Below are 54453 nucleotides of genomic sequence, written 5' to 3'. Positions count from 1 at the left end.
CAATCGGCCTCGGTCAACCGATCGCCGGCAAGATAGCGCCGGTCCGCCAGCAGGGCGTCGACCCAATCCAGCGCATCGAAAAGGGCCGTGACCGCATCGTCATAGGCGGATTGCGTCGTGGCAAAACCGGACTTGTACACACCGTTGTTGATGTCCGGATAGACCCGGTCGTTGATCCTGTCGATCTCGGGGCGCAGGTCTTCGGGATAGAAATCCTGCGTATCACCGGTGAGCCCGTCAAAGGCGGAATTGAACATGCGGATGATCTCGGAGGATTCATTGGACACGATCGTGCCCTGTTCCGTGTCCCACAGGATCGGAACGGTCACGCGGCCCGACACCTTCGGGTCCGCGCGCAGATAGATGTCGCGTGCAAAAGGCAGGTCGAACAGACGATCGCCGGTCGCGCCCGGGAAATCCGTCCGGAACGTCCAGCCGTCCCCCAGCATGTCGGGATGCACGACCGAAACGGCGATCATGTCCTCGAGTCCCTTGAGGGCGCGGAAGATCAGCGTCCTGTGCGCCCAGGGACAGGCGTAGGAGACATAGAGGTGATAGCGACCCGCCTCGGCCTTGAAGCCGGCGGATCCGGTCGGACCGGCGCTGCCGTCCGCGGTGATCCAGTTTCGGAACCCCGCGGTCGACCGGACAAATTTGCCGCCGGTCGATTTTGTGTCGTACCATTCGTCCCGCCAGACGCCGTCCACAAGCTTGCCCATCTCGAATGCTCCCTATTCGTCGGCTCTACACCTAGAGGGTAGGATGCATATCCACAGCCTGCACCGGGGCGCAGGACATGCGCGCCCGCGAACACGAAGGGGCCCGGCGGCCCGGATCGGCCCGCTTATTCGAAAATGCCCGCCACGGCCCCGCACAGCATGAAGGCGCGGGCGGTGCGCGTGTCGGTCATCCGCGTGATCTCGCTGTCGGTCGCGTCTTCGCAGAACGCGCTGAAGACGCGGTCGAACATCCTCAGAAAGTGATGCACCGCGTCCCGAAACACGGGATCCCGCTTCATCCGCGCCGATGTCAGGGCAAGCGAAGACCGATCGCGGACCCCGGCAAGGTCGCGGATATCCTCGCCGCGCAGACCTTCGGCAAAGCCGCGCCAGATCGAAGCATTGGCCCGATGCGGTGACAGGTCATCCATGTAGATGCTTTCCTGGCTCAGCAGGGTCAGCACATCCTGTGCGGCGGTGATCAATTGTGCCGTCTGATGGTGTTCCAACGCGCGCCGCAGGACGCGGAACCCTTCCGTGTCGCGCTCGTTCTCGGGGAAGTTCATCGCGCGGATGAAATCCTCGGGGGGCAGGGGGTCGCCTTCGGAGCGCGCTTCCAATGCAAGCGTGGGCTGTTGCGGGGCCTGTGGGCGGCGGGGCGCCTCGAGGACCTTCTCGGTCGGGGTGGCGGCGTGCAGGCCGGCCACCTCCGCGCCGAGGACGGCTTGGGCACGGGCGACGGTGTCGATGCGTTCTTCCATGTCACGTTTCAGCGAAACGCCGGCCATCTGCTGCTGCTCGACGTAGGACAGGCGCATGGCATCGATGGCGGCCTGCAGGCGTTCGCTCTCCTCGCGCATCGTGCGCGCGGTGCGCGCCGCCGAGGCGGCCACCCAGACAAGGGCGACGGGCAGGAAGACGCCAAGGATCGTCATCATGAAGCCCAGCGGATCGCGCGCCGACAGCCGGGCCTGAACGGGGTCGAGGGTCAGAAAGAACCAGCCAATCAGCCCGAGCCAGGAAAAGCTAAGCACGAGGGCGGCGATTTCGATGGTTGAAATACCGTCATGCCGGCTTGGGCGGCTGCGGCCCGCGGACTGTGTGATGACGGGCGCCGCCAAGGGCGCGCGCACGGACCCCCCGGATGCCGGGGGCTGCGGCTCTGACCTCTTGGCGTCCGTCATGGGGCGGTCCCTACTTGTAGACGACTTCGGCAACCTCGTAGGCGCGTGCGCCACCGGGGGTGCGGACTTCGACGCTGTCGCCCTCCTCCTTGCCGATAAGGGCACGGGCGAGGGGCGATTTGATGTTCAGAAAGCCGTTCTCGATATCGGCCTCCTGCTCACCGACCAGCTGATAGGTCTTCTCCTCGTCGGTATCTTCATCGATGATGGTGACGGTCGCACCGAACTTGATCGACCCGCTGAGCTTGGACGGATCGATGACCGAGGCGAGCGAGATCAACCCCTCCAGCTCCTTGATGCGTCCTTCGATGAAGGAGTGCTTTTCACGGGCGGAGTGATACTCCGCGTTCTCCGACAGGTCGCCATGTTCGCGGGCTTCCGCGATCGCGGCGATGATTGCCGGGCGCTCGACCGACTTGAGTTTCTTCAATTCGACCTGCAGCGCGGTCATGCCGCGCGGCGTCATGGGAATTTTTTCCAAAGGATTCTCCTGCCGTGCGCGGGACGCACGTCTGCTTCGTGTTGAGGGCGAGACTAGGTGGCGTGGCGGTGACGCGCAACACGTCGCATGATCTGCGCGTGTCAGCCCGTGCTGATGTCGTGCCGACCCCGCAAGGTCCGGGCTAGCTGGGGCAGCGGATTGACCATATCGCGGTCCGGTCCCGTCAGATCGAGTATCGGCAGGCCCGCGGCCCGCGCGGATGCAAGGCCAGCGGGCGTATCCTCGATGGCAAGGCAGTCCTCCGGTGCGGTGGCAAGCATCGCCGCGGCATAATGGTAGCAATCCGCCGCCGGTTTGCCGGCGACGACCTGCTCGGTCGCCACGATCGTGTCGAAAACCTCCGGCGCAAGATCGAGCCCCTCGAACACCGCCTGTGTCCAGGCCGAGGGCGTGCTGACCACGAGGCCCAGAGCGATTCCGGCCCGGCCGGCCGCTTCGATAAGATCGTACAGACCGGCGCGCGGCGTCAGCGGGCCCTTGGCCAGAGCGGTGCCGAAGTAATGGTTCCGTGCGTCGAGGACACTGCCGATCGGCACGGCGCGATCATCCCAGGTCGGCCGCCGTGCGCGTGTGAACCGTTCCAGCCCCGCCCGACGCCCGCCTGAAAAGTCCAGCCCGTGTTCGCGGAAGGCGTTGCGAAACGCCTGCCGCCGCAGAAACACGGTATCGGCGAGCACCGCGAGGGAGCCCAGAAAGATAGCCTTCATGTGATCGGTGCTCCGCCAAGGCGCGACCCGCGTCGCACGGTCCTCGTCGCTTTCCATCACCCAAACGCACTTGGGCCCCGAGGTTCAAGGGGAAACCGAACCTGACACTCCGATGCCAACCGAACCTGACAGGTGGATGCCCGTTTCCGTGGCTTTCGCCTCGGATGGCGGCACGGGGTCGCCATCGATGCCGCAAGCCGCCAGTATCGGGAGCAACGCAAGGATCACGTACTTCATGACAGGGCCGCCTTCCAACGGGCGGCCTGCTGTCTGACGTTCGCCGGCGACGTGCCACCATAGGACGTGCGCGAGGCGACCGAATTGTGCACGCCAAGCACGTCGAAGACCTGTTGCGTGATGTCGCCGTGCACCGATTGCATCTGGTCCAGCGTCAGATCCGGCAGGTCGATGCCCGCATCCTCGGCCAACTTGACCAATGCGCCGGTGACATGGTGCGCCTCGCGGAACGGCATGTCGAGCGTGCGCACCAGCCAGTCCGCCAGATCGGTTGCCGTCGAAAACCCGGAGGCGGCGGCGGCCTCCAGATTATCTTTCTGCGCGGTCATGTCCGCGACCATCCCGGTCATCGCGGCCAGCGCCAGCATCAGGCTGTCGGCGGCGTCGAACACCTGTTCCTTGTCTTCCTGCATGTCCTTCGAATAGGTCAGCGGCAGGCCCTTCATCACCATCAGCAACGCCGCCTGCGCCCCGAAGATGCGCCCGATCTTGGCACGCAGCAGTTCGGCGGCATCCGGGTTGCGTTTCTGCGGCATGATGCTGGACCCGGTCGACCAGCGATCCGACAGGCGCACGAACCGGAACTGCGCCGACGACCAGATCACCAGTTCCTCGGCCAGGCGGCTGAGGTGCATCGCGCAGATCGACGAGGCCGACAGGAACTCCAGCGCGAAATCGCGGTCGGACACGGCGTCCAGCGAATTGGCGGCGGGACGGTCGAAGCCCAGCGCCTCTGCCGTCATCTCCCGGTCGATGGGGAAGGATGTGCCGGCAAGCGCGGCCGTCCCGAGGGGGCATTCGTTCATCCGTTTCCGGGCATCCTGAAACCGCGACAGGTCACGGGCGAACATCTCGACATAGGCCAGCATGTGGTGGCCCCATGTCACCGGCTGTGCCGTCTGCAGGTGGGTGAAACCGGGCATCACCCAATCGGCGCCCGCCTCGGCCTGTGCAACGAGGGCGGACATCAGGCGGGGCAGGGCGTCGATCGCGGCATCGGCCTGATCGCGGACCCACATCCGGAAATCGAGCGCGACCTGATCGTTGCGCGACCGCGCGGTGTGCAGACGGCCTGCCGGGGCGCCGACGATCTCGGTCAGCCGTGCCTCGACGTTCATGTGGATGTCTTCGAGTGCCGTGGAATAGGCGAAGGTGCCGCCCTCGATCTCTGACAATACGGTGAGGAGGCCTTCCCGGATCGCCTCGGCGTCGCTAGCTGTCACGATGCCTGTGGCGGCGAGCATCGCGGCATGGGCCCGGCTTCCCTCGATGTCCTGCTTGGCCATGCGACGGTCGAACCCGATGGAGGCATTGATCGCCTCCATGATGGCGTCCGGGCCTTCCGCGAAACGACCGCCCCACATGGTGTTGGATGAATTGGACATCGGGCCCTCTAATGCTGCGTTACCTTGCCTTCGGCCTATACGGCCTGACCGCCACGCTCGCCACCCCTGCCGCCGCGCTGCAGCCCGAGTTGCTGACCGGCACGATGGGGCGCTTGCAGGTCAGCGAGACGCCCTGGCAGCCCGAGGTGGAGACCTTTGCCCGCGAGGACAGCACGCGGGGGCGTCTGTCGGACTATGCGGGCAAGGTGGTTGTCCTGAACTTCTGGGCCACGTGGTGCGCGCCCTGCCGGGCCGAGATGCCGTCGCTTCAGGCGCTGGACGATGCACTTGGAGATGACGGGCTGGAGGTCGTGACCGTTGCCTTCGGGCGGCACAATCCGATGCAGATGAAACAGTTCTGGGAACAGGCGGGGATCACGTCACTGCCGCTGCATCTCGATGCCGGAACGGAACTTGCCCGGGCCCTCGGAGTCAAGGGCTTGCCGCATACCCTGATCCTGAACAGGCAGGGCGAAGTCGTCGCCCAACTGGCCGGAGAGGCGGATTGGGCCGCACCCGAGACGATTGCGGTCATGAAGGCCTTCCTGTCGCAATAAACCCGAATGCCGATCCCGCGGGTCCTTGCGGACGGGTCGCGCGCATCCGATCTGCAATGACAGGATAGCCCTGCCGGTTTGACGGTCGGGTGCAGGGGATCACGGAAAATGGATATCGTGCTGGTCGCAGCCGGCTTGATCGCGCTGTTGACGGGGGGCGGCTGGCTGGTCAGCGGTGCGGTCGGCGTGGCCGCGAAACTGCGGCTGTCGCCGCTGGTGATCGGCGTGACATTGGTCGGGATGGGCACGTCGCTGCCGGAACTGCTGACGTCGCTGCGCGCGGCCATGGCCGGGGCGCCGGACATTGCATTGGGCAATGTGGTCGGGTCCAACATCGCGAACATCCTTCTGATCCTTGCCGCAACTGCGTTGCTGGCCCCGGTTGCGTTCCCGGTGTCGACATGGCGGCGCGATGGGCTGGTGTTGCTGGCAGTGACAGCACTGGGTGGGCTTTGGATCGCGTTTGCGGGCGGGTTGGACCGGCTTGGGGCGGGCGTCTTCCTGCTGGTGTTCGCCCTCTGGATGACATGGCAGCTGCGCTCCGGCGCCGCAGCCGAGGACGTGCCGGAGGAGCTGCCGGTCGGGCGGGCGCTGCTTCTGCTGATCGTGGGTTTTGCGGGCGTGCTGCTGGGGGCGGAGTGTCTTGTCCGGGGCGCCATCGGGATCGCACAGGATTTCGGGGTCAGCGAGGCGGTCATCGGTCTGACGGTCGTGGCCGTCGGAACCTCTCTGCCGGAACTGGCGACGTCGATCATGGCGGCGCGTGCCGGTCGCGCGGATCTTGCCCTTGGCAATATACTGGGCTCCAACGTCTTCAATCTGTTGGGCATCCTCGGTGTCACGGCTTTCGTCTCGCCTCTTTCGGCGGATGCACGGTTCGCCACGGTCGATGTGCCGGTAATGCTGGGCGCGGTCGTCGTGCTGCTGATGCTTGGGCTACGCGAACGGATCGGGCGCGTCGGCGGATCGCTCATGATTGCGGGGTATGCGGTCTACGTCTGCCTGATGCTCTAGATGCTGCGCTGCGGCGCTTGCAAATCGTTGGGTCAGAATGTAGCGCATGGTAGGCGCCTGACGCAATATTCTGACCCGGAGAACCGATATGAGCTTTCGCCTGCAACCCACGCCGCCCGCCCGTCCCAACCGGTGTCAGTTGTTCGGCCCCGGCTCCAACCCCAAGCTGTTTGCCAAGATGGCGGCGAGTGCGGCGGATGTGGTGAACCTCGATCTGGAGGATTCGGTGGCGCCCAACGACAAGGACGTGGCGCGCAGCAACGTGATCACGGCGATCAACGAAGTCGATTGGGGCAACAAGGTTCTGTCGGTCCGGATCAACTCGCTCGACACCCCCTATTGGTATCGCGACGTCGTCGACCTTCTGGAACAGGCGGGCGATCGTCTGGACCAGATCATGATCCCCAAGGTCGGGTGCGCGGCGGATGTCTATGCGGTCGACGCGCTGGTTACCGCGATCGAGGCCGCAAAGGGGCGATCAAGACGCATCACGCTGGAGGTCATCATCGAAAGTGCCGCCGGCATCGCCCACGTCGAGGAAATCGCGGCATCTTCGCCCCGCCTGGCCGCGATGTCGCTTGGGGCCGCCGATTTCGCGGCTTCGATGGGCATGCAAACGACCGGGATCGGCGGCACGCAGGAAGATTACTACATGCTGCGCGACGGGGCGCGGCATTGGTCCGACCCGTGGCACTGGGCCCAGGCCGCCATCGTCGCCGCCTGTCGCACGCATGGGGTTCTGCCGGTCGATGGCCCGTTCGGTGACTTCAGCGATGACGAGGGCTTCCGGGCGCAGGCGCGACGGTCGGCCGTTCTGGGCATGGTGGGCAAATGGGCCATCCACCCCAGGCAAATTGCGCTCGCCAACGAAATATTCACCCCTTCCGACGACAAGGTCACCGAAGCGCGGGAGATTCTTGCCGCGATGGAGGAGGCCAAGGCCAGCGGTGCGGGGGCAACCGTCTACAAGGGACGTCTGGTCGACATAGCGTCGATCAAGCAGGCCGAAGTCGTCGTCCGCCAAGCAGAGTTGATTGAGGCAAATTCTTAACACTTCGGAGTCCGCGAAACGGGCGACCATGGGGTATCGGTCCGGCATAGCCTGAACCATGCCGGACCTTGCCCATGACCTGGAACGCGACTGTCATTTTCGATTTCGCCCTTTCGATCATCCTGCTCGGACTTCTTGCCTACGGGTACGGCGCCATACGACGCCATCTTCCCGGCACCAAGCTTGCGCCCCAGGTTCTGGGCGGGCTGTTCGGTATCGTCGCCTTCATCCAGATGCAGGTCCCGTTGGAGCCGATCCCGGGCCTGATCGTCGATCTGCGCGCCGTCCCCATCGTGCTTGCCGGCGCCTTTCTCGGGTTGCGGGGCCTGTTGATCGCCATCCTGATCGCGGCCTCGGCCCGAATGATCATCGGCGGGGTCGGATGGGTATCCGGTGTCGGCGCAATCATGATCGCCGGGACCATTGGCGTGGTATGGGACTATCTGACCGCATCCATGGCGCGGCGTCGGTTTCGGGCGCTGGTGCTTCTGGGGGCGGTGACACCGCTGCATCTGATCGCGGTTCTGTTGCTGCCCGCCGATGTGGCGTGGATGTTCCTGAAAGGCGCCGCGCCGGTCCTGTCGCTGACTTATCTGGCCGTTGTGCCCGTCATTGGCATGTTGCTGGAACGGCAACGGATCGCCATGAAACTCGAGGCACGGCAACGGGCGATGGCCGCGTTGGACGGGGACGGCGTATTCTGCGGTCCGGAGGCACTGGCACGCGGTCTCGTCGTGTCCGAGGCGTCGGGCGTGATGAAACGCGGCGTGTCCGTCATAGGCCTGAAACTGCGCGGAAGCGGCCTGCGAACGGCGCTTTGGGGTCCGGAGGTCGAGGCCGTTATCCTCTGCGCCCTGCGCAAGCGGCTGGAGGCGATCTTGCCCGACGACAGCCGGGTCGGGATGGTGCGGGCCGACATCGTTCTGATCTTCCTACCGGTACTGACGGAGCAGCGGATGGAGGAGGTTCTGGCGGACATCCGCACCGAAACCGCAACCCGTGCCTTCGATGTTCCGGGTATGGCACCAGTTCGCCTGCGGATCACCGTCATGCAGGGTGATTACGCAACCATACCGACGTTTGCGCGTGCGCTGCATATGTTCGGCTGGGAGAAACGGCGCGGGGTGAAAAGGGACGAATTGTCTGATGCTGTCGACGGCGATCGCCGTCGCACGTCGGACATGGCCCGGCTGTTCAGAACCGCCGATCGATTGCTGGAAGCCTGCGAAGCGGATCGCAGGCTGATGAGCGCCGACAACCACTAGGGCCCGCATTGTCCGCACACCCGTTGCATCGCCCGGCTGCCCCCGCCATATGGGGGAAAACCGGCCGCGGGGAATGAAAATGACGCAATACCTGGATTTCGAAAAACCGTTGTCGGAGATCGAGGGCAAGGCCGAAGAATTGCGCGCCATGGCCCGGTCCGACGCAAAGATGGACGTCACCAAGGAAGCCGCCGCGCTGGACCAGAAAGCGCGCGATATGCTGGTGCAGATCTACAAGGGTCTGACGCCTTGGCAAAAGGCCCAGGTCGCACGCCATGGCGAACGCCCCCATTGCTCGGACTACATTTCCGCCCTGTTCACGGATTACACGCCCCTTGCCGGGGATCGAAACTTTGCCGACGATCATGCGGTCATGGGCGGATTGGCGCGGTTGGATGACCGCGCGGTCATGGTGATCGGCCATGAAAAGGGCAATGACACCCGCAGCCGCATCGAACGCAATTTCGGCATGGCGCGCCCGGAAGGCTATCGCAAGGCCATCCGCCTGATGGAACTGGCGGATCGTTTCGGCCTGCCGGTCGTGACGCTCGTGGATACGCCCGGCGCCTATCCCGGCAAGGGCGCGGAAGAACGCGGGCAATCCGAGGCCATCGCACGGTCCACGCAGGCATGTCTGCGGCTTGGCGTGCCGCTGATTTCCGTCGTGATCGGCGAGGGGGGATCCGGCGGGGCCGTGGCCTTTGCGACCGCGAACCGCGTGGCGATGCTGGAGCATTCGATCTACTCCGTGATCTCGCCCGAGGGCTGTGCCTCCATCCTGTGGAAGGACGCGGAAAAGATGCGCGAAGCGGCAGAGGCCCTGCGCCTGACGGCTCAGGATCTGCTGAAGCTCAAGGTCATCGACCGGATCGTCGCCGAGCCGACGGGCGGGGCGCATCGCAACCGGGACAAGGCGATCGAAGCGGTCGGCGCCGCCCTGTCCGAGATGCTGGGCGAACATGATGGCATGACGTCCGACGAAATCCGCACGGCACGTCGCACCAAGTTCCTGACCATGGGCAGCAAGGGGCTCGCCGCCTGAGCCATCCGCCGTACGGCCGATCAATCGCGGCGGTAGACCCCTTCGGGCAGGTCCAGCGCGACCAGCAGATCGCGCACCTGACCCATGGTCAGCGTGATCTGGACGGAATCGTTTCTGCGGGCGTCGAACTGGGTCAGCGTGATGCATTCCTCGAAGGCAGAGACGGTCACGTCCTCGGCCGGGGCGGTCCCGTCCTCGCCTTCATCGACGAGGGTGACGACGGTAGCGTCGAATTCGTGTTCGATCGAGAACATCAGCGGTCTTTCCTTTTGGCCAATCGGCGGCGGTGCATGCGATACAGAAGCGGCGCGAATATCGCATCATAACTCCAATCGAATGCCTGACGCACGCCCGGCACGGATGTCGCACGGGACAGCCATGCGACATGGGGCATCTCCCGCCACAAGGCCCGGAATGCGGGCATGCCGGAGATGACCTGACCGTCCTTGAGCACATGCAACCTGCGCGCCGCTGTATCCGCGTCGAGGCCCCAGTCGGACAACGCACGCCCGTGCAGATCGTCGAACCGCACAGGCAGGCCGTCGCGCGCCGTCCGCTTGCGGTAGTGATTGATCTCGAACGCGCAAACAGGGCATTCCGCGTTGTACAGAACGCGTGTCTGGGCTTTGCCTTGGGACGCTGACATCTGGACCCTCCAGTCTATAATACTCTCCAACACATGCTTCAGCGGAAGGAAGTTTCCATGCGTCCAGTGATCGCGGCGACCTTGATGACCCTGCTGCTGGCGGCCTGTCAGACGGTGCCGGTGGAAACCGCCCCGACGACCGCCAGTCCCACCGTGCCTGCGTCGGCGCAACTGGCCAATGACGTGGCGGTGGCAAACTTTCAAAGGGCGGTTCAACGGGTCGAGCCGCAGGCAGAATCCCTGTGTCGGGCACGAACGCAGGGCGTGAACTGCGATTTCCTCGTCCGTGTCGATCCCAATCCGAACGCCGCACCGAACGCGTTCCAATCCCTCGATGCCTCCGGGCGGCCGATCCTGACCTTTACGCGCAGCCTGATCGCCGATGCGCGCAACGAAGACGAGATCGCCTTCGTCATCGGACACGAAGGGGCGCATCACATCGAACAGCATATCGCCCGTCAGCGTGAATCGGCGGTCGCGGGGGCGGTGGTCGGTGGTCTGATTGCGGCGGCGATCGGGGGCGACGCCTCGACCGTCGACACCATAAGTCGGGCAGGGGCGCAGGTCGGTGCCAGACGATTCAGCAAGGAACACGAGCTGGAGGCCGACGCCCTTGGCACGATCATCACGGCGCGGGCCGGGTATGATCCGGTGCGCGGGGCCGCGTTCTTCACGCGCATCCCCGATCCGGGCGACCGTTTTCTTGGCACGCACCCGCCAAACGCGGACCGCATCGCCACGGTGCGCCGTGTCGCGGCGGGTCTCTGACGCGTTCGTGAATGGCGGGGTGCAGGGCGCGGGGCTAGACCGGGCGCCATGCGCCTGATCTTCCTGCTCGCCCTGTTGTTCCTTGCCCCGCCGGTCCATGCCTGCACCGGGATGGAGGAATGCGCCCTTGGGGACCGCGCCTACCATGTGCGCGAACCCGACGGTTGGGACGGCACCACGCCCCTGCCGGTGATGCTGCATTTTCATGGCTGGGGCCGTCAGGGTGAGACGATCATGGGCCATGCCCGGATCGCAGGGGCCACCGTGCCGCGCGGCGTATTGCTTGTGGCACCCGACGGTCTGGGGCGATCGTGGGATTTTCGACAGCCGGGCAGCCGCGACACCCCCTTTGCCGAGGCCGTGCTGGCCGATGTCGGTGCGCGTTATCCTCTGGACGGTCGGGTGATCGTATCCGGCTATAGCTGGGGCGCCTTGATGGCTGCGCGGTTCACCTGCGAGACGCAGGTGCCGATTGCCGCGTTGCTGTTGGTATCCGGCGCATTTCCACGCGGGATGGCCTGCGATGGTCAACCCGGGCGCGTCAGTCAGGTCTATGGCACCACCGACACGGTCCTCGATTTCCCCTACGGTCCCGATGGGGACGAGACGGAGGCCGTGGCCTTGTGGCGGCGGCAGTTGGACTGCGGCCCGCCGTCGCGAACCTTCGAGTGGGAAGCGGTAAGCTGGCTGACCCATACACGGCACCAATGGGATTGTGCCGCGGGGCTGGTCACCATGGATGTGCACCCCGCCAGTCACCTGATTCCGCGGGGATGGTTCGCGCGAATACTGGACGAGGTTCTGGCCCCGGCCTGACATTGCGCTGGATCAAGGTGTGCGGACCTTCATTGCGCGACATTGTCGTGACGCATGACGGAGGACAGCATGACCAGGCCACATCCCATGGGCGATGCCCGCAAACACCTTATGCTGATGCGTGGCATGGCCGCGCGCACCGGTGCCGATACCGTCCGCGCCTTCGATGAGGGTCGGTTGACCAACAAGGACTGGGCCGAGGCTGTCACGCAATGCCGCAACTGCGACTGGGCCGAAGGATGCCGGGCGTGGTTGGCACAGACCGATACCGGCCCCCGCGCCGTGCCCGACAGCTGCGCGAACGCGGATTTGATGCGCGCCCTGATCCCCACGAGATAGGCCGCCGCGCAGCACTAGTTCTCTTCGCGGCTCGCTAGGTCATCAATGGCCCCGTGGCGCAGCATCTTGACCTCCCGAACCAATCGGATGGTGGGCTTGGCCGCAAAGCAGAGCGAGCCGAGCACGAACAGCCAGATCGCAAGGTGTTCGAGCGCGGGATAGAAGAACAGGACCGACCCCACGAGGAACAGGATCGCCGCAGTGAAGTCGACCACGGTGTAGGCCAGTTCGAATGCCGCATAGAGCCTGCGGTTGCGTTCGGATCTCTGCCGGGTTTCATGCCGGAACAGGGTCATGGCCGGATCGTCCCCCACAGGTCGTATTCAGAGGCTTCGTCCACCTCGACGGTCACGATATCACCGGGGGACAGATGCTCGAACCCTTCGTCGATGAACAGGTTGCCGTCGATTTCGGGCGCATCCGCCTTGGTCCGACAGGTCGCGCCCTCTGCATCGACGGCGTCGACGATGACGTCGCAGATGCTGCCGACCCGTGCCTCCAGCTTGGCGGCTGAAATCGCCTGCGCCTTTTCCATGAAGCGGGCGTGGCGTTCGGCCTTCACCTCGTCCGGGACATGATCGGGCAGGGCGTTTGACCGCGCGCCGGCGACGTTTTCATATTGGAACGCGCCGACCCGGTCGAGTTGCGCCTCGTCCAGCCAATCGAGCAATGTCTCGAACTCCGCTTCCGTTTCGCCGGGATAGCCGACGATGAAGGTGGAGCGCAGGGCGATGTCGGGGCAGATGTCCCGCCACTCGGCAATCCGGTCCAACGTCTTTTCCGCCGCCGCGGGGCGCGCCATGCGGCGCAGGGTGTCGGGGTGGGCATGCTGAAACGGCACGTCCAGATACGGCAGGATCAGGCCCTCGGCCATCAGGGGGACCAGATCGCGCACGAACGGATAGGGATAGACATAGTGGAGGCGGACCCAGGCGCCCAACCCCCCGAGGTCGCGCGACAGGTCGACGATTTCCTGTCCCGCGCGCTTGGAGCGGTCCTTCCAATCGGTGCCATAGGCCGACGTGTCCTGCGAGATGACCAGCAATTCACGCACGCCTGCATCGACCAGGCGCTCGGCCTCGCGCAGGACGGCCTTCGCCGGGCGCGAGACCAGCTTGCCGCGCATGTCGGGGATGATGCAGAACTTGCAGGTGTGATTGCAGCCCTCCGCGATCTTGAGATAGCTGAAATGCCGCGGCGTCAGGCTGACACCGCTGGCGGGCAGCAGGTCGATGAACGGATCGGGCGCGGGCGGCACGGCGGTGTGCACCGCGTCCAGCACCTGTTCATACTGGTGCGGGCCCGTCACGGCGAGGACGGAGGGATGCGCACCGGTGATATACTCCGGCTCGGCGCCCAGACACCCGGTCACGATCACGCGGCCGTTTTCGCGCAGCGCCTCGCCAATGGCCTCAAGGCTTTCGACCTTCGCACTGTCGAGGAAACCGCAGGTGTTGACGATGACCGCCTCCGCGCCCGCGTAATCGGGGCTGATGGCGTATCCTTCGGCGCGCAGCCGGGTCAGGATGCGTTCGGAATCCACGAGCGCCTTGGGACACCCAAGGCTGACCATGCCGATTTTGGGCTGGCCGGGGCGGGCATCCGACGGCAGGACGGCGCGGGGCGCCAGATCAGGGCGCAGGTCGGGGGGGTTCTGTGACATATCCCCCCATATGCCGAAGCGCTGTGCCGCGAAAGCCCCCCGCCTCTTGCGGCGGGGACACAGGCGATTCATCGTGGCCGACGATGGATTTGCCAGTGTGCCAGGCAGGAGGATTGCGGATGGGGTGGCTGTTTCGGGTGGCTATGTTGCTGGTCACGCTGGCCGTTGTTGCGGCGGTCGCCCTGATCCTTGTGCCGACCGACCGGATTGCCGCGCTTGCGTCCGAGCGGTTTCAGGCCGCGACGGGGCGTGCCCTGGCGATCAACGGGCCCGTTCGTGCGACCCTGTGGCCGCACATCGGCGTGCGCGCCGAGGGAATCGAGATCGCGAATGCGCCGTGGTCCGAGCAGGGCCCGATGCTGCGCGCCGAGGCGCTGGATATCGGTGTGTCGCTGGGCTCGGTGCTGGGTGACCGCATCGTGGTTGACCGCCTCGACGTGACGGGCGCGCGTCTGGTTCTGGAACGCAATGCCGATGGATCGGGCAACTGGGAAATGTCCGCCCCCGCCGAGGCGGCGGCAACGCAGACAACCCCCGTAGCCCCGGTCGAAGGCGGCGAACGGTCGCGCGCCGTCTCCATCGATCGTGCCCTGCTGTCCGGGGCAGAGGTGACATTCATCGACCACGGGGCCGACACGAGCATCGCCTTGCGGGCCGTCGACCTGACCGCGCGTCTGCCGGATCTGGAAGGGGCGGTGGAGATCGAAGGCTCCGCGCTTCTGAATGGCGTGGCGTTGACGGCCGATGCGGGTATCGGATCCCTCAGGGCCCTGTCCGACGGCGCGCTGACGCCCCTGACGCTGAACGTGGTGTCCGGGGGCACGACCCTGTCGCTGGATGGACGCGTCGACATCGATCCCATGTCCTTCGAGGGCGACATGGACGCCAGCAGTACGGACCGCTTTGCCGTGTTGCGTGCATTGGAAATTGCCCCGCCCGACCTGCCGGAAGGGTTGGGCCGGGACAGGGTGGCGGTGTCCTCGACCCTGACGCTCGCACCTGCCGGCAGCCTGCACCTGCGCGGGCTGACCGTGGATCTGGACGACAATACCCTGACCGGCGCCGCCGACATTCTGCCCGGCGAGGACCGCCCCAGGATCAGCGCGACACTGGCCGCGCCCACCCTGAACCTGACCGGGCTGAGCCGTCAGGGGCAGGGGGGGGAAAGCGCGCTGGTCGCCGAAGCGGGCTGGGGGCGGGAGGCGATCGATGTCTCGGGCCTGTTCGCGGCGGATGCCGATCTGACCTTCACGTCGGGGGCGATCACCTTGGGTGACGCGAGGCTGGATCAGGTCGCCGTGGCCATCACGCTGAACCGTGGCCGGGCCGTCATCACCCTGCAGCCCGTCGTCGCCTATGGCGGAACCGTGACCGGCGATATCGTGGTCAACGGACGGGGCGGCCTGTCATCGCGCGTGAACCTCGATCTGGCCGGGTTGCAGATGCAGCCGTTCCTGACCGAGTTTGCCGATTTCGACCGGTTGATCGGACAGGCGGACGTGGCCCTGCGCCTGCTGGGCGTGGGCAACACCGCGCAGGCCCTCGTCGACAGCCTCGATGGGTCCATTGGCTTCAAGGTCGGACAGGGCGAGGTTCTGGGCCTTGACGTAGGCGGCATGATCCGGACTCTCGACACCAGTTTCCGGGGCGAAGGGCAGAAAACGATCTTTGACGGGATCTCGGCAAGTTTCGCGGTGACCGAAGGTGTCGCTACCGGCGACGACCTGTCGCTGCGCGCGCCCCTCCTGATTTCCACCGGCGCGGGATCGATCGACCTTGGCGCACAGACGCTGTCCTATCGCCTGATGCCCACGCTGCGGCGCAATGCTGACAGCGAGGGCGTCACGGTGCCCATCCTGATCACGGGGCCGTGGGGCAACCCCCGCATTCGCCCCGACCTCGAATGGCTGGCCCGGCAGGAGTTGGAGGCCCGCGCCCGCGAGGAGGCCGCGAAACTGGAGGCGCGCGTCCGTTCCGAAGCGGAAGAGGCCCGCGCCCGCGCCGAGGAGGCCGCCCGCCGCTCCATCGCGGAGGAGCTGGAGGTCGACCCCGATACCCTGGGCAGCCGCGAGGCGATCGAGGATGCGATCAAGGAACGCGTCGGTCAGCAATTGCTCGAAATGTTTCAGGATCAATAGATCGCGCGCCACGTCTCCGGCGGGGCGGGTGGAACTTGTCCGGGTGGCGCGCTATCTGCGAGGCACCTGACCTGACCCCGAACCCGGAGGAAGACACATGGGCGTGAGCCTCAAGGATACCGTGATCAAGCCGATCCACCGCGAGGGGCCGAAGTTCATCGGCATCTTCGCCGTCGTCACGGTGATCCTGTTCGCCATCTGGGAACCGTTGGGGGTTGTCGGCCTCGCGCTGACGATCTGGTGCTATTACTTCTTTCGGGACCCGGTCCGCGTGACGCCGATGGATGAAGGGCTGATCGTGACGCCGGCCGATGGCCTCGTGTCGCTGATCGAGCCCGCGGTCCCCCCGGCCGAGCTTGGCCTCGGCGATGCACCGCTGACCCGTGTGTCGGTCTTCATGTCGGTGTTCAATTGCCATGTGAACCGCGCGCCCGTCGCGGGCACGGTGACCACGGTCGCCTACCGTCCCGGCAAGTTCCTGTCGGCGGAACTCGACAAGGCCTCCGAGGAGAACGAGCGCAATGGCATCGTGCTGACCATGGCCGATGGCCGACAGCTGGGCGTCGTGCAGATCGCCGGCCTCGTGGCGCGGCGCATCCTGTGCGAGGTCGACGAAGGCGCGCAGCTGGAACGCGGTGGCCGCTTCGGCATCATCCGGTTCGGCTCCCGACTCGACATCTATCTGCCCGAAGGCACGGCCCCGCGGGTATCGGTCGGCCAGACGATGATCTCGGGCGAGACGGTTCTGGCCGTTCTCGATGACGCCAGCCCCGCTGTCGCGCGGGAGGACTGACATGGCCCGTCGTCACGACCGCGAGGGGCGCGTCCCTCTTGTTCTGCTGTTGCCCAATCTCGTGACGATCCTCGGGCTTTGCTTTGGCCTGACATCAATTCGGTTCTCGTTCGAGGACCGCTTCGAACTGGCCGCCGGTCTCTTGATCCTTGCGGCCGTGTTCGACGGGATCGACGGTCTTCTGGCGCGTCGCCTGAATGCGGCCTCGCCCTTCGGGGCCGAACTCGATTCCCTGTCCGATTTCGTCTGTTTCGGCGTGGCCCCGGCAATGATGGTCTATCACTTCGGCTTGCACGGAATGGGGGGAATGGGCTGGATCGCGGCACTGACCTTCGCGATCTGTTGCTGCCTGCGGCTTGCGCGTTTCAATGTCGCCGCCAAGGAGGAGACGAATTCCGCCGGATCCTTCACCGGTGTCCCCGCACCTGCGGGCGCGATGATGGGGCTGTTCCCCGTGACCCTGTTCCTGTCGGGCATCCTCGACCTGCGAGAGTTCCAGTTCGCGATCGCGATCTGGATGCTGTTTGTCGGCGGATTGATGATCGCCCGCTTTCCGACCCTGTCGCTCAAGGCGATGCGGATCAGCCGGGACAATGCGGTCTATGTGCTGTTGGGGGCGGCGGTGGTCATCGGCCTGATGCTGACGCGCATCTGGATGTTCCACGTCGGCGCGACGATCCTGTATATCGGCCTGCTGGTCTGGGGCCTTGTCCGACACCGCAAAAGCCACGGCTGAAACCGCGGCGGGGCCGTTCGGCGAAGACCGGTAAAGCCTTCGCCGACATGGGCTTATCTGCGCCGGTCGCGCCGCGAGGACATCGGTTGAAACGCGACCGAGACATGCGCCTCGCAATAGGGCTTGCCTGGTTTCACCGGCAATCCGCAGAACCAGAACTTGGCCGTCGCCGGGTCACCGATCGGCCACTTGCAGGTCCGTTCGGTCAGCTCCATCAACGAGATCTTCTTGGCGGTCTTCTCGACCGCGTTCACCTTGGCCAGCGCCTCTGCGGAGATTTCGTTCGCGGATGGCTGTGGTGGCAGGGGCTGACCCGCCATCAGGGGCTTGCGCAGGGGGGTGACATTGGTGCCCTGCGGCACGGCCGCCATCGTGCGCGGCTCGTCGTCGTCGTCCTCTTCCTCCTCTGCCACGGCGGGGGTGACAGGCGGTTCGGGCGCAGGCTCGGGGTCCGGCGTGGCGGCCTTCTTCGGCTCTGCCTTGGGGGGCTGGGGCGCGGGGGCGGCTACCTCCTCGGGGGCGGCCTCCTCCTTGCCCTGATTGCGGTTCGACAGGCCGAGGCGGTGCACCTTGCCGATCACGGCATTGCGGGTCACGCCGCCCAGTTCCTTGGCGATCTGCGATGCGCTGGCCCCTTCGCCCCACATCCGCTTGAGTGTCTCGACGCGTTCGTCGGTCCAGGCCATTGGTGTCTTCCCTTCGCTGCTCGGGCCGGGGTGCGGTGCATCCATGCACATGGCAATCCCCGTGGTTGTCCTATTGTAAGCCTTGGGGCGGGCGTTACAAGCGGCCCCCAGTGACAGGAAAGGGCCCACCATGGCAAGCGATACCGTCGCGACACGAAAAACGACCGCTCAGATCGGCACGCCGGGCGTGCGCCGCTTCGGCCGCGTCAACTGGCTCGGCCTGCAAACCCTGATCGAGCGGGAGGCCCGGCGCTTCCTGACGGTCTGGACGCAAACGCTTCTGGCGCCTCTGGTGACGGCGGGTCTGTTCCTGCTGATCTTCTCGATTGCCGTCGGGTCGCGGCGCGGAGACGTCATGGGCGTCAGCTTCATGCATTTCCTCGCGCCCGGCATTCTGATGATGACGGTCATCCAGAACAGCTTTGCCAATGTGTCGTCGTCGATCGTGATCTCGAAGGTGCAGGGCAATATCGTGGACACGCTGATGCCGCCCCTCTCGGCGGGCGAACTGCTGGTCGGCTACCTGTCGGGCGGGATCCTGCGTGGGGCGCTGGTGTCCTGTGCCGTTGCGGTGATCCTGTTTCCGACCATCGGATTGTCGGTCGCACATCCCTTCCTTGCACTTCTCTATGTCGTTCTGGGCGGTGCCCTGCTTGGGGCGATCGGCATCGTGGCCGGGGTCTTTGCCAACAAGTTCGACCAGATGGCGGCGATCACCAATTTCATCGTCACACCGCTCAGCTTTCTGTCCGGGACCTTCTATTCCCTCGAAACGATGCCGCCGGTGTTACAGGCGATCAGCCATGCGAACCCCGTGTTCTACCTGATCGACGGCCTGCGGTTCGCGGTTCTGGGCGTTTCGGACAGTTCGCCGGTCCTCGGCCTCGTGATCGTCACGGCCACCACCGCGGCAATCTGCGGCATCGCTTGGTGGATGTTCCGCACCGGATACCGCCTCAAATCCTGAAGGCGCGCGCCTGACCTCTGCCGCGCTCAACGCATGCGGTGCGGCGGGGACAGGGGGCGTGGCGCACGTGGCACGGCGGGGGACGACAGGCGACCCTCGCGCCAGGCAAGCAGGCTGGCACCCGCAAGGATCAGGGCGGCACCTGCGAAACCCACCGCATCCGGGATCACCCCGAACAGCGCGGCGTCGTAGAGGCCGGCAAACACCAGCGTCAGATAGCTGAAGGGCGTGACCAGACTGGCCTCGGCCCGCGCTACGGCGTTGACGAAGCATCCCTGCGCCGCCGCCATGGCAAAGCCGAGCGCCGCCATCGCGCCCCATTGTGCGGCCGTCGGGGCCTGCCATCCGGGCAGGGCGGTCGCAGCGGCGATCAGCAGGCCAAGGCCATTCGCCCAGACCAGCGTCGCAAGCAGCGGCTCATGCTGGGTCAGGCGCTTGATCAGCAGCACCTCACCGCCGAGGAGCAGCGCGGCCCCCAGCGCCAGGAGTGCGCCGGGCGCAATGATGCCGCCACCGGGCCGCAGCAACAGCAGCGCCCCCAGCAGGGCGATCGCGGCGGCGGACCAGCGCACGGGACCGACCCGTTCTCCCAGAAGCGGAATGGCGAGGATCATCGCAAAGACCGGGTTCAGAAATGTGATTGCCGTCGCCTCGGCCAGCGGGATCAGGGCGACGGACGCGAACATGAGGGTCACGCCGCCCCAGCCCAGCAAGATGCGTCCGAGGTGCAGATGCGCGTGCCGCAGCCGCAGTTTCGGTCGCATCACGATCGCCGCCGCAAAGATCGCGACCGCGCCGAACAGATAGCGCCCGAAGGTCACCTGGAACGGCGGCAGGCCGGCGCCCAGCGTGTCGGTGCCAAGTGCCTTTGCGATCAGTGTGGTTGCGGCGATGAATACCGTCGCCGCAACCATGAAGGCGATGGCTGCCCTGTTGCGGTTGACCGCCGCAGGCACCGTCGTGTCAGACACCAAGGCACCAGCGCATGATCGCCTTTTGCGCATGCAGACGGTTCTCCGCTTCGTCGAAGACCACCGATTGCGGTCCGTCGAGGACGGCATCCGTCACCTCTTCGCCGCGGTGGGCAGGCAGGCAATGCATCACGAGGGCATCCTTCGGCGCGGCCGCCATCAGGCGTTCGTTGACCTGATAGGGACGCAGCAGGTTGTGCCTGCGCTGACGGCTGCTTTCGGCGTCGCCCATGCTGACCCAGGTGTCCGTCACCACGAGATCCGCGTCGGAAACCGCCTGAACCGGATCGCGTTCCACGCGGACATCGCAACCGGCGGCCCGCGCGGCCCCGATCAGGTCGGCACGGGGGTCCAGTTGGGCGGGTCCGGAAAAGGTGAAGTTGAACCCGAAGCTGGCGGCGGCATGCAGGAAGGACTGTGCCACGTTGTTGCCATCGCCCATCCACGCGACGCGCTTGCCCTTGATCGGGCCGCGATGCTCTTCGAAGGTCATGATATCGGCCATGATCTGACAGGGGTGCGAGGTGTCGGTCAGGCCGTTGATGACGGGCACGGTCGCGTGTTCGGCCATCTCGGTCAGGATATCCTCGCCGAAGGTGCGGATCATGATGAGGTCGACATAGCGCGACAGGACGCGGGCCGTATCGGCGATCGTCTCGCCATGGCCCAGCTGCATCTCGGCACCGGACAGGACCAGCGAGGTGCCGCCCATCTGACGGACGCCGACGTCGAAGCTGACCCGGGTGCGGGTCGATGGTTTTTCGAAGATCAAAGCCACGACGTGCCCGGCGAGGGGCAGATCGTCGTCTGCGGACCCCTTCAGGCGATCGCCGCGCGCCGCCTTCATGGCGCGGGCCTGATCGATGATCTGCCGCAGGGCGGCGGGGTCGGTTTTATGAATGTCGAGGAAATGTGTCATCGGTATCTCCGAATGGGAGAGCGCCGGGGGCTAGCCCCCGGACCCCCAAGGTATTTTCGGCCACAGGAAGGGGGGCCGAAGCAAAGTCCGGTCAGGCCGGGACGAGAGAGGCAGCGGCGCGGTCCAATCGGGCCAGGGCCTCGCGGATGTCGTCGTCGGTGATGTTCAGGGGCGGCAGCAGGCGGATGACGTTGTCGCCCCCCGGAACCACGCAGGTTTCCTGTCGATAGAGGGCCTGAACGACGTCGCCGTTCGGCACGCGACATTTCAGGCCAAGCATCAGGCCCGCGCCGCGCACGGCCTCGAAGACCATCGGGTGTGACGCCACCAGCCCTTCGAGGCCCTGGCGCAGCAGACCGGTCTTGCGGTTGACCTCGGACAGGAAGGCATCGTCCGCCACGATGTCCATCACGGCATTGCCGACCGCACAGGCCAACGGATTGCCACCATATGTCGATCCGTGGGTGCCCGCGGTCATGCAGGCCGCAGCCTTTTCATTCGCCAGCAGCGCCCCGAGGGGGAAACCGCCGCCGATCCCCTTGGCCACCATCATGATGTCGGGCGCGATACCGGCCCATTCGTGGGCGAACAGCCTGCCGGTGCGCCCCATGCCGCACTGAACCTCGTCGAGGATCATCAGGGCGCCGGTCTCGTCGCAGGCGTCTCGCAGGCCCTTGAGGCATTGATCGGGGACGGGGACGATTCCGCCTTCGCCCTGAACGGGCTCCAGTATCACGGCAGCGACGTCCGGGGCCTTTATCGCCTCGGCCAGAGCCTCGTGATCGCCGAAGGGCAGGTGGCGGAAACCGGGCAGAAGCGGCCCGAACCCCTTGGTCATCTTCTCGGACCCGGCTGCGGCGATACCCGCGGCAGAGCGACCGTGGAACGAGCCGGTGAAGGCGAGGATGACGTTCCGCTCCGGCTGACCCTTTTCGGTCCAGTACTTGCGCGCCATCTTCACGGCCAGCTCGCAGGTCTCCGTGCCCGAATTGGTGAAAAAGCAGGTGTCGGCAAAGGTCGCGGCGACCAGCTTGTCGGCCAGCGCGGTCTGTTGCGGAATGTGATAGAGGTTCGAGGTATGCCACAGCTGACCCGCCTGCGCGGTCAGGGCCGCCGTCAGGGCAGGGTGGGCGTGGCCCAGAACGTTCACCGCGATACCTGCACCCAGATCCAGAAAACGTCGCCCGTCCGCTTCCACAAGCCATGACCCGGTGCCGGAGACGAAGCTCAGCGGGGCGCGGTTGTAGGTCGGCAGGATGGACGAAATCATCTCCGGGGTATCCTTGTGATGGAGTGAAAGGTCACGCGTGGCGCAATTCACGACACCTGTCAACAAGACCCCTGAGGCGGGCAGGACACCGGACGCGGGGCCGGGCATCACGTGAACGTGGCTCGACCGTGATGACGGCAGGGTGCTTAAACCTCAGCCACATTACCGAGGGAGATAATCATGCGCCACCTGAGCCTTGTTGCGGCCACCGCAATCACCGCCTTTGCCTTGCCTGCCGCCGCGCAGGATGTCTGCGCCGTCGAGGGGGATCACTGGGACCTCGACGCCGCCGGTGTTCAGGCACTGTACGACTGCATGTCGGAGCGCATGATCGAGGGCTACACGAGGGAGGGGGACGAGATCGCCGCCGTCTATCGCGACTGGGCCCCGACCGCGACGCGCATGGCTGTTGCGGGGCCCCACGGCGAACGGTTCCTGCAGACCTTCGTCAACGACATCGGCGCAGAACAGTATCTCGCCTTCGAGGATGGTGACTTCGAAATGCCCGTCGGATCGGTCCTTGCGAAGGAATCGGTGGCCGTGCGCGACGGGACAGGCCGCGTCGGACCGCTGTTCATCATGACCAAGGTCGATGACGCGCCGGACTACGACAACTGGTTCTATTCCGGGGTGCAGCCGAACGGCAAACCCCTGCGGATCAGTCAGGCGTTCTGCCACGATTGCCACGTGGGCTACGAATCGCAGGACAGCATGGGATATCCCCTCGAGGAAGTGCGTCTGTCATCCAACTGACCGTCGCCCGACGCGAAAACCCTTGAGGGGTGCGGGGTTGGGCCCGCGCCCCTCGATCGGGCGGCTTTCCCGCAACCGTGCCGACGCGGCAGACAAAGCGCCGGCGGCCGGAGATCGCCGGACGCGCCACGATGGCTCGACAACGGTCCATCGCGCAGGCAGATACGTGGCATGTGGCCCAGCACCCGAGCACATTCTGTCCATCTCCTCACCGCCAGCGGTGCCGTCTTTGCGATGTTCTCGCTTTTGGCGGCGGTCGAGGCGAATTGGTCGTGGATGTTTGTCTGGCTGTTGGCGGCACTGGTCGTCGATGGCATCGACGGCCCGCTTGCGCGGCGTTGGGATGTCACGCTGCATGCGGCGCGTGTCGATGGTGTCCTGCTGGACCTGATCATCGACTACCTCACCTATGTCTTCATTCCGGCCTATGCGCTTTATGCCAGCGGCCTTGTCCCCGGCTGGCCGGGCTGGGGCATGCTGGTGGTGATCCCCTTTGCCTCCGCGCTGTATTTCGCGGACACGCGGATGAAGACCGAGGACGCCAGCTTCGAAGGGTTTCCCGGCTGTTGGAACATGGTGGCGCTGGTGGTGTTCGTGTTGCAGCCGAACCCGTGGCTGACCTTTGCGCTGACGATCGTGCTGTCGGTCGCGATGTTCCTGCCGATCCGGTTCGTTCATCCGGTCCGCACGGCACAATGGCGCCCCCTGACCCTCACGATCACCTTCGTGTGGCTGATCCTTGCATCCGTGGCGGCATGGGGGGAATTCGGCCTGTCCGGCGTATGGGTCTGGGCCTTTGCCGGCAGCTCGGTCTACCTGCTGCTGGCGGGGCCGCTGCAACAGGTTCTTGCGCGCGGCCGCTAGGCGGGGCGACGGTTACAGATCGACGGAGCCATCGGCGTTCGGCGTGATCTGTGTTTCCGGCTCGGTTCCCGGCGCTTCGAGGGGCTGTTCCCTCCGACGGATCAGGATGTCCCCGTTCGGCAGGATCTCCGGCGCGTGATAGGCGCTCATGTCGCCGAACCGTTCGCCCAGATCATCGCGCAACTGGTCAAGCATCGGCGCGGTTTCCTCGGCCAGCTCGCCGAGGTCACGCAGCATCGGCTCCATTTCCTCGACAAGCCCGTCGAGGAACAGGCGCAGGCCACGCTCCATCACCGAGGGGGCCTCGGCCTCCTGCGCGGCAAGCGGAAGGGCGGTCATCGGCAGAATGCCGGCCGGCAGGGCCAGAAAGGGCAAGGCAAGAAGCTGTTTCATGCCCCGAAGGTGGGTCGACCGGACCGGCAGGTCAAGGCTCACAGGTTCAGCACGACCGGGAAATGGTCCGAGGCATCCAGCAGGTCTGCACGAAGATCCGCATCCGCAAGGGCCTCGGCGCTGTCGTGCGGATGCAGGATCCGCCACCCGGCGGTGGCCCGCAAATCCGTGCTGACCATCGCGAAATCCAGCAGGGCGTTCAGATAGCGCTTGCCCGCATTGTCCCAGAATCGCGCGGTTCTGGGTGTCGCGCCGCCGATCCGGGGCGGGATCGCGGCCGGATCGAACAGGGCAAGCGGGCCATCGCCCAGAACGATTTCCACACCCGATCGTCCGAACAGGGTTTCGAACCGATCGAGACCGGGACCGTCGTTGAAATCACCGGCGACGATCAGGGACCGTCCTTCGGCCAGCCGTTGATCCACGCGGCGGCGCAGCCAGATGCATTGCGCCAACTGCTTGCGTCGGTTCAGGATGTTCAGCCGCATCTCGTCCGCCGCGTCCTCGGCGCCATGCGCGGCCTTCGACTTGGCGTGGACACCGATCAGATGCAGGCTTCGCCCGTCTGCCAGGTCCAGATCCACCTCGAGCGGGGGTTTGGACCAGACCAGCTGCTCCGCCCGCAGATCCGTGTCGAGGTCAAAGCCGAAGGTGCCGTCGAACCGCGGGGCATCGCGGCTTTCGCCGGGGGCGTGGTGTAGTGTCACGCGGTCCGGATCGTAGAGCAGCGCGATCTCCTGCCGGGTGTGGTTCGCAAAGCCCAGCATCGCGCGCCGCGTGCGCAGCCCGGCCTGCCGCGCGAATTCCTCCAGCGCGGCGCGGCCCGATCTGCGATGCGAGGTGTCGGGCGCCTCTATCACCAGAATGGCGTCCGCATCGATGGCTTTCATGACGCCCGCAATGGCCGACAACTGCCGCGCCTTGGTGATCTGATAGCGGGCGGACGGATCATCGGTCCGCACAGGTTGCCCGGCATCGTCGAACAGTCGATCGAACCATTCGATGTTCCATGTGGCGAACCGAAAGGTCATGCCCGGTATCCCGTCCTTGCGCGCGGCTCAGGCCTGACCGGCCTGTATCCTTTCCCACGCGCGGTTGACGGCGACCAACCGGCGTTCGGCCAGCTTGATCGCCTCTTCCGGCAGGCCGCGGGCCATCATCCGGTCGGGATGGGTATCGCGGACCAGTCGACGCCAGGCCGCGCGGATCTCGGGCATCGGTGTGTCCGGCGTCACGCCCAGCACCTCCCAGCAGTCGGGGTCGGCACCGGGCACCAGACGGGCACGCATCGACCGGAACTCGCGGTCCGACAGGCCGAAGATGCCCGCCACGGTTTCAAGGAACGCATCCTCGGCGGGGTGATAGGCCCCGTCCGCGGTCGCGATGTGGAACAGGCCTTCCATCAGGTCGCGCAGAACGGAGCTGTCGTCGTCGAACATGGCCGAGATCCGCGCGGCGTAATCCTCGTATCCGGCGACGTCGGTGCGGGCCATGTCGAAGATCCGCGCGGCGTGCTCCACCTCGGATGGCGGAATGGTGAAGACTTCGCGAAAGGCCGCAACTTCGGCACGGGTCACGGTGCCATCGGCCTTGGCCATCTTCGCGCCCAGTGCGATGACGCCGATCGTGAACGCCACCGAACGTTCGGGCGGGCCGCGCAACTGTTCGAACAGGGCCGAAAGCCGTTCGCCCGGTGCAAGGCGCGCCAATACCTCGAGTATGCGGTCCCAGATGGTCATGCCCGCACCCTATCGCGCGACCAAAGCGGCGAGAACCGCAATCTCGCAGAGTTGCTGCACCGCGCCGAGGACATCGCCGGTCTGACCGCCAATCTTGGCCCGCGCCACGAGGCCAAGGGACCATGCCACCCCCGCGACCAGCGCCACGGCCAGAACCGCGTGCAGCAGGCCTTGGGACAGCAGGGCAACCCCGGCGATCGCGATTGCAATCCGGACGGCCTTTTTGGGGGGCTGTCCGCTGGTCCGGCTCAGACCGTCGTTTCGCGCCGGGGGCAGCCACCGCATCACGACGCCCATGGGTGCGCGGCTGACGACGGCGGCGACCACGGTTGCGCCAAACAGGTTCCCTTGGCTGAGCGCCGCCTCCAGCAACAGCCAGCGGCCCAGCAGCGACAGGATCAGGGCAATGACGCCATAGGCGCCGATCCGGCTGTCACGCATGATTTCCAGCCGCCGATCAGGGGTGAATCCACCCCAGAAACCATCGGCCAGATCGGCAAGGCCGTCTTCGTGCATGGCACCCGTCAGCATGACAAGGCACAGGAGGGTCAGCGCGGCGGCGATCCCCCCGGGCAAGCCCGAGGCGGCGATACCCATCCCGAGTGCGCCTGCGGGCACCCCCACCGCAAGGCCGGCCAGCGGCCAGGCCCAAGCCGCGTTCGCCGCCTGTGGTGTCGGGTCACCGGGCAACACGCGACCGATCGGCAGCCGCGTCAGCAGCATCGCGGAGGAAATGAGATCGGATCGCAGGGTCATGTCGCTTCCGGTTGGCAGGATGGCCGATCTGTCGCATAGCCGCCCCGGTCGTGTCGGTAAAGACGGGCGCGACACCTGTTGATCGACGCGACCCACCCCCGGAGGCCCCATGACTGACCTGACCACCCACGCCGCGATCCGAGCGGCCCTTGCCACAGCCCCCGGTTCCGATGCGCAGGCGGCAGCGGCGGCTGCCGACCGGAACGGCCAGTTGACCAAACCGCCGGGGGCCTTGGGACGCCTCGAGGATCTGGCGCAATGGTATTGCGGATGGCGCGGTGACGGGCGGGCACGGGTTTCTGCGCCGCAGGTTCTGGTGTTCGCCGGCAATCACGGTGTCGCCGCACGGGGCGTCAGCGCCTTTCCCGCAGAAGTGACGGCGCAGATGGTCGCCAATTTTCAGGCAGGTGGTGCCGCGATCAATCAGCTTTCGGATCTGGCGGGGGCCACGATGGATGTGCATGCGCTGGACCTCGACAGGCCCACCGCCGATTTCACGCAAGGCCCCGCAATGACGGAAGGTGACGCCTGCGCCGCCTTTGCGATCGGCTGGAACGCCGTATCGGTGGATGCGGATGTGTTGGTCACGGGCGAAATGGGGATCGGGAATACGACGGCTGCCGCGGCCATCGCCGCGGCGCTGTTGGGTGGCGATGACTGGGTCGGGCGCGGAACCGGGGTCGATGATGTCGGGCTGGAACGCAAGCGCGCCGTCGTCGCCGACGGGCTGGCCGCCAACCCCGGTCGTTCAGGGCTGGAGGTTCTGACCGCACTTGGCGGGCGAGAGATCGCGGCCATGGCGGGTGCCATTGCAGGGGCGCGTGCGCGGGGCATTCCCGTCATCCTCGACGGTTTCATCTGCTGCGCCGCGGCCCTGTGCCTGTGGGCCGAGGACAAGACGGCGCTGGACCATTGCGTGGCCGGTCACCTTTCGGCCGAAGGCGCCCACGGACGTGTTCTGGATGCTGTGGGCAAGACACCGCTTCTGTCGCTCGGGCTGCGTCTGGGCGAAGGCTCCGGTGCGGCGCTGGCGATTCAGGTGCTGCGCGGGGCCCTCGCCTGTCACTCCGGTATGGCGACCTTTGCCGAAGCAGGCGTCGCGGCGGGCTGATCTGGGCCCGACGGCCCCCGCACAGGTGTGGGCGCGCGCGCGGGCGTCGGGTCAGGGGGCCTCGTCCACCTGATCCCGCTGCGCGACCATGAACGACAGGGCGTCCGCGACGATCTTGGTGTCGGCACCACCGGTGACACCGCCGATCCCGACGCGGCGTCCGATGCGCCACCACATTCCGGGCACCCATCCCCGGCCAAGGGGTTCATGCAGACGTACGATGAATCCGTTGGACGGTTTGAAGCTGAACAACGTGCGATCGACCGAGGCGATGCTGTCCAGGGGCGCGATGGGGCGGCCATCTTCCTGAAAGAGACCGTCCTGCCGCAGGACAATGGCGACAGCAGAGCCCTGCCACCCACGTTGCCCCAGCACGAGGGCCCCGACGCCAAGGGCGATGAGAAACAGGCGCCAGCCCAGTGTCGCGGGCGGATAGACCGCCGCAAGGTACAGAAGGGCCGCGCCAAGCAAAAGCTGGACGCCCAGCCCGAAGGCGCGGCGGGGCGCCGACGGGCGCAGGATATGCATCGGTTCCGACATGGCGTCGGCCTAGCGCCCCTTGCGGTTGCGCACAATGTCTATGCGTCCGCGCCGGCCCGGATCGTCGCGGAGGTTGCGATCACAGGAACCCGCGCCAGACCAGCAGGGCGAAGAACAGGACCATGACGATCAGGAGGCGCACCGCGACAAGACCGATCAGCGCGGATCGCGCCCGACGTCGGTATTTGCCCTCCGGCACCGCATGCAGGTGGCGTTCCAGCATGGCGCAGGTCGCCTCCACCCGCGCAGGATCCAGCGCGCGGGCCGTGGCGGGGTTGGACAGCCGGTCCTGCGCCTCGATCAACTCGCGTGCCTGGGCAAGGGCCACGCGGGGCAACCGACCGCGCGCATCGGCGATCTTGTCGCGCAGCGAGCCGGTCAGGTGCAGCCGTTCCGCCAAAAGCGCGTCGATCCCGCCGATCCGGTCGTTCAGATGTGCATGCATGGGCCTGCCTCCGCCCGCGTTCCTAGCGGGGTGCGCGCGTCACTGGCAATCGGGCGACGGGCAGGATAATCGGTTTCCATGTTGAACACGATCCTGCATGGCACCCCGAGTGACCGTCCCCCGCTGTTGATTGCCCATGGTCTGTTCGGGTCTGCCCGCAACTGGGGCGTGATCGCGAAACGCCTGTCCGACACCCGGCAGGTCGTGGCCGTGGACATGCGCAATCACGGCGCGTCTGACTGGTCGGATGCGCATGGCTACGCCGATCTGGCCGAGGATCTTGCCGAGGTGATCGGGGACCGTCCGCATGACGTGCTCGGGCATTCGATGGGGGGCAAGGCGGCGATGGTCATGGCGCTTGCGCATTCCGCCAAGGTCAGACGCCTGATCGTGGCCGACATCGCCCCCGTCGCCTACGGGCACACGCAATCCCACCTGATCGACGCCATGCGCGCCGTCGATCTGAGCCGCGTGACCCGCCGGTCCGACGCGGCGGAGCAGCTGGCCGAAGTGCCGGATGACGGCACGCGGTCGTTCCTTCTGCAATCGCTGGACGTGGCCGAGGGGCGCTGGTCGCTGAACCTCGATGCCCTGCAGGCCGAGATGCCGAAGATCATCGGCTTTCCCGATGTGGGGGGCACCTTCGACGGACCCGCCTTCTTTCTGTCCGGTGCGGACAGCGACTATGTCCGCCCCGAACATCGCGACCGTATCAAGACCCTGTTCCCGGCCGCGCGCTTTGCCAAGATACCGGGTGCCGGTCACTGGTTGCACGCACAGAAACCGCGCGAGTTCGAGGCCGCCGTGCGCGCCTTCCTCGACGCCTGACCGACGAACCGCTAGGCGGTCAGGCCTTCGGGCTCCTCCAATCCGTTGGCGCGGCAGCACGCGGTCAGCGTGTTTGCCAACAGGCAAGCAATGGTCATCGGACCGACACCGCCCGGGACGGGGGTGATTGCGCCCGCGACGGCCGCGCAGCTGTCGAAATCGCAATCCCCGACAAGCCGCGTGCGGGGTGATCCGTCATCCTTGAACCCGGCGTCGATCCGGTTGATGCCCACGTCGATCACCGTGGCACCCGGTTTGATCCAATCGCCCGGCACCATTTCCGGCCGGCCCACGGCGGCCACGACGATGTCGGCCCGGCGGACAACCTCTGCGAGGTTCTTCGAGCGTGAATGGGCGATCGTCACCGTGCAGCTGTCCCCCAGAAGCAGCTGCGCCATGGGTTTGCCGACGATGTTCGAACGTCCCAGAACAACCGCGTCGAGGCCGGACAGCGATCCGTGATGATCGCGCAGCATCATCAGGCAACCCAGCGGCGTGCAGGGCACCATCGCCTTCTGTCCCGTCGCCAGCAGCCCGACGTTGGAGATGTGGAACCCGTCGACATCCTTGGCGGGGTCGATGGCCGCCAGAACCTTGTCGGCATCGATGTGGTCCGGCACCGGCAGCTGGCACAGGATGCCATGCACCGCCGGGTCGGCATTCAATCGCGCGATCAGGTCCAGAAGGTCCGCCTCGGGCGTATCGGCGGGCAACTTGTGCTCGAAGCTCTCCATGCCGACCTCGACGGTCTGCTTGCCCTTGTTGCGCACGTAAACCGCGCTGGCGGGGTCTTCACCCACGAGGATGACGGCCAGACCGGGTGTGACACCGGCGGACCTGATGCGTGTCACCTCCTGTGCCACCTGTGCGCGGATCCGCGCCGCGAATGCTTTGCCGTCGATGATCGTTGCCGTCATGGTATCCTATCCGGGGTGACCCCCGCCTATGTCTGTCGTCCTGTTCCCCCCGGGATGGGAAGACGTCGCAGGTCGGCGCGATCGCCCCCATCCGCGTGGGTATGGTGCACGGCCCGTCTTTGCGGCGATGCACCCTGACTGTTCAAGCCTAGAACAGGCCTTCGACCTGCCCTTCGTCATTCAGGCCGATCTTTTCGGCCGACGGAACGCGGGGCAGGCCCGGCATCGTCATGATGTCACCGCAGACCGCGACCACGAAACCCGCACCGGCCGACAGGCGCACCTCGCGCACGGGGACGGAATGTCCCACGGGCGCACCGCGCAGGTTCGGATCGGTCGAGAACGAATACTGCGTCTTCGCCATGCAGATCGGCAAATGGCCGTAACCCTGTTCCTCCCACGTGCGCAGCTGATCGCGGATCTTCTTGTCGGCCAGCACCTCGTCCGCATGATAGATGCGTTTGGCGATCGTTTCCATCTTCTGGAACAGGGGCATGTCGTCGGGATAGATCGGCGCGAAATTGGCAGAGCCCCCTTCGGCAATCTCGGCCACCCGTCTGGCAAGATCGGCGGACCCCTTTGATCCATCGGCCCAGTGTCGGGATATGATCGCCTCCGACCCTTGGGTCGCGACATAGGCCTGCACGGCGGCGACCTCGGCCTCCGTATCGCCGGTGAAATGGTTGATCGCCACGACCACGGGCACGCCGAAGGATTTGATGTTGCCGATATGGCGGCCAAGATTGGCGCAGCCCGCCTCGACGGCGGCGACGTTCTCTTCGCCCAGATCGGCCTTGGCGACCCCGCCGTTCATCTTCATGGCGCGGACCGTCGCCACGAGAACCACGCAGTCGGGCGCGATGCCGGCCTTGCGGCATTTGATGTTCATGAACTTCTCGGCGCCGAGGTCCGCGCCGAAGCCTGCCTCCGTCACCACGAAATCCGCCAGTTTCAGGGCGGTCGTCGTCGCGATCACGGAATTGCAGCCATGGGCAATGTTGGCGAACGGGCCGCCGTGCACGAAGGCCGGGTTGTTTTCCAACGTCTGCACGAGGTTCGGCTGCATCGCATCTTTCAGGAGGACAGTCATGGCGCCATCCGCCTTGATGTCGCGACAGAACACCGGCGACTTGTCGCGACGATAGGCCACGATCATGTTGCCCAGCCGCCGCTGCAGGTCCGACAGGTCGGTGGCGAGGCACAGGCAGGCCATGACTTCGGAGGCGACGGTGATGTCGAACCCGGCCTCGCGGGGGAAGCCGTTGGCAACGCCGCCGAGGGATGCCGTGATCTGACGCAGCGCCCGGTCGTTCATGTCGACCACCCGCCGCCAGACGACGCGGCGAATGTCGATCTCCAGCTCATTGCCCCAGTAGATGTGGTTGTCGATCATCGCCGACAGCAGGGAATGCGCGCTGGTGATCGCGTGGAAATCGCCGGTGAAATGAAGGTTCATCTCCTCCATCGGGACGACCTGGGCATAGCCGCCCCCCGCGGCCCCGCCCTTCATCCCGAAGTTCGGCCCGAGCGAGGCCTCGCGGATACAGACCATGGCCTTCTTGCCGATGGCGTTCAGCCCGTCGCCCAAGCCCACGGTCGTCGTCGTCTTGCCTTCGCCGGCCGGCGTCGGATTGATCGCGGTAACGAGGATCAGCCTGCCGTTCGGTCGGTCCTTGGTGCCGTCGATGAACGACTGGCTCAGCTTGGCCTTGTCGTGGCCATAAGGCAGCAGATCGTCCGCCCCGATGCCGAGGTTTGCCCCGATCTCCTGAATGGGGCGTTTCTTGGCGGCGCGCGCGATCTCGATATCCGTCAGGGGCATTGCCATTTTCCTCTCATCCTCCCGTGTGTGCCCCAAGTGCTAGTCTCAACGGCAGGGGGGACAGGCGGCGAAATGCGACATCTCGGCATGATGCGGCGTCGTGGGCGGGCACAGACGGGGTTCATCTGAAACCTGCGCCGCCTGCCGGAAAAACAAAGATGTCAGATTCTCGGGAACTCGATTCGAAGTCGTTCGTTAACATGTCAACGCGACACTGAGTTCTGAGCGGGAAACCACCTGCTCCGACACATCATCCACCGGAGGCACTGCCATGACCGCCACGTCCATCCTGATCCACGCCGGTTTCCTGTCCGGGATCACCCTTGCCATTCTCGCCGGCGCAGCGCTGGCCTGACCCTATCCGGGGCCGCGTTTTCCCCCTCGGCGCGTTCCCCGGTCCTGCCTGATGTCGACCGTATTCGGCCATCGGGCGTGGGTATGTTCACCGACAAGTCCCCTTAGCTTTCGCTGTTCATTTCCACAGTCCGACGCGCGGCCCTTTCCCCCGGAAGGGTCGCGCGTTTTTTTCTGGCGATATCCCCGGTTCGGGTCGCCAGCTGGGTGTCTGCAAACCGTCAGGCGCTACCGCGCCAGCCACGTTGATCCGGGACATGCAGACGCACCGTATCCCCGACCCGGACCAACCCTTCGCGTTCCACCCAGGCCGTCACCCCCCGGCGTCCGTTCGCCGCCGCCTTGAACGCGCGGCCATGCCCCGGCGCGTCGGTGTCGATCACGGGCGCAGGCAAATGGCAGGGGCGGTTTTCCATATCGATGACGATCGTCGTTCCAGACGTCACCTGAAGGCGGGAGGACGGCGGCACATGCGTGAAGTCGGGTATGCCCGAGACGATCATCGATGCGCCGGCCCAACGCGGGTCGAAGTGTTCCAAGTCGATAGCCGCTGCGATTTCGGCCAGCTCCTCCTCGGACATCACGCAAAGCTGTCGCGTGTTGCGGATTTCGGTGCCCTTGGGATGCTGCGATGTCACCCGACTGCATGACGGGCGCGTGACACCCCCGTGTGCCTCACCTTCCGGGCCCGCGAATGTCAGGGACAATTGTTCGACCGGCGTCGAGGCCAGCGCGGCATCCCGATCCGGAACGCGACCAAGCCATGTGATGCGGCCGATGATGTCTGTTGGAATAAGGGCAGGCACGGCGTCTCTTTCGTTGTGGCGATGCCGCAACCTAGCGTCTGCGCGCGTCCCTTCGCAAACCGCATCTCGTGAAAGGCGACCGTGACCTTCGGAATGGCAAAAAGCCCCGAGAGGGGATCTCGGGGCTTTTCAGGTCGAATGTGCGACCGTCAGGTGCTGGGCTCGGGCGACGGACCGACGTCGGGGCCCTTTGCCTTCGGCTTCGTCTTGGGCACCGCAGTCAGGCTGCTGCCGCCGGAGGTGTCGATGCCGTCATCGTCGTCGTCGCGGTTGAGAACCTCGCCGTTGATCACCTTCATGATCTCCGGCCCGGTCAGGGTCTCGTATTCCAGCAGGCCCTGTGCCAGCCGCTCCAGATCCTCCGATTTCTCGGTCAGGATCCGTTTCGCCGTCTCGTATCCGGTCTGGACCAGTTCCTTGACCTTCTCGTCGATCAGGCGCTGGGTTGCAGGCGACACGCTGGAGGAGCCTTGGTAGCTGCCGAGGTAGGACTGCTGCTCGTTGGCGTAATCCACGAAGCCGAGTTCATCATCATAGCCGAACTGCGTCACCATTGCGCGGGCGATACGGGTCACCTGCTGAATGTCCGACGCCGCGCCGGAGGTGATGTTCTCCTTGCCGAAGATCAGCTCCTCGGCCACGCGGCCCCCCATCGCCATGGCGATCTTGGAGGTATACTTGGTCCAGCTGACCGACAGTTGATCGCGTTCGGGCAGGGACAACACGAGGCCCAGCGCACGGCCGCGCGGGATGATCGTGGCCTTGTGGATCGGATCATGCTGCGGAACGTTCAGGCCGACGACGGCGTGACCGGCTTCGTGATAGGCGGTCAGCTTCTTTTCGTCCTCGGTCATGACCATGGACCGACGCTCGGCGCCCATCATGACCTTGTCCTTGGCGCTTTCGAAATCCTCCATCGTGACGACCCGGCGCCCGATGCGCGCGGCCATCAGGGCGGCCTCGTTCACGAGATTCGCAAGATCGGCACCAGAGAAGCCGGGCGTTCCACGTGCAATGATGCGCAGGTCCACATCGGCGCCCAGCGGCGTCTTGCGGGCATGCACGCCGAGGATCTTTTCGCGGCCCTTGATGTCGGGGTTCGGGACCTGAACCTGACGGTCGAAACGACCGGGCCGCAGCAGGGCTGGGTCCAGCACGTCGGGACGGTTGGTCGCCGCGACGATGATGATGCCCTCGTTGGCCTCGAAGCCGTCCATCTCGACCAGCAGCTGGTTCAGCGTCTGCTCACGCTCGTCGTTGCCACCGCCGTAGCCGACGCCGCGCGACCGGCCGACGGCATCGATCTCGTCGATGAACACGATGCAGGGGGCGTTCTTCTTGGCCTGCTCGAACATGTCGCGGACACGCGATGCACCCACGCCGACGAACATCTCGACGAAGTCGGAGCCGGAGATGGTGAAGAACGGAACGCCCGCCTCACCGGCCACGGCACGGGCCAGCAGGGTCTTACCGGTGCCCGGAGGGCCGACCAGCAGGGCACCCTTGGGGATCTTGCCGCCAAGCCGCGAGAATTTCTGCGGGTTGCGCAGGAATTCGACGATCTCTTCTAGGTCGTCCTTGGCTTCGTCGATGCCGGCCACGTCGTCGAAGGTCACGCGGCCATGCTTTTCGGTCAACAGCTTGGCTTTGGACTTGCCAAAGCCCATCGCCCCGCCTTTGCCGCCGCCCTGCATGCGGTTCATGAAGAAGATCCAGATGCCGATCAGCACGAGGAACGGCAGCCACAGCCCGAGCGCGGACATCAGGCCCGACTGTTCCTGGCTTTCGGCAGAGATCGCGACGTCGTTGTTGAGCAGTGTTTCCGTGACGTCGACATCAGCCGGCTTGATCGTGATCATTTCCGAGCCGCTGCTGTCGCGGAAGACGATCCGCTCACCGTCGAGCGTCACGGCACTGACCGATCCGTTCTCGACCTGGTTGACGAAGTCGGAATAGGGGACTTCTCGTGCCGACATGGCCGTCTGTCCGCCCGAAAACAGCTGAAACAGAGCCATGACGAGAACGAACAGCACGACCCAGAAGGCGATTGAACGCGCGTTACCCAAGGGAATTCCTCCGTATTGCGCGGACAGGTGTGCCCGCGCGTGTTGCCAGACAAGATAGGGATTGCAGCGTTGGGTTCAACGCAATTCGGGCGTGTCGGGCGAATGCCTGCCATTTGGTCGCGCCCGTGCGACCGCGCCGGGTGGCCACGACGATCGCTGATGCGCCGCGCGTTTCAGGGGCGTCGGCCGCCCGGCGTCAGCGGCGCGCACGCGACCGTCCAGCCGTTCGCAAGGCCCGTCAGCGGGGCGGCAATGAGATCATCACCACGCCACACGGCCGGACCGGCCATCAGGCTGCGCCGGGGCAGGCCGGTGGTCCGCCAAGGTGTCAGGGTGATGGCGCGCCCAAGTGCCGCGACGCGGTATCCTTCGGTCGGACCGTCCGTCGTGACCACCCAACGCCCGTCCCAGGTTGCGCCGGGGGCCGCATCGGGACGGCACGCCGCGGCGGCGGGTTCACGCGACAGGCGGATCGCGCCGTCTTCATGCGTCACCATGCATCCCGACAGGGTCGTCGCCTGACGATCCGTGATGCGGCGCATCAGTTCCACCTGCTCGGCACGTCGGGGGGGATATTGCGCACCACTGATCCACCGCAGCACCGCAAGCATGAGGCGGCGGACCTGATCGCCCTCGGATCGCCTCAGCGCCTCGAGCCGCGCGCGCTGCAGCACCGCGTCGCCGCGATCGGTCCGGACGCATTCCGCGATCAGGCTGGCGGTCCTGTCCTCGACCGCATCCCGCACGGCGGACAACGCGGTGGCGGATGCGACGATCTGCTTGGCGGATAATGGCAGATCGGCCAACAACCGACGGGCGCGCACCCGTTCGAAACGCGGGTCGTCATTGCTCGGGTCGTGAACGGGGGACAGGCCGCGCAAGGCGACGATGTGCTGTGTCTGCTGCCTGTAGAGGGACAGGATGGGGCGTAGGAACGTGACCCCGCCCCATGTCATCCGCGGCGTCATGGCGGCCAGCCCGTCAAGACCGGCACCGTCCGCCAACCGCATCAGGAAGGTTTCCGCGATATCGTCGGCGGTATGCCCCAGAAGGACGGACCCGAGGTCATGTCGCCGGGACCATTCCGCCAGGGCATCATAACGCGCGCGCCGCGCACGGTTCTGCAGGTCGGGGCCATCGGCGATCTGCAAGGTGATCGTGTCATGGGGCAGGGACAGGTCGCGACATCGGTCGGCGACCCAGGCCGCCTCCTGCCGTGCCTCGGGGCGGATACCATGGTCTACGGTCACCACGCGCAGGTCGAGGCCGGCATCGCTGCAAAGATGCAAAAGGGCGAGGCTGTCCGCCCCGCCCGAAACCGCGACGCCGAATGGTCCGTCGTCGCGGTTCAGATCAGGAACAGCCAAGCTCCGCCCGTGCCGATGTCGCCTGTCCGGCCGCGCCCGACTGGGGGAAGCGGATCCCGACCTCAGACAGGGTCAGGCAGGCTTCGCTCGTTTGGCCAAGCGCGCCGAGGGCTCGTCCCAGACCAAGCAGGGAATCCGGTGCGCGCGTTCCTTCGGGCGTGCCCGAGAACGACTCGAGGTAGGCGCGGGCCGCACCAGCCTGATCGCCACTGCGGGCCAGCGCCTCGCCGCGCAGGAACTGCGCCTCGGTGGACAGGGGGCCGGTCGGGTAATTCGTCGTGAACCTTTCGAAGGCCTGCGCCGCTTCGGTGTTCTGACCCTGATCCAACAAGGCGCGGGCGGCGTTGAACTCGCTTTCCTCGCCGATGGCCAGCTGCGGCTGGGGCGCCGCAGGTGCGGCGGGGGTGGGCGCGACTTCGATCGGCGATGTCGCCGCCGTCTGTCCGGGCCGCTGCACCGGCCGCATCTGACCCGAGGCCCCACGCTCGGGCACAGGTGCGGGCCCGGGCGTCGCTGCGACGGCTTCGCCCAATGGTCCCGGCTGTGGCAGGGCCCCGAGGTCGCAATCCGGCGTCAACTCGCAAAGCTGAAAGCGCAGGTCCTCGATCCGGTTGCCGCCATCGCGCCCGATGCTCTCGACGCGGAACGACAGACGCTCGGTCTGGGCTGTCAACTGGCGCAACTGATCTTCCATGCTGATCAGGCGGTCGGGAAAACTCGTCCCCTCGATCCGGAGCGCGGCGGCGCCCGTCGTCGACAGCTCTCGCTGAAGGGACTGGATCTCCGTGTTGAGGACAGACAGCTGGCGGCGGATGTCCGCCAGCGTCTGGTCGGTGTCCTGTGCGGCCAGCGGGGTCGCAACAAGGATCGCAAGGGCAACGGCAAGCCGCATCAGACGCCCGCGCCCGCGGCCAACACGGTGACGGCCCGGCGGTTCTGGCTGTAGCAGGCCTCGGTCGAACAGATCTGCAGGGGGCGCTCCTTGCCATAGCTGATCGTGCGCATCCGGCTGGCCGAAACGCCTTGCGACACGAGGTAGTCACGCGCGGCATTCGCGCGGCGACCGCCCAGGGCAAGGTTGTATTCGCGCGTGCCCTGTTCATCCGCATGCCCTTCGATCAGGGCGGTATAGCCGGGGTTCGCCGTCAACCAGCGGGCCTGGGCCGCGAGCGCTGACTGCCCTTCGGGCGTCAAAGCGGAGCTGTCGACGGCAAACAGGACACGGTCGCCGACCGTCTGTTGGAAATACGCCACCGAGCTGGGGTCGTTCGGCCCGCCCGGTGTAAAGCCGCCTGCGCCCAGACCGCCGTTGTTGGCGTTCAGGTCGACGGCACCACCCGCGTCGCCGTTGCCATTGCCGAAACGGTCGCCTGCGCATCCCGCTAGCGCGATGGCGGAGACCAGAATAAGTGCCCGAAGTTTCATTACGCTATCCTCAGTTCAGAAGCGGGCCCCAGCTGGGGTCCGATGCGGCCGCTGGTGTTGCGGCCCGTTGAAGGTTTCTGCCAGTGATGTCAACGGAATAGAGCGCCGGTGCGCCTTGGGCCCCCGCCGTTTCCCGCGTGAACATGACGACGCGGCCATTGGGGGCCCATGTCGGCCCCTCGTCCAGGAATGCGCCGGTCAGCAGGCGTTCCTCGGACCCGTCCGTGCGCATCACACCGATGTGGAACCGTCCCGCGTTCTGCTTGGTGAACGCGATGAGGTCGCCGCGCGGCGACCAGACCGGCGTGCCATATCGGCCATCCCCGAAACTGATCCGGCTGCCATCCCCGCCGGATGCGGACATCACATAGATCTGCGGCGCGCCCGAACGGTCGCTTTCGAACACGATGCGGCTGCCGTCCGGCGAAAAACTGGGGGCTGTCTCGATCGAGGGGGCGGTCGTCAGACGCGTCGTCCCGCCCGATGCGATGTCCAGCAGGTAGAGGTCGGTATTGCCGGCCACCTCGGCCGAAAAGACCGCGCGTTGCCCATCCGGCGAAAAGCGCGGCGCAAAGCTCATGTTGGTATTGGTGCCCCCGATGGACCGACGCGACAGGGTCGCCACATCCAGCAGGGTAACGCGGGGAAAGCCCGTCTCGTAGCTGGTGTAGATGATCTGGTTGCCGTTCGGGGAAAAACGGGGGGCGAGAACGATGCTGTCCGAGGAGGTCAGGTATTGGACATTGGCGCCGTCGTAATCCATCACCGCCAGCCGCTTCTGACGCGCATCCTTGGGACCGGTTTCCGCGACGAACACCACGCGGCTGTCGAAATAGGGACCTTCGCCCGTGATGCGGGAATAGGCCGCGTCGGCAACCTTGTGGGCCATCCTGCGCCAGCCGTCGGCGGTGCCGACGAACTGCAATCCCTCGCCCAGCGGGGCCTGGCTGAAGATGTCGAACAGACGGAACTGCACCACCAGACGCCCGTCGCCCTCGACGAGGACGGACCCGGTGATCAGGGCCTGCGCGTTGATCGCCTTCCAGTCGGACCATTGCACCGAAGCATCGAAGCTGGACACGCGGCTGATATGGGCGTCCTGCGGAATTTCCCGGAACAGACCGGTATTCGTCAGGTCGGCGGCGATCACGCGGGTAATGTCCTGCGCAATGTCGCTGGCGGCAGCATTACGTGCGACAAACGTGGGCACCGCGAACGGCAAAGGTTCGATCACGCCATCGGTGATGGTGATCCTCAGTGGCCCGTCCTGCGCCGAGACCTGAACGGGCAGGCCCAGCGTCGCGAAGACGAGAGCAATCGTCAGAAACAATCTAGTCACCGGAGCCTCATTGTCGTTTGTAGGAGCTTTAATGCATTTTTGTCGGAATGGTGTGATTTCTCAACCGTGGCCCGGAATTTCAGGGCCAAGTGACCCGTCGGCGGGCGGATGGTTGACGCGGGACGCCTCATCTTAGCGCAACCGCATCGTATTCGGGTCGAAGGTCATCTCGACCTCACGCCATTGTTCGTATTTTTCGGACGGCAGGTCATATCCGTCGCCCGCACAGCGGATCAGGGCGCGGCGGGCCGCTTCGAATGCGCGTTGGGTTGCGCCCGAATCGCCGCCGGAGGCGGAGATCTGGCGGATCGTTCCGGTTACGGGTCTGCCGTCGCGGTCCATGTCGAAGGCAAGCGTGACGATCACGCGCGCCGATGCGGCCCCCGGATCAACGACCCAGCACCCGCTGACCGCGACGCGCAGGCCATCGCGTTCGCCTTGCGTCAGGGGCGGTCCCGACGGCGCGGAGGGTTGCGACGACCCGCCAAGCGCCGCCGCAAGGGCCGCGTTGGTGTCGATGTCGCGCGGCTGTTCCTGCGGTGCCGGTGCGGGTGCGGGTGCCGGGGCGGGTGCGGACGCAGGGGCGGCGGGTTCGGCCGGTTCCTCGGGTGTTGCGGCAACGCGGACCGGGGGCGTGGGCTTGCGGGCCGGCCGCGTCGACCGTTCAGGCGCCGCCGATGGGGTATCCGCCTCGGTCACGATGACGGGCGCGGCCTCTTCGGGGGCGGCGGGCGTTTCGGCCGGGGCGACGGGATCTTCCGCCTCGACGGGGGCGGGCGGGGCCTCGACCACCGGCGCGGTTTCGGTCGCGGGGGGCGGCGCCGGGGCCGGTGTCGCCGCGACGCGGGGCGCAGGCCGTGGGGCGGGGCGCGCCGATACCGGCGCATCCGGTGCCTCCGCGGGGGCGGACGGGGCGGATGGCACCTCCGGCACGACCTCCGCGCGGGGCAGGGGCGTCAGCTGCGAGGTATCGGGCACGACCTCCGGCGGGGGCGGTGGCGCGATGGCCTCGGGGGGCTGGATCTGTTCGGGCGGCGTGTCGACGCTGGGGGCCGGAACGTCGGGCGTCTCGACCACCTCCGGCTGTGGCGGCGTCGGGGCAGCGGGGGGCGTCGGCGCCGGGGCGGCGTCCGGTTCGGAAGAGGTTAGCGCATCGAACTCGGCCGCCGAAATCACCGAGACGGCGGCGACTTCCAATGTCTCCTCCGGCGGGTCGGACGGCAGCCAGCCCGCCACCAGCGCCCAGATCATCAGGCCGCCGTGTGCGGTCGCCGACAGGATGACGGCGGTCCGGCGTTCCATCTATTGCGCCTCGTCCCCGGTCGCATTGTCGAGGGTTGGCCCCCCGGCGTCCGTCACAAGGCCGATATTGCGAAAGCCGCCCGCGTTCAGGGCGCCCATCACCACCATCACGTCGGAATAGGGAACCGTGCCATCGGCCCGCAGGAAGACCCTGTCCCCGTCCCGTTCACCGGCGATGGCGGTCAGACGGGTGATCAGGTCGTCGCGCGGAACCTCGGTCGAGCCGATGAAGACCGCGCCATCGGCGCCGACCGTCACGGCCAGCGGCTCCTCCTGCTCCTGCGGGAGGGGGGCTGCGGCGGTTTCGGGCAGTTCGATCGGCACGCCGGCGGTCAGCAGGGGCGCGGCGACCATGAAGATGATCAGCAGTACGAGCATCACGTCCACGAAGGGCGTGACGTTGATCTCCGACATGGGTTGTCCGCCGCCGGAGCGGCGTCTGCGACGGGTGCCCCCGCCGCCCGATTTCATCGTGCCCGCGCCCATTCAGCCGGCGTCCAGCTGGCGCGACAGGATGGTGGCGAATTCATCCGCGAAGGCTTCGTAGTTGCCGGTGATGCGGTCTGCGTCGCGGTTCAGCTTGTTGTAGAAGATCACCGCCGGAATGGCCGCGACAAGGCCAATGCCGGTCGCCAGCAACGCCTCGGCGATGCCGGGGGCCACCACGGCCAGGTTCGTGTTCTGGCTGATCGCGATCTGTTCGAAGGCATGCTTGATGCCCCAGACGGTGCCGAACAATCCGACGAAGGGCGCGGTGGACCCGGTCGTTGCCAGAAAGGTCAGGCCGGAGGTCAGCCGGTCGCGTTCCTTGGCAATGGCCACGTCCATGGTGCGGTCGATCCGCGCCTGCGTGCCAAGGATCAGGCCGCCGTCATCACGATGGCTGCGGTTCCATTCGGTCATCGCGGCTGCGAAGATCCGTTCGGAGGCCGACTTCGGCTTGTCCCCGATCTGGTCGTACAGTTCGTCCAGAGGCTCGCCGGACCAGAAGGCCCGGTCGAAGGCGGCCGCGCGCGATCGGGCGCGGCGGAATTGCAGGACTTTCTGGATATAGATCGCCCAGACCCAGATTGACGCCGCAAAGAGAGAGATCATCACCAGTTTCACGGTGAATGTCGCGCGCCAGAACAGCGCCCAGATCGAAAAATCGATCTCGCTGGCGGATGCCAGTACTTCGGTTTCCATGTGGACTGCCCGTCCTGTCACGTTGGTGGGTCGTTTGCGACCGCGCTATTGCCCATGACAGTAGCAGAGGAAAGGGTGCTTGGCGAGACTCCCCGAGGCATCGGCAGAAACCCGCAGGGCATGGGGCAAGACGCCTGCACTGCGGGCCGCACGGGGGGTATTCAGGGTGTGTCCGATTACCCCTTTCGGACCCACGGCGCGACGTCGGACCAGCCGCAGGCGCGGGTGAGTTTCGCAAGGTCGGAAGCCAGTCCGCCGGTGGCAAAGCGCAACTCGGTCGAGATGCCTTCGATGTCCTGAAACCGCAGGTGAAGATGTGCGGCGTTCCGCATGCGATCGATCAACGTTCGGGCGTCGCGATATGTGAAATGACCGAAACCATCGCCCTGATGCGTCGGGGTCATGCGCAGCCGCTCGACCGCTTCGTCGTCCAGCCGAATGTCGGCGGCCCACCCCTCGCTGCCGATCCGGGGGGTTGCACATTCGTGGATGACATAGATCGCCGTCTGATCATCCAGACACCGCAGGATCAACGAGGCGCGCACCCGTCGCCCACAGGTAGCCGGCCCATCACTTGGAGCCGACAGGAAGACATTCTGCGGGCCGCCGAAGGCGCTGTCCTCCTCCCGCAGGGTCCAGCGGGACGTCGGTGTGGACGCGGACATCATCTCGACATCCGTGGGCGAGGCGCGCCGCGGCACCGCACAGCGCAGACGGTCCAGCGGACCCGCAGGTGCCGGGCAATTCGCAAGGCGGTGCAGCCTGTCCCAACAGGCCAGCCGATCCGTCGCGCGTTCGATACCGGCACAGTCGGACGCATGCTGCGCCGTCAGCAGGCGGCACCCGCCCCGTTGCCCGATCGGCAGTCGATCGCATCCGGCCATCGATGCGGCAGGCGCAGGGATCGGCATCAATGCGACGAGGGCTGCTAGGCACAGCGACAGGAAGGCAAGCATGGCTACGGTCCGGGGGCGCAAGGTCACGCCATCCATGCATTCGAAAACCTAATTCCCGGTAAAAACGGGGCTCAGGCCACGGCAATCCGCTGCAACCGACTGCACAGGTCCTGGGGCATCCTGCGTGGCCGGCCCGTCATGTCGAGGAACGCCAGACTGACATCTGCCTTGAACAGGGCCGTCTCGCCCCGCGATACCTCCTGCGACAGGATCAGCCGCGCAGGCGTCATCCGCTGGACCGTCGTCGTCACGATCAGCTCGTCGTCGTAGCGGGCGGGTTGCAGGTAATCGGCAACCACGCGGGTGACGGCAAATACCTGTCCGGCCTCGCGCAGGGCGGCCTGATCGATGCCTGCCTCGCGCACCATCTCGGATCGTGCCCGTTCGATGAAGCGCAGGTAGTTGGCATAATAGACCAGCCCCGCAAGATCCGTATCCTCGTAATAGACACGTATGCGCCAGCGATGCGCCGTCACTGCACCCGCCCCAATCGCGCGGCGAGGCGAAGCGCATGGGAGGCATCCTGCGCCATCGGCGGCAGGACGGGATCGTAGGCCGCGCGCAGAAGATCGGCGATATCGGGGCGCAGGATCGCGCGGCCTTCCATCATGGCAAGGGGCGAGCGGTCGGTGAATGCCCTGTCCGACCAGAGCAGCATCGCCTGAACCATCTGGTTGAGGGCAAGGGTGTCGGCGCTTACCAATTCCAGATCCGCGTCCATCCGAATGAAGCTGAAGCAGGCCTGGATCGCACCGGCTTCGTCGAAGCGGAAGATGCGATACTGGTTTGCTCCACCGGTTTGCAGCCTGTCGACGAGGTCCGCCAAGGACGGGATCAGCCGGTCGAGATTGGGCGTCGCCGTCAGTTCGGACCAATCCTTGACGAAGAACACCATCAGGTTGGCCCCAAGCTCGGGGTCGGTCTCGGCCATCGTATGTCCGGTCAGGGTGCACAGGGCTTCAACGGCGCCTTTCAGTACGGCGACCGTCCCGTCCGTGACGCCGAAGACGACGGGCGCGATGGGCCGGCCCCAGCGGGCGAACAGGAATTGCCCATCGGCACGGGTGAACAGGGCCGTCACGGCCTCGGGGGTCAATGGGGTCAGATCAGTCATGGGGCAGGGGTGCCATGCGATGCGGGCAAGGTCCAGACGGGCGCGCGCACCGGCCGCGACAGCCGTGTCTGCGGGGGCCGTCTGCGCAGACCGCTGGACGCGGGCGCGTCCCCGGTTTAGGCCGCGAAGGACCCTGACGCATCGCCCCCGGAGGCCCCATGTCCGACGATCATCTGACGCCCGCCAGCTGGACCGCCCTGACCACCCTGACGGGCAAGGACCCCGCCGAAGCCCTTGGCGACATGTTGGAGGAGCAGTTGGAACCCGATGGCGTCGGCGTGTTCGAGATGGAGGACGGCTCCGGCCTGTGGGAGGTCGGCGCCTATTTCGCCGAAGCCCCGGATGAGACGGCGCTGGCGGTTCTGGCTGCGGCCTTCGGGGCGAAACCTTTCGTCATATCCGAGCTTCCGCCGACAGACTGGGTCGCCCACGTGCGCCGTGAATTGCAGCCCGTCGAAGCCGGGCGTTTCTTCGTCTACGGCAGTCACGATGCCGACCGCGTGCCAGAGGGCCGCGTGGCCCTGCTGATCGAGGCGGCAATGGCCTTCGGGACGGGGCACCACGGCACGACGCAGGGATGTCTGCTGGCGTTCGAGGAGTTGATCGGTCAAGGCATCAACCCCGCGCGTATCGCCGATATCGGTGCCGGGACGGCCGTGCTGGCCATGGCGGCCGCACGGGTTTTTCCCGATGCGCATGTCATCGCGTCGGACATCGACGAAGTCGCGGTCGAAGTTGCGTTGGCGAACCTGCGCGTGAACGGGATGGAAGGGGCCGTCGACTGTGTCGAGGCCGCGGGATTTGCACATCCATCCCTGACGGACGGTCCTTTCGACCTGATCTTTGCAAACATCCTCAAGGGGCCGCTGATCGAGCTTGCCCCGGACATGGCAACGGCCACCGCACCGGGTGGCCGCATCATCCTGTCCGGCCTGCTCAATCCGCAGGGCGATGAGGTCGTCGCCGCCTACGAGGCGGAGGGCCTGACGCTGGTTCGCCGCGGCGAACTGGGCGACTGGACGACGCTTACCCTGCGGCGCCCGGAGGCCTGAGACGGGTCACCCCCGTCCTAGCCGAAGCGCGCGTCCACATCGGCGCGGTTCATGCCGATGTCTTCCAGTGCGCGATCGGACAGCAGCGAGAGTTCGGCACGCACATCGCGGCGACGGCGGCGTTCGGCAATGGCGGAGCGGATGGCTTGTGGCATGTAGGTCATGGGGCTCTCCTGTCTGTTGGAGTGTTTCGTTGACCCAGAAGTGGGGGATGGACCGTCGATGACAACGTCCCCTGATGCAGCCCGCCCTTGCGCCCCGTGCATGGCGCAGACGTTCCCCGAAACGCAAGAACGCCCGCTTCGGAAAGCGGGCGTTCGTAATCATCACCGGCAGATGTGCCTGAACTCAGCGGCGCAGATCCGCGAAGCGGCTGATCTCGCCACGCTCCAGCCCGATGTCGTTCAGCTCCTGCTCCGTCAGGCGGTTCAGCATGCGAACGGTGACCCGGCGGTCATTCCAGGCAACGATGTTGCCAAGCAGGTTCGAGAAAGCCGAGCCATGGGAGGCGGGAAGGGCGGGACGGAAAGTGTCGAAAGCGGCCATTGGGGCGGTCCTGATATATGGGGCGGCGTATCCGCGCGTTGTTTCGGTTCTATGTGACGTGCAACGTCGATGATGCGCAGATAGGTAGAGTTTTCATTCCGCACAATTATCAAGCAAGCATGCCCGCTATGCGCGCAACGCATGTCATGCGATGGTCATATTTTCTGGCTGATAATCAAATTAGTCATATATATAGCAATAGGTTAAGGGTAAATGAGGGTCATCTTCAGTCATGCCGTTGTTACTTGACGTCTGGCCCGTCGATACTTCGCCAAATCATGCGAATCGCTGCTTGCTGCCGCTTTGCGTTGCGGGAAAGACGTGCTAGCACGACAGGAACGAGAGGCGAACATCGAGGCAGCCCCATGCGAGTTATCGGCATCGACCCCGGCCTGCGGAATTGCGGCTGGGGGGTCATCGACGTAGAGGGATCGCGTCAAAGGCATGTGGCCAATGGCACCGTTCGTGCCCAAGGGACCGACATGGGTACGCGTTTGCTGAACCTTCACAAGGGGTTGACGGCGGTGATCGCGCTGCACCGCCCGGATGCGGCCGCGGTCGAGAATACATTCGTCAACAGGGACGGGGCAGGAACCCTCAAGCTCGGTCAGGCCCGCGGGGTCGCGATGCTGGTCCCGGCGCAGGCCGGCCTCGACGTCGGTGAATATGCACCGAACGCCGTCAAGAAGGCGATCGTCGGCACCGGACACGCGGCCAAGGAACAGATCGCCCATATGGTGCGGATGCAATTGCCCGGCTGCGATCCCGAATCGCCGGATGCGGCGGATGCGCTCGCCATTGCCATGTGCCATGCCTTTCACCTGCAGTCGTCCAACCGGCTTGCCGCCGCGATCGGGGCGGGACGATGATCGGTCGGCTGACCGGGCGGCTGGACTGGAAGGGGACCGATCAGGTCCTGCTGGATGTGAACGGCGTGGGCTATGTCGTGTATTGTTCGGACCGGACGATCGCCGCCCTGCCGCCCGTCAAGACACCCGTCGCCCTCTGGACCGAGATGCTCGTGCGCGAGGATCTGCTGCAGCTGTTCGGCTTCATGACCGTGCAGGAACGGGAATGGCACCGCCTGCTGACCTCCGTGCAGGGGATCGGCGCGAAGGGATCGCTGGCCATCCTCGGGGCGCTCGGGCCCGATGGGGTGGCGCGTGCGATTGCGCTGGGCGATGCCAATGCCGTCAAGGCGGCACCCGGCGTCGGGCCCAAGATCGCGCAGCGGGTGGTTCTGGAACTCAAGGGCAAGGCCCCGGCGATGATGATGATGGATGCGGAAGGGGCGGATCCGCTGATCGAGCCGTCAGACACAAAGGGGGCGGCGGCCCCGACCCCTGCACCTGCCGCGCGGGATGGTCTTGCCGCCGCGCAGGCCGAAGCGCTGTCGGCCCTGTCGAACCTTGGCTACGCCCCGACGGACGCAGCCCGGGCCGTGGCCGAAGCCGCGGGCGAGGCGCAGGACACCGCCGGATTGATCCGTGCCGCGCTCAAGCGGCTCGCACCGGGGGATCGCTGATGATCGACACGTCCTATCGTCATCGGCCGGGGGCATCTCATGGAACGTGACCCCATGCTTGATCCCGCGGCGCCCGAGATTAGCGACGATCGCGCGTTGCGGCCGCAGGCGCTGGAGGAATTCATCGGCCAGGCGGAGGCGCGTGCGAACCTGCGCGTCTTCATCGAAAGCGCCAAGATGCGCGGCGAAGCGATGGACCACGTCCTGTTCCACGGCCCTCCGGGGCTGGGAAAGACGACGCTTGCACAGATCATGGCGCGTGAACTGGGCGTGGGCTTTCGCATGACCTCGGGGCCGGTTCTGGCCAAGGCGGGCGATCTGGCGGCGATCCTGACCAACCTCGAGGCGCGCGACGTCCTCTTCATCGATGAGATCCATCGCCTGTCCCCGATCGTGGAGGAAGTGCTCTATCCCGCGTTGGAGGATTTCGCGCTAGACCTCGTGATCGGTGAGGGGCCGGCGGCACGGACCGTGCGCATCGATCTGCAACCCTTCACGTTGGTCGGGGCAACGACGCGGCTTGGCCTGCTGACGACACCTCTGCGGGACCGCTTCGGCATTCCGACGCGGCTGCAATTCTATACGGAAGACGAGTTGCACCAGATCGTGACGCGCGGGGCGCGTTTGCTGGGCGCCCCCGCGACCGAGGATGGCGCACGAGAGATTGCCCGCCGGGCAAGGGGCACGCCCCGTATCGCCGGGCGGTTGCTCAGACGGGTCGTCGATTTCGCGGTGGTCGAGGGGGATGGCCGGGTGACGCAGCCCATTGCCGATGGATCACTGACCCGTTTGGGCGTCGATCATCTGGGGCTCGACGGCGCGGACCGGCGGTATCTGTCCCTGATTGCCGAGAACTATGGCGGCGGGCCGGTTGGCATCGAAACCATCGCGGCTGCTCTCTCGGAAAGTCGCGACGCGCTGGAGGAAGTGATCGAGCCCTTCCTGCTGCAACAGGGTCTGATCGCCAGAACCCCCCGTGGCCGCATGTTGGCGCAAAAGGGGTGGCGGCACCTTGGTCTGGATGCACCGCGCGGACCGGATGATCTGTTCGGCGGATAGGGCGATCTGATCGTTCGGCTTCGGGGGCGGTCCATCGGGCCTCGTCCGGATGCATAACCGCGCCACAGGTGAATGATACGCCAACTTGGGTCACGTCTGTACGGGGCCTGCCTTCCTTTCATTGCAGTTTCCCGCCCCTTTTCACGCCTGCGTGAGGCGGCGTCGCGCGGATGTGAGGGCGGTGCGGGGTGGCGGGCGTGGTGTGCATATACGCGCGTTTATCCCGAACTAATCACGGCTTCGTTCATTGAAGCGCAGCGCCCGAAGTGACATCTCTGGCTCATCAGCAGGGCACACCGCCCCGCCGCATCGAACCCACAAGGCCAGCCGCCAGATCGCGCGGCGCCGCACACAAGGGACAAGACACATGAAAACGCTCCTCATCTCCGCCCTGATCGCCTCCGCCGCCCTGACCGGTGCCGCATCCGCCCAGGTTGGCGCCGGTGCCGCCGCCGCCGCCGCGCACTTCAATCAGGACATCGATTCCAACAACGAACAGGTCGCCATCGACGCGGCCGAGTTCGACGGCGTCACCGTCTCCACCCGCAGCGGCGCGGTGGGCGAGGCCTTCACCCACTTCAACGCCGACTACGATTCGAACAACGACCTGCGCGGCCTGAACGGCGCGACCGTCGTGGATGCGAACGCGGCCTACGGTGCCGACATCTTCGCCCGCATCGACGCCGAGAGCCAGGACGACGAGTGATCGTCTGACAGGACCGGTATCGGGGTCCTCCCCCCGCCCTGATGCCGTCCCCTGCGCAGGCCTGACGCGGCTCCTCCCCCCGCCAAAGACCCGCGCGACAGACCCCCGGCCCGCAGAAATGCGCGCCGGGGGTTTTTGTTTGCAAATGGATTGAATGCCGACTGTTCGCGCGGCAAGCATTCGCGATGTCGTTCAACCTTGCCACCTACGTCCTGAACGCCGGGCAGACGCGTCCGGACCACCCTGCATTGATCGTGCCCGGTCGGGTCCGGATGACGCATGGTGAATTGACTGACAAAGTCGCCGCCTGCGCGGGCGCATTGCGGGCGAAGGGGCTTTCGCCCGGTGACCGCATCCTGCTCCGGCTGGGCAATGATCCCGATTTTCCGATTCTGTTCCTCGCGGCCTGTGCCGCCGGCTGCGTTCCCGTTCCGACATCCGCGCTTCTGACATCTTCCGAGATCACGGGGATGGCCCGGCGGATCGCACCGCGACTTGTCATCGCCCATGCGGGTGTCGCATGCCCCGACGGGTTCGAGGTCATTGCACCATCCGACCTGTCGGGCGCGCCCCTGCCGATGTCCCGATGGACGACGGGATCGCCTGACCGACTTGCCTATATCGTCTTTACCTCCGGGTCGGGCGGGGCGCCCAAGGCGGTGGCCCATGCGCATCGGGCCGTTCTTGCGCGAAAGATGATGCACGAAGGCTGGTATGGTTTGCGGCCTGACGACCGGGTGATGCATGCCGGGGCATTCAACTGGACCTACACGCTGGGCACCGGGTTGCTGGACCCATGGTCGGTCGGGGCCACGGCCATCATTCCGGGCGTGGAAACGCCCGTGGAAGGACTGCCCGGTATTCTGGCGGCACAGGATGCGACGATCTTTGCCGCGGCACCCGGTATCTATCGGCGGTTGATGCGCGGTGCATGGCCGGCCACGCCTGCGCTGCGGCACGGATTGTCGGCGGGGGAGCGTTTGCCGGACGCGACGCGACAGGCATGGCAAAGGGCGACCGGATGCGATCTGCACGAGGCGCTTGGTATGTCCGAGTGTTCGACCTTCGTGTCCGGATCCCCCGCGCGCCCCGCGCCCCCCGGCAGTACCGGCTACCCGCAGCCGGGTCGCAACACGCGCATCGACGGCGAGTGTCTGCTGATCTCGACGGACGATCCGGGATTGATGCTGGGATACTGGCAGGATGGCGCGCCCGTGCCCCCGGCGGGCGACTGGTTCGATACCGGCGACCGGGTTCGCGCCCTGTCCGACGGGGCGCTTGTGCACCTGGGCCGGCGGGACGACATCCTGAACCCCGGCGGATACCGCGTATCCCCGCAGGAGGTGGAGGAGGCGCTTGCCGATCTGCCGGTGCGCGAATTCGCGGTGGGTTGCGTCGAGGTGCCGGGCGGCGCGACCGTTCTGGCGGTCTTCTACGCCGGTGCGCCGCTGGACGAGGCCGCGGCAAGCCGGATGGCCGAGACCCGGCTTGCCCGATACAAGCAGCCCCGGATGTGGCTGCGACGAGACAGCCTGCCGCGCAATCCGAACGGAAAGTTGATCCGCCGGGCCCTTAAATAGCCCGGCCTTTCGCCTTTTCCCCAAGAGGCCAGAGGCATAGGGTCCGCGCGAACCCCTCATCGAAGGAGACGCAGATGATCAAGCTCGACATCCTGTCCGACCCGATCTGTCCTTGGTGCCACATCGGACGCGCGCATCTGTTTCGCGCGTTGGAGGCGCATCCGGAACATCCCTTCACGCTTGAATGGCATCCGTTCCAGCTGAACCCTGACATGCCGGCCGAAGGCATGGATCGCCGTGCCTATCTGGAAGGCAAGTTCGGCGGCAAGGAGGGGGCCGTCCGCGCCTATGCGCCCGTGGTCGAGGCCGCGGCCGAGGCAGGGCTGAACATCAATTTCGAAGGGATCATGCGCACGCCCAACACCCTGAACGCGCACCGGTTGATCCATTGGGCGGGTCTGGAAAAGCGGCAGACACCCGTGGCGACCGCCCTGTTCGAAGCCTATTTCGAGAAGGGACAGGATATCGGGGACATCCCGACGCTGATCGCCATCGGCAGCGGCGCGGGGCTGGATGCCGAGATGCTGGAGCGGTTGTTTGCAAGCGACGCGGACGCCGCCGACATCGCGGCCCGCGATGCCCATGCGCGCGAACGGGGGGTGACCGGGGTGCCGACCTTCATCCTTGCAAACCAGCACGTGTTGCGCGGGGCACAACCCCCGGCCCTGTGGGGGCAGGTGATCGAGGAAATCTCGGAGCAGATAAAGGCCGCCGAATGACCATGGGGATGCTTCGACGATGATCGCACCGACCCGTCGCCTGTCGCAGGTCGAATTCGTGGCCCTGATGGCCATGTTGACCGCGACGATCGCTTTCTCGATCGACTCGATGCTGCCTGCCTTGCCCGAGATCGGGGCAACGCTGTCGCCCGACGCGCCGAACGCCGCCCAGTTGGTCATCGTCAGCTTCGTGTTCGGCATGGGCGTCGGGACGTTGTTCATGGGCCCCCTGTCGGATGCCTTCGGGCGCAAGCCCGTGATGCTGGGCGGTCTGGCGATCTATGCCACCGGGGCGATCATCGCCGTCTATGCGCCGACCCTCGAGACGGTTCTCGCCGCGCGGATTCTGCAGGGTTTCGGCGCCAGCGCGCCACGGGTGGCCAGTCAGGCGATGATCCGCGATCTCTATGCCGGTCGTGGCATGGCGCGGGTGTCGTCTTTCGTGATGATGACCTTTGCCCTGGTTCCGGCGGTCGCCCCCCTGATCGGGTCCGGCATCATCACGGGTTTCGGCTGGCACGGGATATTCTGGGCCTTCGTCGTGTTCGCGTCCCTTTCCGGCAGTTGGCTGATGCTGCGTCAGCCCGAGACTTTGCCGGATGCGCGCCGCCGATCGCTCGACCTCGGACGGCTGCGCGGCGCAGCGGTCGAGGTGCTGTCCCATGGCAACGTGCGACGTGCGATCCTCGTGCAGACGCTGGTCTACGGGATGCTGTTCGCGACCATTGCCTCGGTTCAGCCGGTCTATGACGTGACATTCGGCATGGGCAGCAGCTTTCCCTACTGGTTCGGTCTGGTCGCTGTTCTTGCCGCGGGCGCCAGCTTCGTGAATGCGCGCCTCGTGGGGCGTCTGGGCATGGTCGTGCTGCTGCGCCGGGCGCTCGGGGCGTTTCTCGTGCTGTCGGTCGTGCTGGGCATCGCGTGGGTGGCGGATCTTCTGCCAGAGGCGCTGCGCTTTCCGGCGTTCTTCGTCTGGCAGGTCGGCAGCTTCGGCCTTGCGGGCATGACGATCGGAAACGTGCAGGCGATTGCGATGCAGCCGCTGGGGCATATCGCCGGAATGGCGGCATCGGTCATCTCGGCCGTGGCGACCATCGCGGCGGTCGTGGTCGCCACGCCCATCGGACTGGCCTTCGATGGCACGCCCGTGCCGCTTGTGGCCGGCGTCGGGATCTGCACCGCGATCGCTCTGTTCCTTGCCCGCCGTCTGGAGGAGGAACCGGCCGCCCTTTCGGTGCAGCCCGTCACCTAGACCGGATCAGTCGGCGCGGACCTTGGCCGCGCCGGCCTGAACCGCCAGATCACGGGCGATCGCGAAGGCCCCCTTGATGCGGTCGGCCTCTTTCACGAACTCCTCCAGAATTACGAGCTTGTCGCCCTTGATCTTGGCGGTGCCTTTGCGGGCCTTGATGAAATCGACCAGACCTTCGGGCCGCGCGAACTTGTTGCCGTGGAATTCGACGGTCGCGCCCTTGGCCCCGACGTTCAGCTTTTCGATACCGGCGGCCTTGCAGAACGCCTTGATCCGCACGATCCGCAGCAGCATGTTCACCTCGCGCGGGATCGGGCCGAACCTGTCGATCAGCTCGGCGGCGAAACCTTCCAGCTCCACCTTGGTGCTCAGGCCGGACAAACGGCGGTAGAGGCCAAGGCGCAGATCCAGATCGACGACGTAATCCTCCGGGATCAGGACCGGCACGCCGAGGTTGATCTGTGGCGACCAGTCGTCGGACAGCGCATCGGGCAGGTCCGCGGTGCCGTTCTTGAGCTTGGAGATCGTCTCCTCCAGCATCGACTGATACAATTCGAAGCCGACTTCCTTCATGTGGCCCGATTGTTCCTCGCCGATGATGTTGCCGCCCCCCCGCAGATCAAGGTCTTGCGACGCGATGTTGAAGCCCGCGCCCAAGGCGTCCAGCGACCCGAGCGCCTTGAGGCGGCGTTCCGCCTGCGGCGTCAGCTTGCTGCGCGGTTTGGTCGTCAGATAGGCATAGGCGCGTGCCTTGGACCGGCCGACGCGGCCACGGATCTGGTATAGCTGGGCCAGTCCGAACATGTCGGCCCGCCAGATGACCATGGTGTTGGCCGTGGGGATGTCGATGCCGGATTCGATGATCGTCGTGGACAGCAATACGTCGTATCGCCCGTCGTAGAACGCGTTCATCCGTTCATCGAGGTCGCCTGCCGCCAGTTGTCCATTCGCGATGACGTAGGACAGTTCCGGCAATTGCTCCCGCAAGAACTGCTCCATTTCCGACAAATCGCTGATCCGGGGCACGACGACGAAGCTCTGGCCGCCGCGATAGTGTTCGCGCAGCAGCGCCTCGCGGATCGTGACGGCATCGAACTCCGACACGTAGGTGCGAATGGCAAGACGATCGACGGGGGGCGTGCCGATCACCGACAGGTCGCGTACACCCGTCAGCGACATCTGCAGCGTGCGGGGAATCGGCGTCGCCGAAAGCGTCAGGACGTGCACGTCCGACCGCATCTCCTTGAGCCGTTCCTTGTGCGACACGCCGAAGTGCTGTTCCTCGTCGATGACCATCAGGCCCAGATCCCGGAACTTGACCGCCTTTGCCAACAAGGCATGGGTGCCGATGGCAATGTCCACGGTGCCGTCCGCGATGCCCGCGCGGGTGGCGGCCGCTTCCTTCGGCGAGACGAACCGGGACAACTGCCGGACCTTGATCGGCAGGCCCCGGAAACGGTCGGCAAAGCTCTTGGCGTGTTGACGGGCGAGCAGGGTGGTTGGCGCGATGACGGCGACCTGTTTTCCGGTGGTGGCCGCGATGAAGGCCGCGCGCAT

The 54453-nt window shown here is 66.0% G+C and carries 60 protein-coding genes (2 of these 60 only partly in view); 24 read left to right on the top strand and 36 right to left on the bottom strand.

Annotated features, from left to right (window positions below):
• The 5 genes from V6N07_RS06390 to argH form a co-directional block, all read right to left on the bottom strand.
• On the bottom strand, positions 1–719 hold the 5' portion of the coding sequence (locus V6N07_RS06390; RefSeq protein WP_371154900.1) for a glutathione S-transferase family protein. Its footprint begins 262 nt before the window's first position; only the first 719 of its 981 coding nucleotides appear in the window; it begins with the start codon at positions 717–719; the stop codon falls past the left edge of the window.
• A gap of 125 nt (positions 720–844) precedes the next feature.
• A complete protein-coding gene (locus tag V6N07_RS06385) occupies positions 845–1753 on the bottom strand; it encodes a hypothetical protein (RefSeq protein ID WP_371154899.1) in 909 nt (302 codons plus the stop codon).
• 160 nt (positions 1754–1913) lie between these two features.
• Complete coding sequence (greA, locus tag V6N07_RS06380; RefSeq protein ID WP_371154898.1) at positions 1914–2384, bottom strand: transcription elongation factor GreA; 471 nt, start codon at positions 2382–2384, stop codon at positions 1914–1916.
• A 101-nt stretch (positions 2385–2485) separates the two neighbouring features.
• Positions 2486–3112 carry an HAD family hydrolase gene (locus V6N07_RS06375; protein ID WP_371154897.1) on the bottom strand — a complete coding sequence of 209 codons (627 nt, stop codon included), beginning with the start codon at positions 3110–3112 and terminating at the stop codon, positions 2486–2488.
• Between the two features lie 233 nt (positions 3113–3345).
• Positions 3346–4734, bottom strand: a complete 1389-nt coding sequence (gene argH / locus V6N07_RS06370; protein WP_371154896.1) for an argininosuccinate lyase — start codon at positions 4732–4734, stop codon at positions 3346–3348.
• 11 nt (positions 4735–4745) lie between these two features.
• Between argH and V6N07_RS06365 the strand changes: the two genes are divergently transcribed.
• The 5 genes from V6N07_RS06365 to V6N07_RS06345 all read left to right on the top strand — a co-directional run bounded on the left by V6N07_RS06365 (position 4746) and on the right by V6N07_RS06345 (position 9663).
• Positions 4746–5291, top strand: coding sequence for a TlpA disulfide reductase family protein (locus V6N07_RS06365; protein WP_371154895.1), 546 nt, complete (start codon positions 4746–4748; stop codon positions 5289–5291).
• Between the two features lie 108 nt (positions 5292–5399).
• Positions 5400–6305, top strand: coding sequence for a calcium/sodium antiporter (locus V6N07_RS06360; protein ID WP_371154894.1), 906 nt, complete (start codon positions 5400–5402; stop codon positions 6303–6305).
• A gap of 88 nt (positions 6306–6393) precedes the next feature.
• A complete protein-coding gene (locus V6N07_RS06355) occupies positions 6394–7356 on the top strand; it encodes an L-malyl-CoA/beta-methylmalyl-CoA lyase (protein ID WP_371154893.1) in 963 nt (320 codons plus the stop codon).
• A gap of 74 nt (positions 7357–7430) precedes the next feature.
• The gene (locus tag V6N07_RS06350) at positions 7431–8621 is read left to right on the top strand and encodes a LytS/YhcK type 5TM receptor domain-containing protein (RefSeq protein WP_371154891.1); all 1191 of its coding nucleotides are present in this window, start codon (positions 7431–7433) and stop codon (positions 8619–8621) included.
• Between the two features lie 79 nt (positions 8622–8700).
• Positions 8701–9663: an acetyl-CoA carboxylase carboxyltransferase subunit alpha gene (locus tag V6N07_RS06345; protein WP_371154890.1), complete on the top strand. Its 963-nt coding sequence runs from the start codon at positions 8701–8703 to the stop codon at positions 9661–9663.
• Between the two features lie 20 nt (positions 9664–9683).
• Here the strand turns inward: V6N07_RS06345 and V6N07_RS06340 are convergent, their stop codons facing one another.
• On the bottom strand, positions 9684–9917 hold the full coding sequence (locus tag V6N07_RS06340; protein WP_371154888.1) for a hypothetical protein: 234 nt from the start codon (positions 9915–9917) through the stop codon (positions 9684–9686).
• On the bottom strand, positions 9917–10309 hold the full coding sequence (locus tag V6N07_RS06335; protein WP_371154886.1) for a thiol-disulfide oxidoreductase DCC family protein: 393 nt from the start codon (positions 10307–10309) through the stop codon (positions 9917–9919). The genes V6N07_RS06340 and V6N07_RS06335 overlap by 1 nt, the downstream gene beginning before the upstream one ends.
• 57 nt (positions 10310–10366) lie before the next feature.
• Here V6N07_RS06335 and V6N07_RS06330 point away from each other — a divergent pair, with 57 nt between their 5' ends.
• From V6N07_RS06330 to V6N07_RS06320, 3 genes are all read left to right on the top strand, one after another.
• On the top strand, positions 10367–11077 hold the full coding sequence (locus V6N07_RS06330) for a M48 family metalloprotease (RefSeq protein ID WP_371154885.1): 711 nt from the start codon (positions 10367–10369) through the stop codon (positions 11075–11077).
• A gap of 48 nt (positions 11078–11125) precedes the next feature.
• Positions 11126–11893, top strand: a complete 768-nt coding sequence (locus V6N07_RS06325) for a PHB depolymerase family esterase (RefSeq protein WP_371154884.1) — start codon at positions 11126–11128, stop codon at positions 11891–11893.
• A 69-nt stretch (positions 11894–11962) separates the two neighbouring features.
• Positions 11963–12232 carry a DUF6455 family protein gene (locus V6N07_RS06320; protein WP_371154883.1) on the top strand — a complete coding sequence of 90 codons (270 nt, stop codon included), beginning with the start codon at positions 11963–11965 and terminating at the stop codon, positions 12230–12232.
• A gap of 14 nt (positions 12233–12246) precedes the next feature.
• Here V6N07_RS06320 and V6N07_RS06315 read toward each other — a convergent pair whose 3' ends face one another.
• Both V6N07_RS06315 and rimO read right to left on the bottom strand, forming a co-directional pair.
• Complete coding sequence (locus V6N07_RS06315; RefSeq protein ID WP_371154881.1) at positions 12247–12528, bottom strand: YrhK family protein; 282 nt, start codon at positions 12526–12528, stop codon at positions 12247–12249.
• The gene (rimO, locus tag V6N07_RS06310) at positions 12525–13895 is read right to left on the bottom strand and encodes a 30S ribosomal protein S12 methylthiotransferase RimO (protein ID WP_371154880.1); all 1371 of its coding nucleotides are present in this window, start codon (positions 13893–13895) and stop codon (positions 12525–12527) included. Before rimO ends, V6N07_RS06315 begins: the two co-directional genes overlap by 4 nt.
• Before the next feature lie 119 nt (positions 13896–14014).
• On the opposite strand from rimO, the gene V6N07_RS06305 reads away from it, so the two are divergent.
• The 3 genes from V6N07_RS06305 (at position 14015) to pssA (ending at position 17562) form a co-directional block, all read left to right on the top strand.
• Entirely contained in the window at positions 14015–16033 is a 2019-nt protein-coding gene (locus tag V6N07_RS06305; protein WP_371154878.1) for an AsmA family protein, read from the top strand.
• Positions 16034–16130: 97 nt separating this feature from the next.
• The gene (locus V6N07_RS06300) at positions 16131–16826 is read left to right on the top strand and encodes a phosphatidylserine decarboxylase (protein ID WP_371154877.1); all 696 of its coding nucleotides are present in this window, start codon (positions 16131–16133) and stop codon (positions 16824–16826) included.
• A gap of 1 nt (position 16827) precedes the next feature.
• A complete protein-coding gene (gene pssA, locus V6N07_RS06295; RefSeq protein ID WP_371154875.1) occupies positions 16828–17562 on the top strand; it encodes a CDP-diacylglycerol--serine O-phosphatidyltransferase in 735 nt (244 codons plus the stop codon).
• Positions 17563–17615: 53 nt separating this feature from the next.
• Here the strand turns inward: pssA and V6N07_RS06290 are convergent, their stop codons facing one another.
• On the bottom strand, positions 17616–18248 hold the full coding sequence (locus V6N07_RS06290; protein ID WP_371154873.1) for a GcrA family cell cycle regulator: 633 nt from the start codon (positions 18246–18248) through the stop codon (positions 17616–17618).
• Between the two features lie 130 nt (positions 18249–18378).
• Between V6N07_RS06290 and V6N07_RS06285 the strand changes: the two genes are divergently transcribed.
• Positions 18379–19215, top strand: coding sequence for an ABC transporter permease (locus V6N07_RS06285; protein WP_371154871.1), 837 nt, complete (start codon positions 18379–18381; stop codon positions 19213–19215).
• A gap of 26 nt (positions 19216–19241) precedes the next feature.
• On the opposite strand, the gene V6N07_RS06280 is transcribed toward V6N07_RS06285, so the two are convergent.
• The 3 genes from V6N07_RS06280 to V6N07_RS06270 all read right to left on the bottom strand — a co-directional run bounded on the left by V6N07_RS06280 (position 19242) and on the right by V6N07_RS06270 (position 22375).
• Positions 19242–20129, bottom strand: a complete 888-nt coding sequence (locus tag V6N07_RS06280) for a DMT family transporter (protein ID WP_371155398.1) — start codon at positions 20127–20129, stop codon at positions 19242–19244.
• Positions 20130–20178: 49 nt separating this feature from the next.
• On the bottom strand, positions 20179–21105 hold the full coding sequence (argF, locus tag V6N07_RS06275; protein WP_371154870.1) for an ornithine carbamoyltransferase: 927 nt from the start codon (positions 21103–21105) through the stop codon (positions 20179–20181).
• A 91-nt stretch (positions 21106–21196) separates the two neighbouring features.
• Complete coding sequence (locus V6N07_RS06270) at positions 21197–22375, bottom strand: aspartate aminotransferase family protein (protein WP_371154868.1); 1179 nt, start codon at positions 22373–22375, stop codon at positions 21197–21199.
• A gap of 180 nt (positions 22376–22555) precedes the next feature.
• On the opposite strand from V6N07_RS06270, the gene V6N07_RS06265 reads away from it, so the two are divergent.
• Both V6N07_RS06265 and V6N07_RS06260 read left to right on the top strand, forming a co-directional pair.
• Entirely contained in the window at positions 22556–23128 is a 573-nt protein-coding gene (locus V6N07_RS06265) for a recombinase (protein WP_371154866.1), read from the top strand.
• Positions 23129–23299: 171 nt separating this feature from the next.
• Positions 23300–23992, top strand: a complete 693-nt coding sequence (locus V6N07_RS06260) for a phosphatidylcholine/phosphatidylserine synthase (protein ID WP_371154864.1) — start codon at positions 23300–23302, stop codon at positions 23990–23992.
• Positions 23993–24004: 12 nt separating this feature from the next.
• Here V6N07_RS06260 and V6N07_RS06255 read toward each other — a convergent pair whose 3' ends face one another.
• Genes V6N07_RS06255 through cobS form a run of 4 tightly spaced genes read right to left on the bottom strand, consistent with a single transcriptional unit; the run spans position 24005 to position 26880 of the window.
• Positions 24005–24385 carry a hypothetical protein gene (locus tag V6N07_RS06255; protein ID WP_371154863.1) on the bottom strand — a complete coding sequence of 127 codons (381 nt, stop codon included), beginning with the start codon at positions 24383–24385 and terminating at the stop codon, positions 24005–24007.
• A 38-nt stretch (positions 24386–24423) separates the two neighbouring features.
• On the bottom strand, positions 24424–25416 hold the full coding sequence (locus V6N07_RS06250) for an endonuclease/exonuclease/phosphatase family protein (RefSeq protein ID WP_371154861.1): 993 nt from the start codon (positions 25414–25416) through the stop codon (positions 24424–24426).
• Between the two features lie 27 nt (positions 25417–25443).
• A complete protein-coding gene (locus V6N07_RS06245; RefSeq protein WP_371154859.1) occupies positions 25444–26124 on the bottom strand; it encodes a TerB family tellurite resistance protein in 681 nt (226 codons plus the stop codon).
• Positions 26125–26133: 9 nt separating this feature from the next.
• Positions 26134–26880, bottom strand: a complete 747-nt coding sequence (gene cobS / locus V6N07_RS06240; protein ID WP_371154857.1) for an adenosylcobinamide-GDP ribazoletransferase — start codon at positions 26878–26880, stop codon at positions 26134–26136.
• A gap of 109 nt (positions 26881–26989) precedes the next feature.
• Between cobS and cobT the strand changes: the two genes are divergently transcribed.
• Positions 26990–27991 (top strand): nicotinate-nucleotide--dimethylbenzimidazole phosphoribosyltransferase, encoded by a 1002-nt coding sequence (gene cobT / locus V6N07_RS06235; RefSeq protein ID WP_371154856.1) that lies wholly within the window; start codon positions 26990–26992, stop codon positions 27989–27991.
• Positions 27992–28042: 51 nt separating this feature from the next.
• Here the strand turns inward: cobT and V6N07_RS06230 are convergent, their stop codons facing one another.
• Together V6N07_RS06230 and V6N07_RS06225 are read right to left on the bottom strand one after the other, a co-directional pair.
• Positions 28043–28531: a hypothetical protein gene (locus V6N07_RS06230; RefSeq protein ID WP_371154855.1), complete on the bottom strand. Its 489-nt coding sequence runs from the start codon at positions 28529–28531 to the stop codon at positions 28043–28045.
• 79 nt (positions 28532–28610) lie between these two features.
• The gene (locus V6N07_RS06225; protein WP_371154853.1) at positions 28611–28976 is read right to left on the bottom strand and encodes a hypothetical protein; all 366 of its coding nucleotides are present in this window, start codon (positions 28974–28976) and stop codon (positions 28611–28613) included.
• Between the two features lie 78 nt (positions 28977–29054).
• On the opposite strand from V6N07_RS06225, the gene V6N07_RS06220 reads away from it, so the two are divergent.
• Positions 29055–29804: an alpha/beta fold hydrolase gene (locus tag V6N07_RS06220; RefSeq protein ID WP_371154852.1), complete on the top strand. Its 750-nt coding sequence runs from the start codon at positions 29055–29057 to the stop codon at positions 29802–29804.
• Between the two features lie 11 nt (positions 29805–29815).
• Here the strand turns inward: V6N07_RS06220 and folD are convergent, their stop codons facing one another.
• The 14 genes from folD to V6N07_RS06150 all read right to left on the bottom strand — a co-directional run bounded on the left by folD (position 29816) and on the right by V6N07_RS06150 (position 44457).
• On the bottom strand, positions 29816–30721 hold the full coding sequence (folD, locus tag V6N07_RS06215) for a bifunctional methylenetetrahydrofolate dehydrogenase/methenyltetrahydrofolate cyclohydrolase FolD (RefSeq protein ID WP_371154851.1): 906 nt from the start codon (positions 30719–30721) through the stop codon (positions 29816–29818).
• Between the two features lie 148 nt (positions 30722–30869).
• Positions 30870–32543: a formate--tetrahydrofolate ligase gene (locus V6N07_RS06210; RefSeq protein ID WP_371155397.1), complete on the bottom strand. Its 1674-nt coding sequence runs from the start codon at positions 32541–32543 to the stop codon at positions 30870–30872.
• A 575-nt stretch (positions 32544–33118) separates the two neighbouring features.
• Complete coding sequence (locus V6N07_RS06205) at positions 33119–33703, bottom strand: MOSC domain-containing protein (protein WP_371154850.1); 585 nt, start codon at positions 33701–33703, stop codon at positions 33119–33121.
• A gap of 149 nt (positions 33704–33852) precedes the next feature.
• Complete coding sequence (gene ftsH / locus V6N07_RS06200; RefSeq protein WP_371154848.1) at positions 33853–35769, bottom strand: ATP-dependent zinc metalloprotease FtsH; 1917 nt, start codon at positions 35767–35769, stop codon at positions 33853–33855.
• 173 nt (positions 35770–35942) lie between these two features.
• A complete protein-coding gene (gene tilS, locus V6N07_RS06195) occupies positions 35943–37136 on the bottom strand; it encodes a tRNA lysidine(34) synthetase TilS (RefSeq protein WP_371154847.1) in 1194 nt (397 codons plus the stop codon).
• Complete coding sequence (ybgF, locus tag V6N07_RS06190) at positions 37123–38028, bottom strand: tol-pal system protein YbgF (RefSeq protein WP_371154846.1); 906 nt, start codon at positions 38026–38028, stop codon at positions 37123–37125. Before ybgF ends, tilS begins: the two co-directional genes overlap by 14 nt.
• Positions 38028–38561 (bottom strand): peptidoglycan-associated lipoprotein Pal, encoded by a 534-nt coding sequence (gene pal / locus V6N07_RS06185; protein WP_371154845.1) that lies wholly within the window; start codon positions 38559–38561, stop codon positions 38028–38030. Before pal ends, ybgF begins: the two co-directional genes overlap by 1 nt.
• 10 nt (positions 38562–38571) lie before the next feature.
• On the bottom strand, positions 38572–39900 hold the full coding sequence (gene tolB, locus V6N07_RS06180; RefSeq protein WP_371154844.1) for a Tol-Pal system beta propeller repeat protein TolB: 1329 nt from the start codon (positions 39898–39900) through the stop codon (positions 38572–38574).
• A 132-nt stretch (positions 39901–40032) separates the two neighbouring features.
• A complete protein-coding gene (locus V6N07_RS06175; protein ID WP_371154843.1) occupies positions 40033–41202 on the bottom strand; it encodes a cell envelope biogenesis protein TolA in 1170 nt (389 codons plus the stop codon).
• Positions 41203–41688, bottom strand: coding sequence for a protein TolR (gene tolR / locus V6N07_RS06170; protein WP_371154842.1), 486 nt, complete (start codon positions 41686–41688; stop codon positions 41203–41205).
• Positions 41689–42387, bottom strand: coding sequence for a protein TolQ (tolQ, locus tag V6N07_RS06165; RefSeq protein WP_371154841.1), 699 nt, complete (start codon positions 42385–42387; stop codon positions 41689–41691).
• Between the two features lie 176 nt (positions 42388–42563).
• Positions 42564–43379 carry a type VI secretion system-associated protein TagO gene (locus V6N07_RS06160; protein WP_371154840.1) on the bottom strand — a complete coding sequence of 272 codons (816 nt, stop codon included), beginning with the start codon at positions 43377–43379 and terminating at the stop codon, positions 42564–42566.
• 35 nt (positions 43380–43414) lie between these two features.
• A complete protein-coding gene (gene ybgC, locus V6N07_RS06155; protein WP_371154839.1) occupies positions 43415–43819 on the bottom strand; it encodes a tol-pal system-associated acyl-CoA thioesterase in 405 nt (134 codons plus the stop codon).
• Positions 43816–44457 (bottom strand): hypothetical protein, encoded by a 642-nt coding sequence (locus V6N07_RS06150; protein WP_371154838.1) that lies wholly within the window; start codon positions 44455–44457, stop codon positions 43816–43818. Before V6N07_RS06150 ends, ybgC begins: the two co-directional genes overlap by 4 nt.
• 158 nt (positions 44458–44615) lie before the next feature.
• Here V6N07_RS06150 and V6N07_RS06145 point away from each other — a divergent pair, with 158 nt between their 5' ends.
• Positions 44616–45509 (top strand): 50S ribosomal protein L11 methyltransferase, encoded by an 894-nt coding sequence (locus tag V6N07_RS06145; protein ID WP_371154837.1) that lies wholly within the window; start codon positions 44616–44618, stop codon positions 45507–45509.
• Positions 45510–45526: 17 nt separating this feature from the next.
• Here V6N07_RS06145 and V6N07_RS06140 read toward each other — a convergent pair whose 3' ends face one another.
• Together V6N07_RS06140 and V6N07_RS06135 are read right to left on the bottom strand one after the other, a co-directional pair.
• Entirely contained in the window at positions 45527–45673 is a 147-nt protein-coding gene (locus V6N07_RS06140) for a DUF1127 domain-containing protein (protein ID WP_371154835.1), read from the bottom strand.
• Positions 45674–45857: 184 nt separating this feature from the next.
• Entirely contained in the window at positions 45858–46055 is a 198-nt protein-coding gene (locus V6N07_RS06135) for a DUF1127 domain-containing protein (RefSeq protein WP_371154833.1), read from the bottom strand.
• Between the two features lie 365 nt (positions 46056–46420).
• On the opposite strand from V6N07_RS06135, the gene ruvC reads away from it, so the two are divergent.
• The 7 genes from ruvC (at position 46421) to V6N07_RS06100 (ending at position 52896) form a co-directional block, all read left to right on the top strand.
• Positions 46421–46924 carry a crossover junction endodeoxyribonuclease RuvC gene (gene ruvC, locus V6N07_RS06130; RefSeq protein WP_371154832.1) on the top strand — a complete coding sequence of 168 codons (504 nt, stop codon included), beginning with the start codon at positions 46421–46423 and terminating at the stop codon, positions 46922–46924.
• Positions 46921–47580, top strand: coding sequence for a Holliday junction branch migration protein RuvA (gene ruvA / locus V6N07_RS06125; protein ID WP_371154831.1), 660 nt, complete (start codon positions 46921–46923; stop codon positions 47578–47580). The genes ruvC and ruvA overlap by 4 nt, the downstream gene beginning before the upstream one ends.
• A 39-nt stretch (positions 47581–47619) precedes the next feature.
• Positions 47620–48639: a Holliday junction branch migration DNA helicase RuvB gene (gene ruvB, locus V6N07_RS06120; RefSeq protein WP_371154830.1), complete on the top strand. Its 1020-nt coding sequence runs from the start codon at positions 47620–47622 to the stop codon at positions 48637–48639.
• A gap of 367 nt (positions 48640–49006) precedes the next feature.
• A complete protein-coding gene (locus V6N07_RS06115) occupies positions 49007–49345 on the top strand; it encodes a hypothetical protein (protein ID WP_371154828.1) in 339 nt (112 codons plus the stop codon).
• A gap of 185 nt (positions 49346–49530) precedes the next feature.
• Positions 49531–50925 carry a class I adenylate-forming enzyme family protein gene (locus V6N07_RS06110; RefSeq protein WP_371154827.1) on the top strand — a complete coding sequence of 465 codons (1395 nt, stop codon included), beginning with the start codon at positions 49531–49533 and terminating at the stop codon, positions 50923–50925.
• A gap of 74 nt (positions 50926–50999) precedes the next feature.
• Positions 51000–51644 (top strand): DsbA family oxidoreductase, encoded by a 645-nt coding sequence (locus V6N07_RS06105; protein ID WP_371154826.1) that lies wholly within the window; start codon positions 51000–51002, stop codon positions 51642–51644.
• A 19-nt stretch (positions 51645–51663) separates the two neighbouring features.
• Positions 51664–52896 (top strand): multidrug effflux MFS transporter, encoded by a 1233-nt coding sequence (locus tag V6N07_RS06100; RefSeq protein ID WP_371154824.1) that lies wholly within the window; start codon positions 51664–51666, stop codon positions 52894–52896.
• A gap of 6 nt (positions 52897–52902) precedes the next feature.
• Here V6N07_RS06100 and mfd read toward each other — a convergent pair whose 3' ends face one another.
• Positions 52903–54453, bottom strand: partial view of a transcription-repair coupling factor gene (mfd, locus tag V6N07_RS06095; protein ID WP_371154822.1) — the 3' end only. 1983 nt of this gene lie beyond the right edge of the window; 1551 of the gene's 3534 nt are visible here — the last part of the coding sequence; its start codon lies beyond the right edge, outside the window — the gene reads right to left on this strand; it ends in the stop codon at positions 52903–52905.

This window comes from Jannaschia sp. 2305UL9-9 (genome assembly GCF_041403465.1).
Classification (GTDB): Bacteria; Pseudomonadota; Alphaproteobacteria; order Rhodobacterales; family Rhodobacteraceae; genus Jannaschia.
The sequence above is the reverse complement of the archived record's forward strand: the minus strand, read 5'-3'. Positions and strand labels throughout refer to the sequence as shown.

Coding starts and splice junctions, on each gene's coding strand:
- V6N07_RS06220 (WP_371154852.1), top strand. CDS start 29,055: ATGTTGAACACGATCCTGCATGGCACCCCGAGTGACCGTCCCCCGCTG.
- V6N07_RS06245 (WP_371154859.1), bottom strand. CDS start 26,124: ATGACCATCTGGGACCGCATACTCGAGGTATTGGCGCGCCTTGCACCG.
- V6N07_RS06280 (WP_371155398.1), bottom strand. CDS start 20,129: ATGGTTGCGGCGACGGTATTCATCGCCGCAACCACACTGATCGCAAAG.
- V6N07_RS06210 (WP_371155397.1), bottom strand. CDS start 32,543: ATGCCCCTGACGGATATCGAGATCGCGCGCGCCGCCAAGAAACGCCCC.
- V6N07_RS06305 (WP_371154878.1), top strand. CDS start 14,015: ATGGGGTGGCTGTTTCGGGTGGCTATGTTGCTGGTCACGCTGGCCGTT.
- V6N07_RS06315 (WP_371154881.1), bottom strand. CDS start 12,528: ATGACCCTGTTCCGGCATGAAACCCGGCAGAGATCCGAACGCAACCGC.
- V6N07_RS06270 (WP_371154868.1), bottom strand. CDS start 22,375: ATGATTTCGTCCATCCTGCCGACCTACAACCGCGCCCCGCTGAGCTTC.
- V6N07_RS06160 (WP_371154840.1), bottom strand. CDS start 43,379: ATGGATGGCGTGACCTTGCGCCCCCGGACCGTAGCCATGCTTGCCTTC.
- V6N07_RS06360 (WP_371154894.1), top strand. CDS start 5,400: ATGGATATCGTGCTGGTCGCAGCCGGCTTGATCGCGCTGTTGACGGGG.
- V6N07_RS06255 (WP_371154863.1), bottom strand. CDS start 24,385: ATGAAACAGCTTCTTGCCTTGCCCTTTCTGGCCCTGCCGGCCGGCATT.
- V6N07_RS06375 (WP_371154897.1), bottom strand. CDS start 3,112: ATGAAGGCTATCTTTCTGGGCTCCCTCGCGGTGCTCGCCGATACCGTG.
- folD (WP_371154851.1), bottom strand. CDS start 30,721: ATGACGGCAACGATCATCGACGGCAAAGCATTCGCGGCGCGGATCCGC.
- cobT (WP_371154856.1), top strand. CDS start 26,990: ATGACTGACCTGACCACCCACGCCGCGATCCGAGCGGCCCTTGCCACA.
- V6N07_RS06110 (WP_371154827.1), top strand. CDS start 49,531: ATGTCGTTCAACCTTGCCACCTACGTCCTGAACGCCGGGCAGACGCGT.
- V6N07_RS06335 (WP_371154886.1), bottom strand. CDS start 10,309: ATGTCAGCGTCCCAAGGCAAAGCCCAGACACGCGTTCTGTACAACGCG.
- pssA (WP_371154875.1), top strand. CDS start 16,828: ATGGCCCGTCGTCACGACCGCGAGGGGCGCGTCCCTCTTGTTCTGCTG.
- V6N07_RS06140 (WP_371154835.1), bottom strand. CDS start 45,673: ATGACCTACATGCCACAAGCCATCCGCTCCGCCATTGCCGAACGCCGC.
- tolQ (WP_371154841.1), bottom strand. CDS start 42,387: ATGGAAACCGAAGTACTGGCATCCGCCAGCGAGATCGATTTTTCGATC.
- V6N07_RS06365 (WP_371154895.1), top strand. CDS start 4,746: ATGCTGCGTTACCTTGCCTTCGGCCTATACGGCCTGACCGCCACGCTC.
- V6N07_RS06265 (WP_371154866.1), top strand. CDS start 22,556: ATGCGCCACCTGAGCCTTGTTGCGGCCACCGCAATCACCGCCTTTGCC.
- V6N07_RS06260 (WP_371154864.1), top strand. CDS start 23,300: ATGTGGCCCAGCACCCGAGCACATTCTGTCCATCTCCTCACCGCCAGC.
- V6N07_RS06285 (WP_371154871.1), top strand. CDS start 18,379: ATGGCAAGCGATACCGTCGCGACACGAAAAACGACCGCTCAGATCGGC.
- V6N07_RS06250 (WP_371154861.1), bottom strand. CDS start 25,416: ATGACCTTTCGGTTCGCCACATGGAACATCGAATGGTTCGATCGACTG.
- ybgF (WP_371154846.1), bottom strand. CDS start 38,028: ATGCGGCTTGCCGTTGCCCTTGCGATCCTTGTTGCGACCCCGCTGGCC.
- argH (WP_371154896.1), bottom strand. CDS start 4,734: ATGTCCAATTCATCCAACACCATGTGGGGCGGTCGTTTCGCGGAAGGC.
- V6N07_RS06330 (WP_371154885.1), top strand. CDS start 10,367: ATGCGTCCAGTGATCGCGGCGACCTTGATGACCCTGCTGCTGGCGGCC.
- V6N07_RS06340 (WP_371154888.1), bottom strand. CDS start 9,917: ATGTTCTCGATCGAACACGAATTCGACGCTACCGTCGTCACCCTCGTC.
- ruvC (WP_371154832.1), top strand. CDS start 46,421: ATGCGAGTTATCGGCATCGACCCCGGCCTGCGGAATTGCGGCTGGGGG.
- V6N07_RS06100 (WP_371154824.1), top strand. CDS start 51,664: ATGATCGCACCGACCCGTCGCCTGTCGCAGGTCGAATTCGTGGCCCTG.
- V6N07_RS06135 (WP_371154833.1), bottom strand. CDS start 46,055: ATGGCCGCTTTCGACACTTTCCGTCCCGCCCTTCCCGCCTCCCATGGC.
- V6N07_RS06230 (WP_371154855.1), bottom strand. CDS start 28,531: ATGTCGGAACCGATGCATATCCTGCGCCCGTCGGCGCCCCGCCGCGCC.
- V6N07_RS06325 (WP_371154884.1), top strand. CDS start 11,126: ATGCGCCTGATCTTCCTGCTCGCCCTGTTGTTCCTTGCCCCGCCGGTC.
- pal (WP_371154845.1), bottom strand. CDS start 38,561: ATGAAACTTCGGGCACTTATTCTGGTCTCCGCCATCGCGCTAGCGGGA.
- ruvB (WP_371154830.1), top strand. CDS start 47,620: ATGGAACGTGACCCCATGCTTGATCCCGCGGCGCCCGAGATTAGCGAC.
- V6N07_RS06150 (WP_371154838.1), bottom strand. CDS start 44,457: ATGACTGATCTGACCCCATTGACCCCCGAGGCCGTGACGGCCCTGTTC.
- rimO (WP_371154880.1), bottom strand. CDS start 13,895: ATGTCACAGAACCCCCCCGACCTGCGCCCTGATCTGGCGCCCCGCGCC.
- V6N07_RS06355 (WP_371154893.1), top strand. CDS start 6,394: ATGAGCTTTCGCCTGCAACCCACGCCGCCCGCCCGTCCCAACCGGTGT.
- ruvA (WP_371154831.1), top strand. CDS start 46,921: ATGATCGGTCGGCTGACCGGGCGGCTGGACTGGAAGGGGACCGATCAG.
- tolR (WP_371154842.1), bottom strand. CDS start 41,688: ATGGGCGCGGGCACGATGAAATCGGGCGGCGGGGGCACCCGTCGCAGA.
- V6N07_RS06145 (WP_371154837.1), top strand. CDS start 44,616: ATGTCCGACGATCATCTGACGCCCGCCAGCTGGACCGCCCTGACCACC.
- V6N07_RS06225 (WP_371154853.1), bottom strand. CDS start 28,976: ATGCATGCACATCTGAACGACCGGATCGGCGGGATCGACGCGCTTTTG.
- V6N07_RS06115 (WP_371154828.1), top strand. CDS start 49,007: ATGAAAACGCTCCTCATCTCCGCCCTGATCGCCTCCGCCGCCCTGACC.
- V6N07_RS06300 (WP_371154877.1), top strand. CDS start 16,131: ATGGGCGTGAGCCTCAAGGATACCGTGATCAAGCCGATCCACCGCGAG.
- cobS (WP_371154857.1), bottom strand. CDS start 26,880: ATGACCCTGCGATCCGATCTCATTTCCTCCGCGATGCTGCTGACGCGG.
- V6N07_RS06345 (WP_371154890.1), top strand. CDS start 8,701: ATGACGCAATACCTGGATTTCGAAAAACCGTTGTCGGAGATCGAGGGC.
- argF (WP_371154870.1), bottom strand. CDS start 21,105: ATGACACATTTCCTCGACATTCATAAAACCGACCCCGCCGCCCTGCGG.
- V6N07_RS06175 (WP_371154843.1), bottom strand. CDS start 41,202: ATGGAACGCCGGACCGCCGTCATCCTGTCGGCGACCGCACACGGCGGC.
- V6N07_RS06350 (WP_371154891.1), top strand. CDS start 7,431: ATGACCTGGAACGCGACTGTCATTTTCGATTTCGCCCTTTCGATCATC.
- V6N07_RS06320 (WP_371154883.1), top strand. CDS start 11,963: ATGACCAGGCCACATCCCATGGGCGATGCCCGCAAACACCTTATGCTG.
- V6N07_RS06105 (WP_371154826.1), top strand. CDS start 51,000: ATGATCAAGCTCGACATCCTGTCCGACCCGATCTGTCCTTGGTGCCAC.
- V6N07_RS06290 (WP_371154873.1), bottom strand. CDS start 18,248: ATGGCCTGGACCGACGAACGCGTCGAGACACTCAAGCGGATGTGGGGC.